50 protein-coding genes and 2 tRNA genes (1 of these 52 only partly in view) are annotated in these 51,545 nt (G+C 58.2%); 9 read left to right on the top strand and 43 right to left on the bottom strand.

Annotation, left to right across the window (positions count from 1 at the left end):
* Positions 1-48 precede the first annotated feature (48 nt).
* Positions 49-627 carry a PTS transporter subunit EIIC gene (locus PMX70_RS06935; protein ID WP_271743219.1) on the bottom strand — a complete coding sequence of 193 codons (579 nt, stop codon included), beginning with the start codon at positions 625-627 and terminating at the stop codon, positions 49-51.
* 356 nt (positions 628-983) lie between these two features.
* Between PMX70_RS06935 and PMX70_RS06930 the strand changes: the two genes are divergently transcribed.
* Both PMX70_RS06930 and PMX70_RS06925 read left to right on the top strand, forming a co-directional pair.
* Complete coding sequence (locus PMX70_RS06930; protein ID WP_022094155.1) at positions 984-1,904, top strand: DUF7916 family protein; 921 nt, start codon at positions 984-986, stop codon at positions 1,902-1,904.
* 72 nt (positions 1,905-1,976) lie between these two features.
* Complete coding sequence (locus tag PMX70_RS06925; protein WP_195520964.1) at positions 1,977-2,696, top strand: GntR family transcriptional regulator; 720 nt, start codon at positions 1,977-1,979, stop codon at positions 2,694-2,696.
* Between the two features lie 432 nt (positions 2,697-3,128).
* Here PMX70_RS06925 and PMX70_RS06920 read toward each other — a convergent pair whose 3' ends face one another.
* On the bottom strand, positions 3,129-3,893 hold the full coding sequence (locus tag PMX70_RS06920) for a DeoR/GlpR family DNA-binding transcription regulator (RefSeq protein ID WP_271743218.1): 765 nt from the start codon (positions 3,891-3,893) through the stop codon (positions 3,129-3,131).
* A 205-nt stretch (positions 3,894-4,098) separates the two neighbouring features.
* Between PMX70_RS06920 and PMX70_RS06915 the strand changes: the two genes are divergently transcribed.
* Positions 4,099-5,151 carry an aldose epimerase family protein gene (locus PMX70_RS06915; RefSeq protein WP_271743217.1) on the top strand — a complete coding sequence of 351 codons (1,053 nt, stop codon included), beginning with the start codon at positions 4,099-4,101 and terminating at the stop codon, positions 5,149-5,151.
* 84 nt (positions 5,152-5,235) lie between these two features.
* Here PMX70_RS06915 and PMX70_RS06910 read toward each other — a convergent pair whose 3' ends face one another.
* Positions 5,236-5,715 carry a PTS sugar transporter subunit IIB gene (locus tag PMX70_RS06910; RefSeq protein ID WP_271743216.1) on the bottom strand — a complete coding sequence of 160 codons (480 nt, stop codon included), beginning with the start codon at positions 5,713-5,715 and terminating at the stop codon, positions 5,236-5,238.
* Positions 5,716-5,872: 157 nt separating this feature from the next.
* Between PMX70_RS06910 and PMX70_RS06905 the strand changes: the two genes are divergently transcribed.
* A tRNA-Thr gene (locus PMX70_RS06905) sits at positions 5,873-5,948 on the top strand.
* A 429-nt stretch (positions 5,949-6,377) separates the two neighbouring features.
* Positions 6,378-6,743, top strand: a complete 366-nt coding sequence (locus PMX70_RS06900; RefSeq protein WP_271743215.1) for a hypothetical protein — start codon at positions 6,378-6,380, stop codon at positions 6,741-6,743.
* 137 nt (positions 6,744-6,880) lie between these two features.
* Here the strand turns inward: PMX70_RS06900 and PMX70_RS06895 are convergent, their stop codons facing one another.
* From PMX70_RS06895 to PMX70_RS06885, 3 genes are all read right to left on the bottom strand, one after another.
* Positions 6,881-7,354, bottom strand: coding sequence for a NanQ anomerase/TabA/YiaL family protein (locus PMX70_RS06895; protein ID WP_117746073.1), 474 nt, complete (start codon positions 7,352-7,354; stop codon positions 6,881-6,883).
* Positions 7,355-7,551: 197 nt separating this feature from the next.
* Complete coding sequence (locus PMX70_RS06890) at positions 7,552-8,487, bottom strand: hexose kinase (RefSeq protein WP_271743214.1); 936 nt, start codon at positions 8,485-8,487, stop codon at positions 7,552-7,554.
* A gap of 59 nt (positions 8,488-8,546) precedes the next feature.
* Positions 8,547-9,428, bottom strand: a complete 882-nt coding sequence (locus PMX70_RS06885) for an aldose 1-epimerase family protein (protein WP_271743213.1) — start codon at positions 9,426-9,428, stop codon at positions 8,547-8,549.
* A 158-nt stretch (positions 9,429-9,586) separates the two neighbouring features.
* On the opposite strand from PMX70_RS06885, the gene PMX70_RS06880 reads away from it, so the two are divergent.
* A complete protein-coding gene (locus PMX70_RS06880; protein WP_195246910.1) occupies positions 9,587-10,171 on the top strand; it encodes a flavodoxin domain-containing protein in 585 nt (194 codons plus the stop codon).
* Positions 10,172-10,246: 75 nt separating this feature from the next.
* On the opposite strand, the gene nagA (PMX70_RS06875) is transcribed toward PMX70_RS06880, so the two are convergent.
* The 9 genes from nagA (PMX70_RS06875) to PMX70_RS06835 form a co-directional block, all read right to left on the bottom strand.
* Entirely contained in the window at positions 10,247-11,416 is a 1,170-nt protein-coding gene (gene nagA / locus PMX70_RS06875) for an N-acetylglucosamine-6-phosphate deacetylase (protein WP_271743212.1), read from the bottom strand.
* Positions 11,417-11,531: 115 nt separating this feature from the next.
* Positions 11,532-12,698 (bottom strand): AgaS family sugar isomerase, encoded by a 1,167-nt coding sequence (locus PMX70_RS06870; RefSeq protein ID WP_271743211.1) that lies wholly within the window; start codon positions 12,696-12,698, stop codon positions 11,532-11,534.
* A gap of 111 nt (positions 12,699-12,809) precedes the next feature.
* Positions 12,810-13,544: a GntR family transcriptional regulator gene (locus tag PMX70_RS06865; RefSeq protein WP_271743210.1), complete on the bottom strand. Its 735-nt coding sequence runs from the start codon at positions 13,542-13,544 to the stop codon at positions 12,810-12,812.
* Positions 13,545-13,631: 87 nt separating this feature from the next.
* Positions 13,632-14,060 (bottom strand): PTS sugar transporter subunit IIA, encoded by a 429-nt coding sequence (locus PMX70_RS06860; protein WP_271743209.1) that lies wholly within the window; start codon positions 14,058-14,060, stop codon positions 13,632-13,634.
* A gap of 81 nt (positions 14,061-14,141) precedes the next feature.
* Positions 14,142-14,765: a hypothetical protein gene (locus PMX70_RS06855; protein WP_271743208.1), complete on the bottom strand. Its 624-nt coding sequence runs from the start codon at positions 14,763-14,765 to the stop codon at positions 14,142-14,144.
* 188 nt (positions 14,766-14,953) lie between these two features.
* A complete protein-coding gene (locus PMX70_RS06850; RefSeq protein ID WP_006236265.1) occupies positions 14,954-15,793 on the bottom strand; it encodes a PTS system mannose/fructose/sorbose family transporter subunit IID in 840 nt (279 codons plus the stop codon).
* Positions 15,783-16,670: a PTS mannose/fructose/sorbose/N-acetylgalactosamine transporter subunit IIC gene (locus PMX70_RS06845; protein WP_271743207.1), complete on the bottom strand. Its 888-nt coding sequence runs from the start codon at positions 16,668-16,670 to the stop codon at positions 15,783-15,785. The genes PMX70_RS06850 and PMX70_RS06845 overlap by 11 nt, the downstream gene beginning before the upstream one ends.
* A gap of 93 nt (positions 16,671-16,763) precedes the next feature.
* Complete coding sequence (locus tag PMX70_RS06840) at positions 16,764-17,228, bottom strand: PTS sugar transporter subunit IIB (protein WP_271743206.1); 465 nt, start codon at positions 17,226-17,228, stop codon at positions 16,764-16,766.
* Positions 17,229-17,230: 2 nt separating this feature from the next.
* On the bottom strand, positions 17,231-19,027 hold the full coding sequence (locus tag PMX70_RS06835) for a glycoside hydrolase family 35 protein (RefSeq protein ID WP_271743205.1): 1,797 nt from the start codon (positions 19,025-19,027) through the stop codon (positions 17,231-17,233).
* Between the two features lie 399 nt (positions 19,028-19,426).
* Between PMX70_RS06835 and PMX70_RS06830 the strand changes: the two genes are divergently transcribed.
* Positions 19,427-19,502, top strand: a tRNA-Thr gene (locus PMX70_RS06830).
* 196 nt (positions 19,503-19,698) lie between these two features.
* Here the strand turns inward: PMX70_RS06830 and PMX70_RS06825 are convergent.
* The 17 genes from PMX70_RS06825 to tmk all read right to left on the bottom strand — a co-directional run bounded on the left by PMX70_RS06825 (position 19,699) and on the right by tmk (position 38,337).
* Positions 19,699-20,172 (bottom strand): NanQ anomerase/TabA/YiaL family protein, encoded by a 474-nt coding sequence (locus PMX70_RS06825; RefSeq protein WP_117778978.1) that lies wholly within the window; start codon positions 20,170-20,172, stop codon positions 19,699-19,701.
* Positions 20,173-20,204: 32 nt separating this feature from the next.
* A complete protein-coding gene (nagA, locus tag PMX70_RS06820; protein ID WP_271743204.1) occupies positions 20,205-21,374 on the bottom strand; it encodes an N-acetylglucosamine-6-phosphate deacetylase in 1,170 nt (389 codons plus the stop codon).
* A 143-nt stretch (positions 21,375-21,517) separates the two neighbouring features.
* Positions 21,518-22,249: a GntR family transcriptional regulator gene (locus PMX70_RS06815; protein ID WP_152068484.1), complete on the bottom strand. Its 732-nt coding sequence runs from the start codon at positions 22,247-22,249 to the stop codon at positions 21,518-21,520.
* A gap of 231 nt (positions 22,250-22,480) precedes the next feature.
* A complete protein-coding gene (locus PMX70_RS06810; RefSeq protein WP_271743203.1) occupies positions 22,481-23,971 on the bottom strand; it encodes a PTS transporter subunit EIIC in 1,491 nt (496 codons plus the stop codon).
* 515 nt (positions 23,972-24,486) lie between these two features.
* Positions 24,487-25,572 carry a hypothetical protein gene (locus PMX70_RS06805; RefSeq protein WP_271743202.1) on the bottom strand — a complete coding sequence of 362 codons (1,086 nt, stop codon included), beginning with the start codon at positions 25,570-25,572 and terminating at the stop codon, positions 24,487-24,489.
* Positions 25,573-25,698: 126 nt separating this feature from the next.
* Positions 25,699-26,784, bottom strand: coding sequence for an isocitrate/isopropylmalate dehydrogenase family protein (locus tag PMX70_RS06800; protein WP_271743201.1), 1,086 nt, complete (start codon positions 26,782-26,784; stop codon positions 25,699-25,701).
* 6 nt (positions 26,785-26,790) lie between these two features.
* Positions 26,791-27,489 (bottom strand): HEAT repeat domain-containing protein, encoded by a 699-nt coding sequence (locus PMX70_RS06795; protein WP_271743200.1) that lies wholly within the window; start codon positions 27,487-27,489, stop codon positions 26,791-26,793.
* Between the two features lie 15 nt (positions 27,490-27,504).
* Entirely contained in the window at positions 27,505-27,933 is a 429-nt protein-coding gene (locus PMX70_RS06790) for a hypothetical protein (protein WP_055310425.1), read from the bottom strand.
* 5 nt (positions 27,934-27,938) lie between these two features.
* Entirely contained in the window at positions 27,939-29,018 is a 1,080-nt protein-coding gene (locus tag PMX70_RS06785; protein ID WP_271743199.1) for an NAD(P)-dependent oxidoreductase, read from the bottom strand.
* Between the two features lie 92 nt (positions 29,019-29,110).
* Positions 29,111-30,064: a DegV family protein gene (locus tag PMX70_RS06780; protein ID WP_271743198.1), complete on the bottom strand. Its 954-nt coding sequence runs from the start codon at positions 30,062-30,064 to the stop codon at positions 29,111-29,113.
* An 80-nt stretch (positions 30,065-30,144) separates the two neighbouring features.
* The gene (gene hpf / locus PMX70_RS06775) at positions 30,145-30,729 is read right to left on the bottom strand and encodes a ribosome hibernation-promoting factor, HPF/YfiA family (protein ID WP_035137685.1); all 585 of its coding nucleotides are present in this window, start codon (positions 30,727-30,729) and stop codon (positions 30,145-30,147) included.
* A 317-nt stretch (positions 30,730-31,046) separates the two neighbouring features.
* The gene (locus PMX70_RS06770) at positions 31,047-32,072 is read right to left on the bottom strand and encodes a substrate-binding periplasmic protein (RefSeq protein WP_233504131.1); all 1,026 of its coding nucleotides are present in this window, start codon (positions 32,070-32,072) and stop codon (positions 31,047-31,049) included.
* 732 nt (positions 32,073-32,804) lie between these two features.
* A complete protein-coding gene (locus PMX70_RS06765) occupies positions 32,805-33,914 on the bottom strand; it encodes a hypothetical protein (protein WP_148332695.1) in 1,110 nt (369 codons plus the stop codon).
* Between the two features lie 10 nt (positions 33,915-33,924).
* Positions 33,925-34,731: a ComF family protein gene (locus tag PMX70_RS06760; RefSeq protein ID WP_271743197.1), complete on the bottom strand. Its 807-nt coding sequence runs from the start codon at positions 34,729-34,731 to the stop codon at positions 33,925-33,927.
* Between the two features lie 102 nt (positions 34,732-34,833).
* Positions 34,834-36,534 (bottom strand): PSP1 domain-containing protein, encoded by a 1,701-nt coding sequence (locus tag PMX70_RS06755; protein WP_271743196.1) that lies wholly within the window; start codon positions 36,532-36,534, stop codon positions 34,834-34,836.
* Positions 36,525-37,652: a DNA polymerase III subunit gene (locus PMX70_RS06750; protein WP_117772886.1), complete on the bottom strand. Its 1,128-nt coding sequence runs from the start codon at positions 37,650-37,652 to the stop codon at positions 36,525-36,527. The genes PMX70_RS06755 and PMX70_RS06750 overlap by 10 nt, the downstream gene beginning before the upstream one ends.
* A gap of 1 nt (position 37,653) precedes the next feature.
* Entirely contained in the window at positions 37,654-38,337 is a 684-nt protein-coding gene (gene tmk, locus PMX70_RS06745; RefSeq protein WP_117772884.1) for a dTMP kinase, read from the bottom strand.
* A gap of 240 nt (positions 38,338-38,577) precedes the next feature.
* Between tmk and PMX70_RS06740 the strand changes: the two genes are divergently transcribed.
* Positions 38,578-39,561, top strand: coding sequence for a zinc-ribbon domain-containing protein (locus tag PMX70_RS06740; RefSeq protein WP_117565016.1), 984 nt, complete (start codon positions 38,578-38,580; stop codon positions 39,559-39,561).
* 529 nt (positions 39,562-40,090) lie between these two features.
* Here PMX70_RS06740 and PMX70_RS06735 read toward each other — a convergent pair.
* From PMX70_RS06735 to PMX70_RS06700, 8 genes are all read right to left on the bottom strand, one after another.
* Entirely contained in the window at positions 40,091-40,594 is a 504-nt protein-coding gene (locus PMX70_RS06735) for a DUF5626 family protein (protein ID WP_117654912.1), read from the bottom strand.
* Positions 40,595-40,909: 315 nt separating this feature from the next.
* Positions 40,910-43,519 carry a DNA topoisomerase I gene (locus PMX70_RS06730; protein ID WP_271743195.1) on the bottom strand — a complete coding sequence of 870 codons (2,610 nt, stop codon included), beginning with the start codon at positions 43,517-43,519 and terminating at the stop codon, positions 40,910-40,912.
* Between the two features lie 54 nt (positions 43,520-43,573).
* Entirely contained in the window at positions 43,574-44,257 is a 684-nt protein-coding gene (gene hypB / locus PMX70_RS06725; protein WP_271743194.1) for a hydrogenase nickel incorporation protein HypB, read from the bottom strand.
* 55 nt (positions 44,258-44,312) lie between these two features.
* A complete protein-coding gene (gene hypA, locus PMX70_RS06720; RefSeq protein ID WP_022093859.1) occupies positions 44,313-44,669 on the bottom strand; it encodes a hydrogenase maturation nickel metallochaperone HypA in 357 nt (118 codons plus the stop codon).
* A 6-nt stretch (positions 44,670-44,675) separates the two neighbouring features.
* Complete coding sequence (gene tatC / locus PMX70_RS06715; RefSeq protein ID WP_055285525.1) at positions 44,676-45,467, bottom strand: twin-arginine translocase subunit TatC; 792 nt, start codon at positions 45,465-45,467, stop codon at positions 44,676-44,678.
* Entirely contained in the window at positions 45,467-46,039 is a 573-nt protein-coding gene (locus tag PMX70_RS06710; protein WP_158566546.1) for a twin-arginine translocase TatA/TatE family subunit, read from the bottom strand. Before PMX70_RS06710 ends, tatC begins: the two co-directional genes overlap by 1 nt.
* Before the next feature lie 153 nt (positions 46,040-46,192).
* The gene (locus tag PMX70_RS06705; RefSeq protein WP_117654909.1) at positions 46,193-46,507 is read right to left on the bottom strand and encodes an STAS domain-containing protein; all 315 of its coding nucleotides are present in this window, start codon (positions 46,505-46,507) and stop codon (positions 46,193-46,195) included.
* 51 nt (positions 46,508-46,558) lie between these two features.
* Entirely contained in the window at positions 46,559-47,863 is a 1,305-nt protein-coding gene (locus tag PMX70_RS06700; RefSeq protein ID WP_195644324.1) for an aspartate aminotransferase type Ic, read from the bottom strand.
* A gap of 149 nt (positions 47,864-48,012) precedes the next feature.
* Between PMX70_RS06700 and PMX70_RS06695 the strand changes: the two genes are divergently transcribed.
* The gene (locus PMX70_RS06695) at positions 48,013-48,267 is read left to right on the top strand and encodes a hypothetical protein (RefSeq protein ID WP_117772872.1); all 255 of its coding nucleotides are present in this window, start codon (positions 48,013-48,015) and stop codon (positions 48,265-48,267) included.
* 395 nt (positions 48,268-48,662) lie between these two features.
* On the opposite strand, the gene nhaA is transcribed toward PMX70_RS06695, so the two are convergent.
* The 3 genes from nhaA to PMX70_RS06680 all read right to left on the bottom strand — a co-directional run.
* The gene (nhaA, locus tag PMX70_RS06690) at positions 48,663-50,021 is read right to left on the bottom strand and encodes a Na+/H+ antiporter NhaA (RefSeq protein WP_271740265.1); all 1,359 of its coding nucleotides are present in this window, start codon (positions 50,019-50,021) and stop codon (positions 48,663-48,665) included.
* A gap of 267 nt (positions 50,022-50,288) precedes the next feature.
* Positions 50,289-51,212, bottom strand: coding sequence for a manganese-dependent inorganic pyrophosphatase (locus PMX70_RS06685; protein WP_271740264.1), 924 nt, complete (start codon positions 51,210-51,212; stop codon positions 50,289-50,291).
* 166 nt (positions 51,213-51,378) lie between these two features.
* A protein-coding gene (locus PMX70_RS06680; RefSeq protein WP_117820909.1) for an ROK family protein crosses the window boundary here: on the bottom strand, positions 51,379-51,545 show its end. The gene runs 787 nt beyond the window's last position; the window shows 167 of its 954 coding nt (coding positions 788-954); the start codon falls outside the window, past its right edge — the gene reads right to left on this strand; the stop codon is at positions 51,379-51,381.

Raw genomic sequence — 51,545 nt, 5'->3', positions numbered from 1 at the left:
AGCAAGAAGGCGGAGGGCTAGAGCAAGGCGGGGCCGAGGCCGCCTCGATCAATTTGCGAAAGAATCTTGACGGTACCAACTCTGCGCAATAGAGCCAGGGACCTCTTTGGGAAGCTTGATCGTCACATTATGGCTAATGCACACCTTATAGATATTAACGGTCAAGAATGCGGCTACGAACGCAGCGAGAAAACCCTTGGTTCCCATATAGCCGGTTTCAAAAACAGATGTATCTGCTCCGCCAATCGAGACAACATCGTTCGTCACCGATAGCAAGAGCATGCCGCACATGGCACAAACCATGCACGAGGTGGGGTTGAGAGATTTACCCGAAGGCATGCGACGGTTCATCGACATTGCAAGTGAGCTCGCCGTGGTGCCGGCCACCATAATGCCAAGAAGTCCCATGGTATATGCATAGATTTTATTGAAGAAATCCAGCACCTCAGACGGAAGCGTGATGCCTACATAGGCAGGGAGCGTCGAAAGAAGAAGGAACAGGCTCGAGAACAGCACAATTGGCATATTCGAGAGAAAGCCATCCTTAATCGCCACCAGATAAATGTTCCTCGAGATTTTGTCGAAGAGGGGCTGGTGTTTTTCAAGGAATTTGACGATAGCGTCCATAACACATCCTTTCATGATTCCCGGGCACACAACGATTTATCCGGACTCAACCGTCGTCGTCCCCGTTTGTATCCACTTATGTAAGTGAATACGTTCTTGTGCGAAATGTAATATCATTTGCGCGATTTGTCATAACCAATTCTTTTTCCGCTTTGTCGATATGTCAAGAATTCAAATACTTATTCGGTGAACGGTAGTTGATTAATATAAGGTTTTCCCAGCTAAAGGCTATTTTTTCCGAGCAGTACAATAAGTTTGCAACCGTTCACCGATTGGATATAACATATTGAATATATTGTTGTAACAATATTAGAGACAATGTCACAAGCCTGTCGTTCTAGTCAAAGGAAGTAACAATGCCCAAACGATTACTGAACATGTCCGCATCCGATTTTGCCGCCACGTCACCCATGGATCTAAAACAGGCAATTCTGGCTTCCGAGGGACGTACCATCATGGCGGAAAACGTACCCTCTTCCCAATTTCTCGGCGGCGTTACTAATGCAGAAATCGAACGTGCCGCAGGTGCCGACCTGCTTCTGTTTAACGCGCTCGATGTGTTCGATCCAGTTATTGCCGGTATTCCAGATGATCTCAATGAAAACCCGGTCACTTGGGTGAAGCGAGCATGCGGAAGGCCCATTGGCGTCAATCTGGAGCCAGTTGATAACGAGGCAGAGATGTCTGAATCCCGAACGGAAATCCCCATGGGTCGTCGCGTCTCTCCCAAGACCTTAGAAAAGGCTAACGAACTCGGATTTGATTTTATCTGCCTGACGGGCAACCCTGGAACCGGCGTCTCCAACGATGCAATCGCCCATTCGATTAAACTCTCCAAAGAGCATTTCAATGGCCTGGTCATAGCCGGAAAAATGCATGGAGCGGGCGTTGCGGAACCTGTCATGACGCTCGAAATTGCGCGCAAGTTTGTTGACCTCGGCGTCGATATCCTTCTCGTGCCAGCCCCCTACACCGTCCCTTGCTTCCAAGAAGCAGACCTGCGCGCCATCGTAGACTTTGTACGATCCCACAACGTAGGCAAGTCAATTGAAGAGAAGGTTCTCGTCATGGCGGCGAACGGGACGAGTCAAGACTCCTGCGACAGCGAGACCATTAAGAAAATAGGCCTTGCAGCAAAAGCAGCCGGCGCTGACCTCCAACATATCGGGGACTCCATGAACGGTATTTGCCTGCCCCAGAATATCTTCACGCTCGGACAAGCCCTTCGTGGATACAGGCATCAGATCGTCATGCTGAGCCGCTCTGTGATACGTTAAGGTTACCTTGCCCACGTTACATCCCGACTGAGGCAACCATCAGGTATAACCAACATGCAAACTGAGGCTCTAATGCTCGATACACACGAAAAACGGCCACTCTATTTACAGCTCACCGACGCGCTGCTCAAGCAGATCGTCGATGAATATCAAGCAGACGATAAACTTCCAACAGAAATGGAACTCTGCGACGAATACGCCGTAAGCAGAACAACCGTCCGACTTGCCATGAGTGAGCTGGAGCGTCGTGGAAGTATCTATCGAATCCAAGGTAAGGGGTCGTTTGTTGCACCGAAACGCGTTAGCGAGCTCAATTCACTTTTAGACTTTGACTTTGCAAGCCATTGCGATGGCGTTGATCCAGATGCCATTACCAAACATTTCGGCGGCCTCACATCAGGTCGTCCAATTTCCGTAATGATGCTCCAACAATTTGGATGTCAAAGTCGCGACAAAATTCAGCGTCTTGAATTGACCTACGAACTTGAAGGCAGCTTCATAGGCGCTGATACGTTCTTCATTTCAAAGTCGCGCGTTCCGAATAACCAGTTAGATTTTCAGGCATTTAGCAGAATCATGGACGACTTGTCCAAGTCTATCCAATCTGTTAGGGAAAGCTATAGAGCACGTCAGCTTAGCGATTCCGAAGCCAGTAATTATGGTGTTGCAAAACTTCCGGTCATCGAACTGACTCATTATGCTTACGACTCCGGAGGCAAACTAATCTCAATTGTCTGCCGCACCGTCTTAACTGGGCGAATCCCTTATCAAAACTTTATTTTCAAGTCCTAATGTTCTTTTTCTTTTGTCTCGATCTGTAACACGTAGCCGAGTTTTTAAGTCCTAACCGTTACAGATCGAGACAAACAAGGTAGACCACGCCGAATTGTCTCAATCTGTAACACTAAGACCGGTTTTGGACGTCTAGATGTTACAGATTGAGATGAATGCACAGGTCAATCCTCTCAATCTCAATCTGTAACAACTAGCTGAATTTTTCGGTCCTAGCTGTTACAGATCGAGACAAACGGAATAGGCCGAGCCAAAAATCTCGATCTGTAACATCTGACTCACTTTTGGCCGCCTAGATATCACAGGTTGAGACAATTTGATAGTGGAGTCCTCATTTGCGCGTCATATCGCGTAGCGCTGACGCGCTGGTTTCCACAATGACAGGAGGTAAAAGTCCTCCCGCATCACCCGTTGGCAATCCCGTAGCGATAACTAGCAAATAACCTGCGTGTGCTCCTCGATGGCGGCACGATCTTCGGCGGAGATGCTCGGCTCACATACCACGGCGTCCAGGCTGTCCAGGCGGCAGAAGGTGTAGAAGTCGCGCTTGCCGATCTTGCTGGAGTCGGCGATCAGATAGCGCGAGTCTGCTTTGCTAAAAGCGAGCTGCTGGATACGGCCCTCGTCCATGTTGGACGTAGATACGTCACCGTCCAAGATGCCGTTGGCGCCGATAAACGCCGCGTCGATTCCCAGCGCGCGCAGGGTATCCTCGGCCGTGGGGCCCACAAAGGCGGCAGTGCGGCGGCGGTACACGCCGCCCACCAGGCACAGTTCGCAGTCTTCGCGCGCCTCGAGCAGGTTAAACACCGAAAGCGAATTGGTCACAATGCGCAGGCGAAACGCCGGCAGCATCGAGGCCATCTGCTCAACCGTGGTGCCCGTGCCCAAAAAGATGGTCGAGCCTTCCTCGATAAGCTCCACAGCACGGCGCGCAATCTGCAACTTTTCCTCGGCATGCTTCGTGCGCTTTTCGCTGTGCGAATACTCATGGCGCAGCATAGCGTGTGGACGGCTCTGCGCACTGCGGGCTCCGCCGTGCACGCGCTCGATCTCGCCCAGGCTCGCAAGCTCCTCAAGGTCACGGCGGATCGTCATATCCGAGACACCTAACGCATCCGAAATCTCCTTGACCGAGACCGTTCCCTGTTCCTCGAGCAGCTGCCGAACCTTATCCTGTCGCTCCGCTTTAATCACGATGAGTCCTCGCTGTTCCACGCTCACGTCAATTCAAACAATAACGAACAAATTGTATCAGACTCGCGCGCGTCAGAAATGAACGCCCGCACAGCTCCAATCATCACTTTTTTGAGAAAAATACCCCCTGCTTTAGTGGGGTGTAGTGATAATCTCGCCTGTTCGCGCTAGAGTTTGTCGAAAATACCTCGATGTTAGGAACCAAATGATCACTTCCGAGCTTTTCGGCACCGCGCCGTGCGGTACCCCCGTTCATCGTTACACCCTCAACGGGCCCGAGATCTGCGTACGCATCATGGACTATGGCGCCACCGTGCTGGGTATCGATGTGCCCGACATTCCCGGCAACGTGCGCGATGTGGTGCTGGGCTTCGATAAGCTCGAGGATTACTTTGACAACCCCGCCTGCTTTGGCGCGACCATCGGCCCCGTGGCAAACCGCACCGCAGGCGCCACGATCACCATCGCCGGCACGGACTGGCATATGCCCGCCAACGAGGGCGCCAACAACCTTCACAGCGACCTTGAGCACGGCCTGCATAAACGCGTGTGGGACGTTGAACTCGACGAGACTCACAACGCCGTTCGCATGACCACCTCGCTTGAGGATGGCGAGCTGGGTCTCCCCGGCAACCGCACCTTTACGGCCGTGTTTACCGTGACGCGCACCGGCGTCTTTCGCATCGAATATGGCTGCGAGAGCGACCGCGCCACGTACGTGTCCATGACCAACCACACGTACTTTAACCTTGCCGGCCATAACGCCGGCATGGACTGCGAGCACTTCTTTGTCGCTAACGCTGCCCACTACCTGCCCATCAACGACCAGAACATCCCCACCGGCGAGATCGCTCCGGTCGAGGGCACGCCGTTTGACTTCCGTGAGCTGCGCCCCGTCGCTCCCGGCATGGAAGCCGACGACCCGCAGATTAAGCAAGCGCGCGGCTACGACCACTGCCTGTGTATCGATGGCTATCAGTACGGCCGTAATCTGCGCCGCGCGATGCACGTCGAGGAGATGTGGACCGGTCGTGAGCTGGACTACTACACCACCGCCCCGGGCGTGCAGCTCTACACCGGCAACTGGCTGGGCGACGAGCACGCCAAGGACGATGCCAACTATGGCTGGGGCGCCGGCTTTGCCCTCGAGGCCGAGATGTACCCCGACACGCCGCACCAGCCGCTGTTCCCGCAGGGCATTGTTGGCCCGGGTCACCCCTACAGCAATGTGATCGAGTACCACTTTATGAGGCACTAAGCCCATAACGCGACATATCGCACAGCAGCGCCCGCCGGCACCACCGCCGACGGGCGCTTTGCTACCTAGTCATTGGGGACGTTCTTAAATGACTAGTTGAATGGGGTCGGGGTTGGAGCTGGGGAGGTAGCGGATTTCTAGTTCTATGCCGAGCGCTTGCAGCTCTTTGAGGGCAGCGACGTCTGTGTCGTCTACGGCAACTGCGGGTGTTGCGGGACGCTTGCCCTCCCCTGCCTGCATATGGCCAATGCTGATCTTGGTGATCGGCACACCACCCTTAACCAGCGCGAGCGCATCGGCGGGTGAGGCCACCATGATCAGAATCCATTGACGCGGCGTTGCGGTATGGATGATGTCGATGGTCCTTTGCACCGAGAAAAACCGTGTCCACACGCCCTCGGGCGCCGCGACCCTCATAGGCGCCCACTTGCGCGAATCCGCCGCAATCTCGTCGTTAACGATCAGGACGAGGTTGGAACCAACCGCCTCATTCCACAGCTCAACGTCTTGCCCGTAAATAAACCGATCATCGATGCGTGTGAGAAGAATCTTGGGTTGAGCCATCACTGCCCCATTCTGCTTGAGACCCGTAAGAGCAAGACATCACGTCTCCAATATTAGTGCATTTAAAGTGAGAAAAGCCGTCAGAACACTTGCGCGGATGTGCGATGTCCCGTATCATAGACAGCCGTTGACGCCTCAGTTGCGTCATCACATGGCCGCCAGCGTAGCTCAGTTGGTAGAGCACCGCTCTCGTAAAGCGGGGGTCACCGGTTCGAGCCCGGTCGCTGGCTCCATTACACAAGATAGCCGCCTTCGGGCGGCTTTTTTTGTTGCCAATTCGCCCACTCGGTGGACTTCGGGTTTAATGCTTAGGGGCGGGGATTTACCAAAGTGAAATTTTAATGAAAAGAAACCCAGCTGTAACAATTGCCATGGTGAGGGCTCGAGTTGGTCATATAGATCTAAAATAGTCACGATCCCTTCTCTTTTGCTGGCACGATATATCTATACAAGGTTGTGAACGGAAAACAAAAATACGTCGATTGCTATCCGACAAACGGGTCTGGAATTGCATTCACCGGCATTTCGGGGCAGATTGATACGCATGTACGAAAGGGAACCTATGTGGTGCGTTGGGTTGGATCTGCTGCAGGCCCGATATGGATTGCGGTCTTGCGTCCCGATGTCCAAATAGGTTTCTCTCTCTAGACGGGAAGTTGCTCATGGACGTCATATATGACGGAGATGACTGGGTCGATCATTATACTTGGCGCCTGGTCGGCTCGAACGACAATGGGGATGTGGTGTTTGATGGACTATGTCCAAAGCATCTCCATCCTTTTGTCTCGTCGTTAATTGAGAGTTCCGCTCGTGTTGCCCCCTACAGCTCGGCATCGCTTCATGATACGGACGTTTTGAAGACCATAAGGGAATCAATTGACGATGGCACGATGAGCGGCCCGCTGTTTTCTCGGCTTGTGGGGGTAGATGAGATTGGCTCGAAACGACTGCTTGCGGGTGAAAAAGTGGAACTCACTTATCGGTCGATGATTTCAATCCTGCGGCTAGCCGATGTTCTTCGCAAATAAATCCAAGCAAAACGCCGCCGGCAACTCCCCTACTCAAAAACAGAAAGCCCCGCCAACCGCAATCCCCAAGGGAACCGCGATTAACGGGGCTCAAGCGCGCTCCCCAAGGGGAATCACGCTAGCTCACGAGCAGCGCGCTACTCCTCCCAGTAAGCGTCTGCAAGCAGCTTAAAGCAGATCTTCTTGACCGGCTGCGCGCCATCGCCCGGGAACTCGAGCGTGGGCATGTGGGGCTCGCCGGCAACAAACAGCGCAAACTTGTCGTCAGCAAGATCGCCGGCGATCGAAGCGTCGGAATCGACCAGGTCGTAGTCGTCCTTCTCGTCAAACTCCTGGACCAGCGTCAGACTGCCCGTGGCAACCTTAAAGGCCTCGCGACCCTCAATGTCAATCTGCAGGTCGTGATAGCGCTGATGCGTCTCATAGTGAGCCTCGGCCTCGGGACGCGTCGTGGGAGCCATGACGTTCGCAAAGACCTTATCGCCCAGAATCGGATGGCTGCCGACCTCGAGCTGCGCCGGGTCGTTCTCCTCGAGCCAGTCGATCAGCACGTCGAGGCCCTTGAGCATTCCGCGGTACTCCTCGATATCGCCCAATGCACCGTAAATCATCTAAATCCCCTCTCGGATCGTTTCTTTGGCAGCTACTCGGTAAACGCATTACCGACGCTGTTGCCACCCACATACGTCTCGACCAGGGTAAGGTCGGGATTGAACACGACAACGTCGGCGTCGCGCCCCGGCATAATGCTACCGCACTTGTCGTCAACATGAGCTAGCAAGCGATGCCGGGGCCGTCGCCCAAACTCTTACAGCTCAGTCACGACAACGCCGTTGTAGACCTCGTCCCAACGATCCATGACCAGATGGCCGGTCATGGGATCCATGGCGTTGAGCTTGCCGCAGGTGTTGGCGGTACGCAGCACCGTCTCGTCATCCGCACCAGCAGCAATCGCATGTGCGAAGCCGGCGATGGTCGAATCGCCCGAGCCCGTGGCGTTAACGGCAGGGATATCGGGCGTCTTTGCGCGGAACGCACGGCCATTGTGGAAGCCAACGGAGCCGGCAGCGCCCATGGATACGACGACCCAGGGGATATCGGAGAAACGGGCGTCAGAGGCGAGCGCGGCACGGAGCTCGTCCACATCGTCGGTGGTAAAGCTCGTGCCCAGAAGGCCGTTGATCTCGGTCAGGTTAGGCTTGACCAGCTCGGGCTTAACCTCGGACTTGAGCGCAGCCTCGAGAGAGGCACCCGAGGTATCGAGCAGCACCTTGGCGCCGGCGTTCTCGGCAATGCCCGTGATCTTGGCATAGTAGTCTGCCTCGACACCGCGGGGCAGCGAACCCGAAATGGTGACGACGTCGGCCTTGCCCGCAAGCTCAGTAAACTTGGCGGTAAAGGCATCGAGCTCCTCGGGGGCAATTGTCGGGCCGCTCTCGAGCAGCTCGGTCTGGTTGCCGGCGTGGAGAATGTTAAGGCAAATGCGAGTCTCGCCCTTGATGGGCACAAAGTCGTTGTTAATACCGTTGGCGTCCATGAGCTCAGCCATGTAAGCGCCCATGTGGCCGCCGAGCAGACCGGTTGCCACAACGTCGTCACCCAGCTGACCCAGCACACGGGCCACGTTGAGGCCCTTGCCGCCGGCGGTCTTTTCGGGCGTCACACGGTTGACGTCGTCGATAACGAGCTCATCGAGCTGATAGCGCGTATCGACAGACGGGTTCATCGTAACGGTGAGGATCATTTTTAGCTCCTTATCTCGCAGGCTCCTTGTGCCTCGCGATACGAGTCGACAAAACGGAATTACAGAATCTCAATCGTGAACGAGCGAACGACGGCCTCCTTGGGCTTGGCGACAAGGCAGCCGCGCTTATGCTCAAGCACGTCGTCCTCATCGGAGCAGGTCGAAAGGCCGCCCCAGGGCTCAACCGCCACAAAATCGCCCTCGGGCTTGCTCCACACAATGAGATATGGGAAGCCCTCAAAGCTCAGGCGGACGCCCTTGTCCTCGCCCTTTTTGGAAAGCGTGACTTGACGGCTCTCGAGCACGTCAAAGATGGTCTCCGCAAAATCGAAGAGCTCATGTGACAGAGGCAGCGTCTTTCCCACCATGGGGTTCTTGGAGCGATTGGTCACGTCAATCAATCCAGTCGAGGGAACGGCGGTGCAGAGCTCCGCAGCCTCGTCTTTCTCAAAGCGCAGCTCGTAGTCCGTATAGGCCTCGCCCTCATCGAGCGGACACCTAAAGCCGGGATGACCGCCGATAAAGAACGGCATGTCCTCGGTTCCCTCGTTGGTCACCTCATAGGAGACGCGCACGGCGGTATCCTCGAGCGTATAACGAGCGACAAGCTTAAACGGGTACGGATAATCGCTCAGCAGCGCGGCGTTATCCTCCGAAGCCAGGCACATCGCCAGCTCGTTCTCGCCTTGGCTCAGCAGCTTCCACTCCTGTTTGCGCGCAAACCCGTGGCGAGCGAGCTTTACATGATGCCCGGCAAACGTCATGGCGCTGTTGTCGCGCAAGCCTCCGCAAATCGGGAAGCAAATCGGTGCCTGACCGGACCACACGGCGGGATCGCCCTGCCACAGATACTCGCGACCTCCGGCCTCAATCGAGGTAAACGAACCGCCAGCCGTGGACACCTTAATAGAAATCGAATCGTTGGAGAGAGCGTATTCCATTGCCCATCCTTTCGAACAACTGCTTTTTTTGCTCGCAAGAACCCGTCTCGGCCCTGACCAAAGGACAAACCCGCACGTTCATCGATACGTCCGGTATCCCAGCCATGCAACGGGGTACCATACAGACATTGATGCAATTACAGCTGAAAGGCCTTCTTATGCGAACCATCATCCTCTACGCCTCGCGCCATCACGGCAATACGAAAAAGCTCGTGGACGCCATCGTCGAGGCGCACCCCGAGATCGATACCCTCGATGTGAAGTCACTCGGTAAAAACGAGTATCCCAACCTGCACGAATATCATCTGATCGGTGTCGCCACGGGCATCTATTACTCCGAGATCGACAAGGACATGGCACGCGTGCTCACGAACGTGCTGCAGCCGCAGGACAAAGTGTTTGGCCTTATGACCTACGGTGGCAAAAACAAGTGGTACGGCAAGGATATCGATGGCATCTGCCGCATGAGGCAGGCTATCTTTATGGGCGTCTACGGCTGCCCCGGCTTTGATACGTGGGGACCGTTCAAACTCGCCGGCGGTGTCCAAAAGGGACACCCGACCGCTGAGGAAATTAAGGGCGCTGTCGACTTCTTCGACAAGATCGAAGACGAGTATGGCGACATCATCGTCGAAGAGTACGCCAAGCGCGAGAAGCGTCTAGCATACGAGAAGGAGCATCCTGCAGGAGGCCTGGTGGCCGGCGTTAAGCGCACGGCAAAGAAGATCGCTAACAAGCTGTAACTGTGAAGGTGCTTTTGAGCGTTTAACCCATACGGCGGGTCCGAGCAGATTCGGGCCCGCCGTCTTTTTCTATCGTTACTCGGTAAAGGCGTTGCCGACGCTCTGGCCGCCAACATACGTCTCGACGAGGGTAAGCTCATGGTCGAACACGACAAAGTCGGCGTCGCGACCCGGCATGATGCTGCCGCACTTATCCTCGATGTGCGCGGAGCGTGCCGGCACCTCAGTTGCCATGCGAATGGCGATATCGGCGCTGGCGATGCCCCAGTCGACGATGTTCTTGACGCCCTGGGCAAGCGTGAGCACCGAGCCGGCAATGCTCTTGCCGTCGGCGAGCCAGCACAGGTTGTCCTTCATGATGACGTCCATGCCGCCACTGGTGTAGCTGCCCTCGGGCATGCCGCCGCAACCCAGGCAGTCGGTGATGAGTACCGTGTGCTGCCAGCCCTTTGCCTGCAGCAGCGCCTTGATGGCGGCAGGGTTTACGTGCTTGCCGTCACAGATGATCTCGGCGTAGGTCTCGGGCGTAGACATGGCAGCACCCACGACACCGGGCTCACGGTGATGCAGACCGCGCTGGCCGTTATAGGTATGCGTAAAGCAGCTGGCACCGGCATTGATAGCGGCGATGCACTCATCGTAGGCGGCGTCGGAGTGACCGATGCTGGTCACCACGCCCTTGGCGTTCAGAGCAGCCGCATAAGCAGCGGCACCGTCGCGCTCGGCGGCCATGGCGCTCTTAACGATGCGACCGCCCGCAGCCTCCTGCCACTGGTCGAAAACCTCCTCGGAGGGGTCAATCAGGTAAGCGGGGTTCTGCGCGCCCACGTGCTTCATGGTAAAGAAGGGGCCCTCCAGGTAGATGCCCTGAATGCGGGCACCGCAGAAGTCGGGGCCGCGGCCCTCGTCCGCCTGGGCGATAGCAGCGCAGGCGTCCTTGATCTGCTCGACGCCATCGGTGAACGTCGTGGGCAGCCAGCTGGTGGTACCGCGACGGGCGAGCTCGGTTGAGCTGATATCGATGCCCTCGGGATCGTTATCGGTAGTTGAGTGGTTGTAGAAGCCATGGATGTGAGTATCGACCATACCAGGTGCGATCCACGACCCCGTGTAGTCCTTAATCTCGCAAGAGGGCTCGTCGGCCTGCCAGGCGCCAAAGACGCCATCCTCGACCATAAGATAGCCGCCCAGTTGCGGGCCTGCCGGCAAGAAGAACTTGTCAGCCTTAATTGCGTACGTGCTCATATGCACTCCTTGCTTTAAAGCAGTTGACTGTGGTGATGCTATACCCAGCTCAGGTAAAACAAAAAGCGCCCGCCCGCCGTTATGAGCGGACGGGCGCCCTTACAGAGGGACGCGATTAAGCGGTGAAGGGGTGAATCGTCACGCCCTTGACCACGCGGTTGACCGTGCCGGTGGGGCTCGGCGTATCGGGCGTGTTGCCCACGCGCACGGAGTTGAGCAGGCTGATGGCCTGGGCAAACATCACGAACGGCAGAGCGAGGTAGCCCTCGGGAAGCGCTTCGTAGCCCTTAAAGGTGAAGGACTCACCCTCATAGACGGTAGCACCTTCCTGCTGAACGGCGACGGTGTGCTGAGCGATCTCGTCGCCGCCGATCTCGTTGAGGATGTCGATATCGTACTGACGGGTGTAGGCGTCGTTGTTGACGAACACGAAGACGAGCGTCTTATCGTCGACGAAGGACTTGGGTCCGTGACGATAGCCCATGGAGGTGTCGTAAGAAGTAGCGACCAGACCGTGAGCGAGCTCGAGGATCTTGAGCTGGCTCTCCTGGGCAAGGCCACCAAAGGAGCCGGAACCCAAGTAGGTCACGCGGTTGAAGTCGCCAGCCAGGTAATCGGCGATCTCAGACTCACGAGAGATGACCTCCTCGCCCATCTTGGCAATCGTCTCGACCCACTCGGCCTTCTGCTCGTCAGAGGCAGTGTCGAAAATAAGGGTGGAGAGCAGGGTCATGCAGGAATAAGAGCCAGTCATGGCGAAGCCCTTGTCGTTGGCGCGCGGAATGAGCAGCGTCAGCGCATTGGGATCATCGGCAGACTCGACGGCGAGCTTGCCCTCGGGAGCGCAGGTGATGTTGAGGAACTTGACGTTGTGGACGAGCTCCTTGGCAACGGCAACGGCGGCAAGGCTCTCGGGGCTGTTGCCAGAACGGGCAAAGGAAACCACGAGCGTGGGATCCTCGGCGCGCAGGAAGTCGCGCGGGGCGCTCACGATGTCGGTCGTGGCGATGGGCTTAAAGTCGTAGAGATCAGTGTTGCCAGCGTGACGCAGGTACGGGGCGCAGGTATCGCCAACGTAGTCGGACGTACCGGCACCGGTGAAGACAACGGACAGACGACCCTCGCCCATAGCGCGAGCCTCGGCCAGGAAGGCCTCGATGGCCTCCTTGTTCTCGCGATAGATGTTGAGCGTATCACGCCAAAGCTCGGGCTGCTGAGCAATCTCGGCCGTGGTGATCTGGGCGCCGAGCTCGGTGAGCTCCTCGACACTCTTCTCGAACATTTCTAATACCTCTTTCTTTACTAAATTGTCTGATATACAAAGACTCAACCTGAAAAGTCAAATCGAGTAGTAGTCATAGGCTGTTTTTCTTTCGTTAGCACTCGTATCCGATCACACAGTATCTCGATAGTGAGAGATTCTGTACTTGAACTTGTCCGCGCGAGCCACCGAAAGCGTGAACTCGACAACATCATTTTGGGTGTTGTGAGTAGTTCGGACTATGTCCAGAACTGGCGCACCCTCACTAATACCTAGAAGCCGAGCGTCACATGGACGTGCTATACCCGCAGAGAACTCCTCATCCGCTACTCGAATTTTCTGCTGATAATCCTGCTCAATGACATCGTAAAGGGGCTTCTGTTCGAGTAGAGGACGCTTGAGTGAAATAAAGAGCCTTGCTGGAAGATAGCTACGCTCAACCATCATAGGTATACCATCTGCCATCCGTAAACGTTTGAGTTTTAATACCTTTTCACCCAAACGAATCCCCATTTGTATCGAAAGCGTTTTATCTGCTTCCATTTCACAGAACTCTAAGATGGTTGTTTCTGGCAGCCGGCCCATCGCTTTCATCTGTTCAGTAAAACTGTACGATTGGGTAAGATTTGTTGCTTGAGCCAGTCGATCGGCAACAAACGTACCGCGACCTTGTTTTCGCACAATCCGACCAAGATACTCAAGTTCCTGAATTGCAAGTCGGACAGTCGATCGCGAAAGCCCGTAGCGTTCGGCAAGTTCACGTTCGGACGGAATCAAATCACCTGGCTGATATTCATGATCAATTTTCTCGATCAGAATATCTACGAGCTGATCGTATAGCGGTTGCCTGCGCCTCTTGCACGTCATGATATTCTCCACGTAATTAGCAATTGACCAATACTTCAGCCTTCAGGTAATGCATCAACATGTCCCAAAAATGGGCTAATAGCGACACTACATTTCATCGTCTTCATCAATGTCAGCAATCTCGAGTTTCTTGAGATCCACTCCCTCACGACCAACAACCCGTGCGCGTTCGGCAAGTTCATCAAGCGTTGGGTCTCCAAACGCACGCGTCATAACGAGCTCCACCAACATAGGTAGATTTGTTCCGGTGACAACGGTCACGTTATCGAGCTCAGTCGTCATTGGGATAGCTTGATTGAACGGAGTACCGCCAAGCAAATCAACAAACACCAATACGCCATCACAAGCTTGACGCATCTTGGCAATGCAGGTTCGCAAATCATCACCAAAAGTAACCGCCTCCGAGCCCAAAAAAGGAACTACCTCAAAATTAGGCTGTTCGCCGGCAACCATATCCACAGCGCTTTTCAAACCAGTTGCAAACTGACCGTGACCAGTTAATACAAATCCAATCATTCTATCTACCTTTCTACCGTTCGCTTTCTCTAGCCAAAGAACCCCACAAAAGGGCTCTTACGACCACTGCATCATTAAAGTTTAGCGAGCATTTTGTTTTATCGTGGGAGGTCTGTGAGCGTCTCTAAGCTGCTTTTCAAGGTTGCGATATCTACGTGCTTCGCCCTTGTTCCCGCTGCTCTCATATTGATATGAAAGCAGCAGATAGAGCTTTCCGCGTAACCCAAGGTCGTTCGTATCCAGCATAGCTTCCATCTCATCGATCTTATCATGCCGACGGCGAAAGACTATGTCGTAGGTCAATTGACTGTCCGCCAAAATGCCCTTCGACACGATGGGGCGCATCTCTTCCAACATGGACGCCGCCCGCTTCCGGTCACCCGTCTTGATATAGAAATTAAAGGCGCGAACTGCAAGCTGTCGACGTTGTTTATCGCTGCACGACATCTCCAGCAAGTGGTCCAGCATTCGATCCGCATATGCGTCCATATCAGCAGCTTCATAGATGGTGAAACGCAGGTAATACTGCTTATACGTAGACATTACTATACGCGCAAGTTTGCGATCGAGCAGGTCTATGCAATCTTGGTATAAGCCCAAGTTAAACAATACCTGCAATTTCATATCGAAGTATTTTTTCGCTCCTTCGGTCACAGCGAAATAGGCCAAGACAACACAAATGAACAGGACGATCCAAAATGGCATTGCACTATATTCCCTTCAAGGCAGCCTTAAGGAATTAATCGAACACGATGACTGCATAACCGCCTATGAACAGCGGTGTCCGACAAAACAAAAGAGGCGCACACTCCAGGGGATATGGCGATAAAGTCGCCTTGGAGGTGTGCGCCACGTCTCAATTGAGGCTCAAATGCCGTGACAATATGGGGTACTTAGCCCTTGCAAATGATACCGAATGCACCCAAGGCAATGGACAGAACCAAGACGATAAAGATGGCCTTCGTCGAGGTCATGCCCTTCTTACCAAGGAGCCAGTATACAAAGCCGACGAGTGCGGCAGGAACCAGCTTGGGGCAAATCATATTGCAGATGTTCTGCAAGTCAACGGTAACGCCGCCAATAACAGGCTTCGCTGCAATAACGATACCGACATTGGTTGCGACCAGAGCACCGACCATAAAGACACCCATTACGGAGGCCGCGTCGGTCAATGCGTTCAGGCGATCGCTCATGGTGGTGACGAGCTTCATACCCTGCTCATAGGCCATGTGGGTCTGCTTGCAGCGGAACCAGTCAACAAGAATGTTAACGGCAACCCAGATGAAGATACCCAAGGGGTTGCCGTTCATGGCCATATTGGCAGCCAGGGCGCCGAAAATGGTCGGGAGCAGCGAACCGAAGATGGAATCGCCGATGGAAGCCAGCGGTCCCATGAGACCAGTCTTGAGACCGGCAACAGCCTCGAGGCCCTCAATGCCCTCCTCTTCCTCGATCGCCAAATCGATACCGGTGATGATCGTGTTGAGGAAGTTTGAGGTGTTGAAGAACGGTGCGCACTGGGCGCGGCAGGCTTCCTTTAGCTCCGGCGTGCCGTCGCCGTACAGCTTGCGCAGTGTGGGCAGGATAATCCAGAGATAACCAGAGTGTTGCATGCGCTCGTAGTTCCAACCATCCTGGAAACCAAGCAGGTTACGACGGTTGATCTGCGCAAGGTCGTCCTTGGTAATCTTGTAGCCAGTGGTGCCATTGGCGAGTTTCTCATTAGAGCTCATCGTCGTCGTCTCCCTCCGCAGCGCCAGCAGCAGCGACGGGACGCTGGTTGTTCTTGTAGTACAGCAAAGACAGAGCAAAGCCAATAATAGCGATCGCCAGCATCGACATGTTATTGAACATACCGACCATATCCACGGCGCCCTTACCAAGCGCGGCGTTCACAGCGACGATGTTGGTGTTGAGGTTAATGATGCTCGTGAAGGCCGTACCAAACAGGGCGGCGATTACAAAGCCGAGCAGCAGGTAGGCGACGTGCTTTTTGACTGGCAGGTAACGGAGCAGGATGGCGAAGCCAACGGCGGGCAAGGCACCGCCAGCAACAGACAGACCGTCACCCAGCCACTTCAAGTCGCCGTTAAGGGCGGTGGTGATGCCCTCGACCAAGCCCTGGCCAAATGCGAGAGCCAGGAAGACCGGAATCATGCGGGACAGCATCCAGGAAACGGCACCGAGCAAGTAGTGTACGTTGTAGGCGCCCCAGTTCATCTTCTCGATATCGGCATCGCACATGTGACCGAAGAACGTGTTGGCGAAACGACCGGCGATATCGGTGTAAACGAGAATGGCAGCGACAGGTACGCCGATGGCGGCAAGAGCCGTCTCGGGATTCATGCCCGCGCCCACGGCAAAGGCAGTGGCGACCAGAGTGCCGGAGTTGGCATCGATACGAGAGGCGCCGCCAAAGGTGCCAACGCCCAGGACGGTGAGCTGCATGCTGCCGCCGATAAACAGGCCAGTCTGTAGGTCACCCATAATCAAACCAGTAATCATACCAGAGAAGACGGCTGAGCCGGCACAGGTGTACCAGTTCAGCTCATCCAGAATCTGATAACCCGCATACAGGGTTAACAGAAGAATCTGCCACCAAGCAATCATGGTTAACTCCTTATTTAAGGTGTAACAGTTTCTACAATACCAATACGCTTATATAAACCGCGCATCCCCCTTCACGGCCTAGCGTTAATTCGACTAGAGTGTGAAAGCCTCTGGGTTATCCTGCGGCGTCAGCTGAATGACAATAGGAAGATTATCGGCCTTGAGTTTGGCAAATGCATCAAGGTCCCCCTGGTCGCAACTAATGTTGCGAGACAGCTTCTTGACCGGCTCCATTGTCGTCATATTACCGACGATGAGCTGCTCAAGCTTAACACCTTGCTCCAAAAGTCGAACGTAGACCTCAGGCTTTTTCGCAACAATAAAGAGACGTTGCGCATCATATTTGCCAGCAGTGATGTTGGCAGCGGCCTTGTCGACAGGAAGCACGGACAACTTCACAGTTGCCGGGCAAGCCATGCGAAGAACCTGCTTTTGGGTAGCATCTTGCGATACCTCGTCGTCAACTACCATGAAGCGGCTTACCTGACGGGCGTTAGACCAGAGGTTTGCCACCTGTCCGTGAATCAAGCGAAAGTCGATTCGTGCGCCTACAATCATTTCTACTCAACTCCTTCTTGTTCAAGTGTACGAATAACGGGCTCAGAGCGAAGGGAGATTTTCGCATCATACACGCCCTCTGTTTCGAACATAACGAGCTCATTGGTACCAGGGTGCAATAAACCGTGCGGAACATAGAGTGTCATGATGGGGCCCTTATCCCAAAAACGTCCTACATTCGTTCCGTTTACGAATGCCACACCCTTTCCAAAACCCGTAGTGTCGATAAAGGTATCAGCCGGCTCAGATATATCAAACTTTGCGCGGTAAAAGGAAGGTTGCCCCTCTACCCAGCCGGCGGAATAATCAAGATTATCGATGTTATCGAGTGGCAGACAACGCATCTCCCAACCGGTAACAAAGTGAAGATCAACGCAAACTCCTGTCCTAATGCCCTTATGCTGCGTATCAGCGAGCAATTTGTGACCATAATTGACGCGACCCATATCCTCGGTCAGAACATCCAGGCGGTTTTGTTCACAGGGAAGAACGCAGTGAATATCTTCCCCGATGTGCTCCTGATACTGCGTCGCCACTTTGTCACCGTTCACAAACACCTGTGCACGGTCGCGGGCGTCAATAACCCGAATACGCTCTTCATCTGCACGGTCACGCTCGACAGTCGTGGTATATAACGTATATCCATACGACTGACCCATCTCTTCCATGGGCTTAGGATATTGAGCTTCAATCGGCTCCGAAAGATTATCGAGCACATTAAAGAGACTTACGCGCTCACTCACCGAAATATCGGGCATGGAAAACGTCTTTTTTGTTAACGGCTTGCTTTGCGCGATATCGGGATACAGCTCGTGAACTGTCCTTTGAATTGCGAAGTATTTCTCGGTCGGGTTGCCCTGTTCGTCCAATGGAGCATCGTAGTCATATGATGTCACCTGGTGCAGGTCATGCGTATGGCGTGCAGAACATCCGTTCATAAATCCAAAGTTGGTGCCTCCATGAAACATGTAGAGGTTTAAAGATCCACCAAGCTCGAGCACCTCGCGAACGCAAGAGGCAAGATCTTCGGGATCGCGTCTGACGACGTTCTCCCCATAGCGATTGAACCAGCCGTCCCACAACTCCATGCACATAAGAGGCCATTGTTTTCCATGCTCCTTGTGAAAAGCAGAAAGAGCCTCAAAGTTCTCCTTTGCATGAGAACCAAAGTTGCCGGTGCACAACACATCATCGTCAATGAGCGTACCGGCACGAAGACACCCACGCCACGGGCCATCGGAAGTACAAAGGGGCACGGAAACCCCACGCTCGACCATAAGGCGACGAATCGCACGAAGATAGTCCTTATCCTCGCAATATGATCCATACTCGTTTTCAACCTGCATCATGATGATGTTTCCGCCCTTGTCAATCTGACGCGAGACGAGTATCGGCATGAGATGGTCGTAGTAATGCGCAACGTGAGCAAGAAACTTGGGGTCGCTGCTACGCGGTCTCATATCATGTTGGCGCAGCAGCCATGCTGGCATGCCGCCAAATTCCCATTCTGCGCAAATAAACGGAGAAGGCCGAACAATTGCATACAGACCGAGTGACGCCGCCTCATCAAGAAATGCCGCCAAATCAATTGAACCAGAAAAATCGAAGACGCCAGGCTTTGGCTCATGAAGATTCCACGGTACATACGTTTCGACCGTATTAAACCCAAGAGCCTTAAGGTTATAGAGTGAGTGGTGCCAGTCGCTCGGATGAACACGCATATAGTGAATCGCCCCCGACAAGATGGTGAACGGCTCATCATCGAGTAGGAATTGATTGGTGATCTTAAACGAATGCATGCTACTCCCGATCTTCGTGCTCTACGACGCGGATGCCGGTTCCCCGACCCTCAGCTAAACGCCTTGCCTATTATGGACGCATTGACGCAATTATGTAGTCAGAATCTGAAGTGGTCCGTAAACGGTAGCCAAATGACGATGAACGGCTTTAATGAACAAAATATAAACCCGCTGGTAAATTACTTTTTTACTATAGATTTCTAGCGATTCTATATTTGAAAGGTGGTATGTACCAGCTATCCACTATTTCATACTAGTTACATTATGCTTCAATCGCATTTCTTCAAATGCTTATCTACTTTGGATTCAGTGAGAAAAGCCGTCAGAACCCTTGCGCGGATTTGCGATGTCCCGTATCAGAGTCAGCCGTTGACGTCCCAGTTGCGTCACCACATGGCCGCCAGCGTAGCTCAGTTGGTAGAGCACCGCTCTCGTAAAGCGGGGGTCACCGGTTCGAGCCCGGTCGCTGGCTCCATTGCACAAGATAGCCGCCTTCGGGCGGCTTTTTTGTTGTCGATTTTGAGTGCTCTTGCGCCAACCCAAGCACAACGCCGCCGGCAACTCCCCTACTCAACAAAAAGCCCCGCCAACCGCAATCCCCAAAGGAACCGCGATCAGCGGGGCTCAAGCGCGCTCCCCAAGGGGAATCACGCTAGCTCACGAGCAGCGCGCTACTCCTCCCAGTAAGCGTCTGCAAGCAGCTTAAAGCAGATCTTCTTGACCGGCTGCGCGCCATCGCCCGGGAACTCGAGCGTGGGCATGTGAGGCTCGCCGGCAACGAACAGTGCAAACTTGTCGTCAGCAAGATCGCCGGCGATCGAAGCGTCGGAATCGACCAGGTCGTAGTCGTCCTTCTCGTCAAACTCCTGGACCAGCGTCAGGCTGCCCGTAGCGACCTTAAAGGCCTCGCGACCCTCGACGTCGATCTGCAGGTCGTGATAGCGCTGATGCGTCTCGTAGTGGGCCTCGGCCTCGGGACGCGTCGTGGGAGCCATGACGTTCGCAAAGACCTTGTCGCCCAGAATCGGATGGCTGCCGACCTCGAGCTCCGCCGGGTCGTTCTCCTCGAGCCAATCGATCAGCACGTCGAGGCCCTTGAGCATTCCGCGGTACTCCTCGATATCGCCCAATGCACCGTAAATCATCTAAATCCCCTTTCGGATTGCTTTTTTGGCGGCTACTCGGTAAACGCGTTACCGACGCTGTTGCCACCCACATACGTCTCGACCAGGGTAAGGTCGGGATTGAACACGACAAAATCGGCATCGCGGCCAGGCATAATGCTGCCACATTTATCCTCGACGTGAGCAGAGCGCGCGGGCACCTCGGTCGCCATGCGAATTGCGATATCGGCGCTCGCAAGACCCCAGTCGACGATGTTCTTGACGCCCTGTGCGAGCGTGAGCACCGAGCCGGCGATAGCAGAGCCATCGGCAAGCCAGCAAAGGTTGTCCTTCATAATGACATCCATGCCACCGCTAGTGTACTTGCCCTCGGGCATGCCGCCGCAACCCAGGCAATCGGTGATCAGCACCGTGTGCTGCCAGCCCTTGGCCTGCAGCAGCGCCTTAATAGCAGCAGGGTTCACGTGTTTACCGTCGCAAATGATCTCGGCATAGGTGTTGGGCGTGGTCATAGCAGCCCCGACGACACCGGGCTCACGGTGATGCAGACCGCGCTGGCCGTTGTAGGTATGCGTAAAGCAGCTGGCGCCAGCATTGATGGCGGCTGCGCACTCATCATAGGTGGCATCAGAGTGGCCGATGCAGGTCACGACGCCCTTTGCGCTCAGAGCCGCGGCGTAAGCGGCAGCGCCATCGCGCTCGGCCGCCATAGCGCTCTTGACGATTCGACCGCCGGCGGCCTCCTGCCACTCGTCAAAAACTTTCTCGGACGGGTCAATCAAAAAGGCAGGGTTCTGCGCGCCCACGTGCTTCATGGTAAAGAACGGGCCCTCCAGGTAGATGCCCTGAATACGAGCACCGCAGAACTCAGGTCCGCGCTCTTCGTCAGCCTGTGCAATGGCAGCGCAGGCGTCCTTGATCTGCCCCACACCGTCGGTAAAGGTCGTAGGCAACCAGCTGGTGGTACCACGACGAGCGAGCTCGGTCGAGCTGATGTTGATACCCTCGGCATCGTTATCGGTCGTGGCATGGTTATAGAAGCCATGAATGTGGGTGTCCACCATGCCCGGCGCAATCCATGTACCCGAATAATCTTTGATCTCACAAGCGGGCTCATCGGCCTGCCAAGCGCCAAAGACGCCATCTTCGACCATGAGGTAGCCGCCCAGCTGCGGCCCCGCCGGCAAAAAGAACTTGTCGGCCTTGATAGCATACGTGCTCATCTATGCTCCCGTACCCGCAGTGCGTTTTAGGGCGGATCAAAAACCACTGCATTGTTAATTCGAGCGATTGTTCGTTGCCTTCTTGCGCTTGGCACATTTTGCACCCGCCGCAAAACACGCCAAGCCGTTTATACCCAATAACTCTAGACTGCGCGGTTGTGGTAGACCTTGTATTTAAACTGGTCGGCGCGCGCAACCGAACGCGTATACTCGATAACCTCGTTGTTCATGTCATATGTGGTACGAATCAAATCCAGGACCGGTGCGCCTTCGGCAATCTCGAGCAAACGAGCGTCGGAATGGCGGGCAATACTCGCGTAGAATTCCTCCTCTGCCACGCGAACTTTCTCGTGAAAGTCCTGCTCGATCATGTCGTACAGCGATTTGTTCTCGATCATGGGGCGCTTAAGCGCAAAGAACTTGCGACTCGGCAGATATGTACACTCAATCATCAGCGGCACACCATCGGCAATACGCAGGCGCTTGATCTTGTACAGACGCTCGCCCAGACGCGCGTTCATCTCTACGGCAATATTCTTATCAGCCTCGACCTCGGTAAACTCGAGAATCGTCGTCTTGGGCACACGGCCGATCGCCTTCATCTGCTCGGTAAAGCTATAGGTCTGCGTGAGGTTTGCCGTTTGCAGAGAGCGGTCGCACACCATGGTTCCACGGCCACGCTGACGAACCACCAGGCCCAGGCGTTCAAGCTCCTGCAGGGCAAGGCGAACCGTAGTACGCGAGAGCCCGTAGCGCTCCGACAGGTCACGCTCGGACGGCAAATAGTCGCCGGGCCGAAGTTCGTGATCGATTTTATCGGTCAACAAATCGACGAGCTGATCGTACAGAGGTTGTTTGCGCGCTCCCATTGCCATAATGATACCTGCCGGATAAATGACTCGAAATTGGTTGTAACCAGACACCACGTACTATAGCAGTTTTATTGGAATAACAGCAGGTCAACCAGCATATTTCAATATTGTTTGCCGGTTGATAGCCTGCGCACTGTAATACCAATTACAACGCTACATCAGGTATCGAGGTAGCAAAAAGGGCCGCCCCCGCGGAGCGGGACGACCCTTTGCAAGACGATACGTCTTTAAGGCTTAGAGAAGCTTCTTGAGCTCCTCGGCAACAGCCTGGACCTGCGTGCCGATGATGACCTGGGTAGCACCCTTGTCCATCTTCATGACACCCAGAGCGCCGGCCTTCTTGCAGGCAGCCTCGTCGACCAGAGCGGAATCGCCGAGCTCGAAGCGCAGGCGAGTAGCGCAGCAGTCAACGGTCTTGACGTTCTCCTTGCCACCGACGGCAGCGAGAACAGCGGCGGCCAGAGCGGCGAACTTGTCGTCGCCAGCAGCGGCGGAAGCAGAGGTCTCCTCGACATCCTCATCCTCGCGACCAGGGGTCATGAGGTTGAACTTGGTGATGGCGAAGCGGAACACGAGGTAGAAGACCACGAAGGCAGCGATGCCCAGCGGGATGATCATCCAGGTGTTGGCGGCAGCCGGGAGGCTAGAGGAGAACAGGAGGTCGGTAGCACCAGCGGAGAAGCAGAAGCCAGCACGGAAACCAACATAGTAGGTGACGATGGTGAAGATGCCGTACAGGGCAGCGTACACGACGTAGAGCGGGAAGCACAGGAACATGAAGCCGAACTCGAAGGGCTCGGTGACGCCGCAGACGAAGGCGCAGATAGCAGCGGAGACAACCAGGCCGATAGCAGCCTTCTTGTTCTTAGCGGTCTGAACCATAGCCAGGGCAGCGCCCGGGATACCGAACATCATGCAGGGGAAGAAGCCGGACATGTACATACCGAGGCTCCACTTGACGTCAGCAGAGGTCTCGCCAGCCCAGAAGTGGGTCAGGTCGCCCAGGCCGATGGTGTCGAACCAGAACACGTTGTTCAGAGCGTGGTGCAGACCGGTCGGGATGAGCAGGCGGTTGAGGAAGGCGTAGATGCCAGCGCCGATACCACCCATGGCGGCGATACCCTCACCAAGAGCAACAAGAGCACCGAAGATGAGCGGCCAAGCAAAGAGCAGGACGACGGAGACGACGATGCAGATGACGGCGGTCATGATGGCGACGCAACGCTTGCCGGAGAAGAAGGCCAGCCAGTCGGGAAGACGAGTGTCCTTGAACTTGTTGTAGCAAGTGCCACCGATGATGGCGGACAGGATGCCGATGAAGGAGTTACCAGCGATCTTGGAGAACGCGATGCCCTCGGTCGTGGCAAGCCAAGCGGTCTGAGCATCGGCGTCCATACCACGAATGGTGCCAACAACAGCGGGGTTCAGGAGCTGCTGGATCATCAGGAAGGCGACGAGGCCAGCGAGGCCAGCGGTGCCATCGTGATCGTCGGCAAGGCCGACAGCGGCGCCGACTGCGAACAGCCAGGCCATGTTATCGATAAGAGCGCCGCCTGCCTTGATGAGCAGGAAACCGGCGGTATAGGCAAAACCGGTAGTGTCACCGGCAGCACCCATGACTGCGGGAGCGAGCAGGTAGCCCACACCCATAAGAATACCTGCGACGGGAAGCGCCGCGACGGGAAGCATCAGCGCTTTGCCGAGCTTCTGGAGGTACTTCATCATATGGTATCTCCTCCAACCTTTCTTTCGTTGTTCACCAACGAGTTCCATGTCCGCGCCTTGTGCATACCGGCTTCTCCGCTTGCCGGCATTGATGCGCAAACTTAGACAACCCAGTCCCTATTTGGGGTTGCTGGTATGTACGGAAGCACACACTCAATTCAAACGTCCACCACATTTCGTTCAAATTACTATATCGTTGCCAAACGGTTATTTTTGGCCCGTAAACGGTAATTTACGCAGGTAGACATGGTGCGTTTCTTTCATTACCAAACTAATTCTTAGCAATTACCATTCGATTTCGTTTCAAAATTGGTTACTACCAGATGAACAGTGGTACCACATTGTTACTACCAGTTTAGCCGAAATCGTTTTCACTTTATATGAATAAAGTGTCCCAAAATTTGCATACAACCACCCCCTCCCATTGCCCCCCGTGCAAAAAGCCCACTAGAACGATGTCCGTTCTAGCGGGCTTATCAGATTTTTGGCTACGCGCTCGGCGGCTCAGGCAAACCTTACGCAAACAGGCCGTAAATGCTGATGTTAGCCTTGGCATAGAGGCCGTTCGCATACTCGGTCCACTTGGAGCTGGCGCTCGAAGCCTGCGAGGAATACTGCTGGTAGGCAGTGTAGTAGGCGGTCATGGCCTGCTTATAGGTAGCGCTATCGGCCGTAAAGGCATCATCGGCAAATGCCTTAGCGTAGGTGCTATCGGCGTCCTTCCAGGTGCCCTTCTCGCTATCCCACTCGTCACCGGCAAGGTTGATGATGTAGTCGGCGTAGTCCTTGCTCGCGGTCTCCTCGTTGCCGTCAGCAGGCTCGGTCGGGGCGGTGGGCATGCTTGCGGAGCTGTCGCCGACCTTCTTCTTGTAGAGCTTCTGCAGCGTCGCGGACTGACGGACGATCTGCTTGGCCTGGTCCTTGGACACGCCGTACTGCGTGGCCATGGTCTTGTAGTCGGAGGTGCCGATGGAATCCTCGGCGTACTGCTTCATTTCCTTGGAAGAGACGGTAATGCCCTCGTCCTCGGCAGCATCGAGCAGAATCTGGTTGCGCACGTAGGACAGGATGACGTCAGCAGAAGGAGCGGTGTAGTTGCCGTCGTCGTCCTTGACGGTGTCGAGACTGTACTGGCTCTCGATGGCCTCACGCGCGGTGATGTCGCTCTTCTTGCCGTTGTAGCTATAGCTTGCCACGGTCGAATCAAGCTGGTCCTCGGTCAGGGTCGCCGAGCCGACGCCCTTGCCGCCAAAACCACCGTTACCGATAAAGAAGCCGACCACGGCAGCGATCACGACTGCAACTACAAAGGCGGCAATCATCGTCTTCTTGTGTTTGCAAGCGTGGTCGTCCACGTCGGAGTCGTCGTCCTCGTCCTGCTCCTGGGGCATGAGGTTCTCGTCAGCTGCATCCGCGGCGATCTTTGCCTCCAGGCGAGCGTCCTCCTCCTCGGCGGTCGTGCCGGCGGCAATATGTTCGGCAGACGTGCCGGCGACCAGGTCGATCTTCTCGTCCTCATCACCGTCGGGGCCTTCGCCGCGCTCGATGATCTGGATGCCGTCGATCTCGTCCTTCTCGTCCTTCTTTTGAATCAGACCCATATCAGTTACTCCTTGTTAGGAAACATAGTCCCCGATAGAATACGCCCGGCAGAGCGCCGGGCGTATTGATTCTTAGGTTATACGCAAACACTTAAGTACTATTTAGGCGTTTGCAGCGTGCATACCTTAGACCAGGTGAGCGATAACGGCATCGGCAAAGGCCTGTGTGCCCACAGCGCCCTCAACGGAGCCGGTCTGGGCACGACGCACGTCACCGGTAACCTGCTCGCCCTCGTCGAGCGTGGCAGATACGGCGGCACGAATGCGATTGGCAGCATCGTTCTCGCCCAGGTGATCGAGCATCATCGCAGCAGAGAGGATCTCGGCCGTGGGGTTGGCGATATCCTGGCCGGCGATATCGGGCGCGGAGCCATGCGTAGCCTCAAAGATTGCGCAGTCGGCACCGATGTTGGAGCCGGGGGCCATGCCCAAACCGCCCACCAGGCCGGCGCACAGGTCGCTCACGATGTCGCCGTACAGGTTGGGCAGCACCAGGACATCGAAGTCGTTGGGGTTCTGGACCAGGCCCATGCAGGTGGCGTCGACGATCTTGTCGTTGAACTCGATATCAGGATAGTTGGCGGCCACGTCGCGCGCCACGCGCAGGAACAGGCCGTCGGTCGCCTTCATGATGTTGGCCTTGTGCACGGCCGTCACCTTTTTGCGGCCGCAGCGGCGGGCATACTCAAAGGCATACTCCACAATGCGGCGGCTCTTGGCGATGGAAATCGGCTTAATTGAAATGGCGGAATCAGCGGCAAAGGTCTTCTGGCCCGAGCGCTCGACGAGCTGCGAGAGCTCCTCGACCTCGGCAGCGCCCTCATCGAACTCGATGCCGGCGTAGAGGTCCTCGGTGTTCTCGCGCACGATAACCAGGTCGACACCGCGGAAACGAGAGCCGTCGCCCGGTTGCGACAGGCAAGGGCGCACACAGGCGTACAGGTCAAAATGCTTGCGCAGAGCCACGTTGACGCTGCGGAAACCCGTGCCGACCGGCGTGGTGATGGGACCCTTGATGGCAACCTTGGTCTCGGCGACCGCATCGAGCACGTGCTGGGGCAGCGGCGTGCCAAACTCGTCCATGACGCCGGCACCGGCCTCCTGGACGTTCCAGTTGATCTGGACACCAGTGGCCTCGACCACGCGGCGCATGGCCTGCGTAATCTCGGGACCGATACCGTCACCGGGAATCAGGACTACATCGTGCGCCATAATCTGTTACTCCTCGTCTTCGGCGTCGTCAGATTTTTTAACGCTAGCACGCTTCTTCTTTTTGGAGAGATCCAGGCCAAAACGTTTAACAAGCATTTCGCAAATCTCGCTCGAACGGGCCTTGAGATAGCTGCCCTTGCCGTTCTCGGCATCGAACTTAAGGCGCAGCGCGAGCTTCTCGGCAACCTCGGCGTCGATCTCGCCCTGGCAAAACTCGTACAGGCAACCGAGCATGTCGCGATACTCGAGGTCGCCGTGGTAGCACTGGATGGCCTCGTCCAGGATGGGCCAAGCCTCGCGCGAACGCTCGATGCTCGTGGCACCCCACACGCACAGCAGGCGGAAGGCGGCATAGCGCAGCGTGGAGGAGATCTCGTCGAACAGTGCAGTCTCGGCGCCCTCAAAGGCATCGCCCAGCTGCTCGGGGCAGGTGGTGGCGAGCGCCGTCAGGGCATCGAGGGCCTCCCAGCGGGTCTGCGCCTCGGGGCGGTCGAGCGCCTCGATCAGCGCGGGCACGCAGGGCACGACGCGCTGCGGATCGCGCTCGGCAAGCAGGTGCAGCACGCGGGCGGCAAACTGGCGGATGCGGCGCGTGGGGCAGCCGAGCTCCTTGACCAGACGGTCGACGGCGTTCTCGTTCTCCTCTGCCAGCTGAAGCTGTGCCAGCTCCTCGTCGGTGAGCTGTTCGTCTTTGTTTTCTGCCATAGTTACCTCTTCTTACTATTTCTTAGCGTGCTTGCCAGCACCCTTGCTGTCATCGGTGACCGAGATGAGCTGTCGGTCGGCCGCGCCATTGCGACGCGCACGGCGGCGTTCCTCAGCGTCGCCCGCGTCGGCGGCGGCGCGATGAGCCTTGTTGACGTTAAAGACCTCGTCGTGCTTGCGCCACGGACCGACGGACTCGCCAAAGCTCATCTTAAGACCGGCGATAAAGCCGCCGAGCCAGCCGATTGGCGCAAACTGCACCAGCGGGAACAGCGAGAACACCCAGGTCAGTAGGACGACTGCCGCCGCGCCTGCAAAATTGGCGATCCAGTAGTCGCGCTTGGTGATCACGCGCTTTTCGCACGCCCACTGGCCGCACAAAAAGCCAATGTAGATCGCAAAGAGAAAGAGCACCAGCGCTAGTACCACGAACGTCCAGCTCATGGGCGCTACTCCCCGTGATGGTGGCCGCAGCAGCACTCGTGGCCGTCATCATGGCCGTGGCCGCCGCAGCACTCGTGGTCCTCGCCATGGTGGTGGCCGCAACCGCAATCATGATCGTCGCCGTGCTCGCCGCAACCGCAGCCGTCCTCGTGAGCGCCATGCTCTTCGGGACGATACTGCGACCAGTCCAGACCGGCGGCGATGGCGTCGGCCTCCTCCTTGTAGAGGACCGTGATGGCCTGGGTGCCCAGCTTGGCACCACCGATGGCGTCGAGCATGTCGTAGAGCGTAAAGGCCACGTCGGCACCGGGCAGCGCGAGCTCGCGATCGTCGGCGTAAGCGAGCGCCAGGCGCAGGTCCTTAATGAAGTGCTCAACCATAAAGCCGGGCTTGTAGTCGCCGTCGAGCGCCTTGGGCGCCAGGCTCTCCATGGCGCCGGACTTACCGGTGCCGCCCAGGATCATCTGACGGGTCTTCTCCAGATCGAGGCCGCTCAGCTCGGCAAACGCCATGGCGTCTGCCATGCCGACCATACAGGCGCCCAGCGACACCTGGTTGGCGAGCTTGGCAGCCTGGCCCTTGCCGGCGCCGTCGAAGCAGCAGATGGTTGCCGCAAAGGTGGAAAGGATATCGCGGACCGGCGCGATGTCGTTCTCGGTGGCGCCCACGATAGCCGTGAGCGTGCCGGCGATAGCTCCCGACTCGCCGCCGGTGACGGGGCAGTCAAACGCCATGCGGCCGGAGACCTGGGCGGCCTCGGCAATGTCACGGGCGAGCTCGGGCGAGCTCGTGGTGAGGTCGATCAAGACCGCGCCCGGCTTGGTGCAGGCCAGCAGGCCGTCGCCCGCCAGGTAGAGCTCCTCGACCTCGGAGGGATAGCCCACCATGGTAAAGACGACATCGGCGCCTGCCGCGGCCTCGGCCGGCGTATCGGCCCAGATGGCGCCGCGCTCGACAAGCGCGGCGGCCTTGGACTTGGTGCGGTTGTTGACCGTGACGGGATAGCCGGCGTCCAGGATGTGGCCGGCGATGGGGGCACCCATGATTCCGGTGCCGATGAATGCGACGGAGAGCTTGTTTGCCATGAAACCTTTCCTTTTGGGTTGGGTGTTATTACCAGGTTGAATACTCAGTGCCAGCGCTTGAGCTGCGGGGCGCCTGTGGTCGTAGCGCCTGTCTACTCACCACGCACACGGCGTGCGATGCGGTCGGAAAGCGAGGCTTTCTCGGCGCGGTTCTTGCCCCAAAACGCAAGCGCCACCATGCCGGGCCCCACGTGCGAGCCAATGGTAGGACCGACGGAACTACGGATAATCGTGACGTCGGCGCAACCTTCCTCCTTGCGAACGGCAGCCTCGAGCCAGTCACCATCCTTCTCGGCATCGGCCGTCATGATGGCGATGGGCATGGTGCGATCGGGCACGTAGTTCTCGCGGAACGACTTGAGAATGGACTTGAGCGCCTTCTTGCGGCCGCGGTTGACGCCGATCAGCGACAGCGAGCCGGCCAGGTCGTAGGAGAGCTCGGGCTTGACGTCGAGCTTTGCCGTGAGCTGTGCCGCCGCGGGCGGAATGCGGCCGCCGGCAGCCAGTGCGTCAAAGCTCTCGAGCGTAAAGTAGCCGTGGACGTAGGTCTTTGCCTCGTTTGCCCAATCGACCAGCTGCTTGGCGGTCAGTCCTGCCGAACGCTGGCGCACGGCCTCGAGCGCCAAGAGCGCGCCGGTCGCGCAGGGCAGAGCGTTGTCGACCACGTAGAGCTCAAAGTTGGGATACTCGGCGCGCACGGCATCTGCCGCCTGGCACGCGGAGTTGTAGCTCGACGACAGCGCCGAGGTAAAGCACAGGTAGACCGTGGGCGTACCCTCTTTGGCGCACTCGGTAAAGAACTCGATATAGCGACCGAGTGACACGGCGGAGGTAGACACGCGAGCGCCGGCGCGCATGCGGTCGTAGAACTCCTTGGGGGTCATGCTCGACCAGATATCGTCCGTGCGCTCCTCGCCATCGATGATAAAGGGGAAGCCCAAGATATCGACATCGAGGTTCGCGGCGACCTCGGGGCTAAAGTCGCAGCAGGTATCGACGACGATGCGGCAGCGGTCAGAATGGCCGGTAGATGCAGCCTTGTCCATCAAAGCGACTCCTTACGTAAAAAAGGCGGCCATCCGCATGGGATGGCCGCCAGCCGTTAACTCATGCAAGTTAACGTATTTTACTCGTCAAGTGTTTCGATACGGGGCTTGATGATGCCATATCCACCATTCTTACGGTGATACACCACATTGATGAGGCCAGTCGTCGCGTTCTCGAACACGTAGAAGTCGTGACCAAGCAGATCGGTCTGCACCAGCGCCTGCTCCTCAGTCATCGGGGTGACGTCGATGACCTTCTCGCGGACGAGCAGGTCGTCCTCCTCCTCGGGCAGCAGCAGGTCGGCCAGATCCTCGACGCGCTCGACCGGTGCGACATCCGCAGCGCTGGCGCCGCCCTGGCGGTTGTCCACGACCTTAGTCTTGAACTTGCGCAGCTGGCGGGTGACCTTGTCGGCGGAGAGGTCGATGGCGGCGTACATATCGGCACCGTGCTCGGCAACGCGAATCACAGAACCGCGAGCGCGAACCGTGACCTCGACGATTGCCGGGTTGGGGTTCGAGGGGTTCTTCTCATAGCGAAGTACAACGTCGACCGTCATGGGCTCGATATCGAAAACCTTGAGCGCCTCGCCGATCTTCTCATCCACATGCGCACGCAGAGCATCGGTTACCGTCGTCTTGCGTCCAGAAACCTTGATATCCATACGTGGCTCCAATCTGCCTCGGGGACTTACTGTACTGGCTATGTACCCATTGCCGTGCATTTAATCACGCGGATTCCCAAAGACCCGAATAACGATTGCTTGATACCGCATACCGAAGTCTCGCACTTTTCTGTGGCAAAGTGCGCTATAGGAGGGAGCCGGCGACTTTGTATTTGGTCCCGAAAATTGGCTTTGACCTGCTGGTTTTATAGAGATGAAAAAGCCGGGCTCCCCTATTGGGGAAGCCCGGCAGTGCGTGTTGAAACCGTGAAGGGGCATCTCTCCTAGCGCATAGGAGACGCCACCCCTAGCAATAACTAGCTATTAAGCTTGTTAATGTCGTCGTCGGTGATGGTGTCTTCCTGGCTGGACGATTTGTCTTCGGAGGATGCGGTCTCATTGTTGGAATCGGAGGACTCGCTGCCGGAGGATGTGGTCTCGCTGGACTCAGAGTCGCCCGGCTGCACGTTAGCGCCCGAAACCGTCTTAGTGGTGAGGTCGTAGGGCATCGTGCCGTACCAGACGCAGTGGACCGCCTCGAGCGTGCCGTCGGCCGTAATACCGTCGAGGGCATCGCTCACGGCACGGCACAGTTCGTCATTGGACGAAAGGCCTGCAACACCAAGCGTCGAGGGCGCCTCGAGCGCACCGACATAGGAGATCTCGCTCATCAGGCGTGCAAGGTAGCCGCCGGCCGTGGAGTCGCAGATCACATAGTCGACTTCGCCGGACTCGAGCGCCTCAAAGCACTCGTTGATGTTGGAGTAAGTCTTTTGGTTGGCGGTGATGCTCTGCTTAGCAAGCGCCTCCTGCGAGGCCGAGGACATCTGGATACCCAGAGTAGACGTGTTAAGGGTATCGGTGGAAACGCTTAGCGACCCACCATCGCTGGTTTTACCGAACACGGAAGCGGCATCGTACAGGCAGGTGCCGAGCGAGCTAACGTCCCCATCCGTGGAGTTGATCTCGCCGATAAAGATATCAGCCTTTTTGTCACCGAGCGCGGAACCTGCCGAGGACGCATCGACAAAGGCGACCTTAAGGCCCATGCGGCTTGCGAGGGCGCGGGCAGCGTCGACTGCATACCCCGTGAGCTCGCCGTCAGCGCCCTGCATGGCCTGCGGCGCATCGGAGGTATCGAGGGCAACCGTCAGGGTACCGGGGGTGACCAGGGCATCATCCGACACCGCGGGCGTGACGGTCTCGTACTCGATCTGGTCGATCGTGGGAGTCGTGAACGTAGACAGCGGGTTGAACGCGCATCCGCTCAGGCCCAAAACGGCGATGACCGCTGCGGTCCCAGCACCTAACCGAGCCGCGTGCATCAAGCTGCCCCTCACCATGTCCACTACCCTGCCTTCTGTGTCGTATACGATCCGTGCGTTGCGCGGAATATCAGATTGTTCCCACCAGCTGACCTGGTATTTGACCCCACACTTGCGCACCGGGGTGTTTGCTCGGGAGGCCGCAGCCACCTTCACGACTGGCCCGCTCGCCCGCGAGGCGGTATTGCCCCAAAGAAAGTAGAACGGACGGTGCGGCTTACATCTAGGACGCGCCATGATCGCGCCGCGCGCACGCGGTCGCTTACGTGGATCCCTTTGACCGCGTCTGTCTTGGACTAGGACGGGCATTTCGTCCGTCCGCAACCACAGCCTGGCAGGAACGTAGCGCATTATAGCTAAGTTCAAGCTAAAGATTAAGGTTAGGGGCGTCATTCGCACCGTGAGCACAGATTTTGCAGGTCGGAGCGGACCGCACGCGCCCCCATGAAGCCCGAAGCTCCCCTACGGTGAGTTCCGGGACACCCTTCTTAGGGTGCCGTGGCCAAAAAATGGCAAATATGAGTACTGTTAGCAATTTAGTAACAGGCAATTTTGGCCTCTCGGACAGATTATGCGCTCAGTGTCGCCAACCTGATGCTTAGTTATTCTACATTTGTTTATTATCTTCTTACTTTATGACGCCTCCGAGCCCTAAATTCCTTGATTTTGCTGTTATTGATTTAGTGACAGTACTCATATTTGCCATATTTTGGCCAGGGCATATGATTAACCCCCTATTTTCGACGTGAATTAGACCGGCTTAAGCCCAAAACACGCCCGCAGCGTGTTAAGCAACGCCTCTTGCTTCTTCCTGCGGGCATCGACACGATTCCGGTACCGCTTTCGCATACGCTGGTGCATGCGCCATGCGAGCGCTTCCATCGCTTCCATGTCACAGAGCATTTCGTTATTGACCGTCGCGACCTCGATTCCCATAGTAATCAAGCCCGTGTTGCGCTTTTCATCATGGATACGTCCCCTCCGAGAGGAATGGCCCAGCTCACCGTTGTATTCCAGGTCAAACCGGGCTGCCTCTTGATACGCATCGCAAACTGCATGGGGCATCCCCGAGATTGCCTGCGCACGGTCATCAAACTCGATCTTGTAGTCGGTCTTAAAAGGTCCGCAGGCAAACCCGCCATAGGAAAACGGAAGCGAAAACAGGGCGAGCATGATGCACTCCATGGGCGAGAGCAGGTTTTCTGACAGGTAGGGACACAGACGCAGCAGCTGTTTGGCCACATTCCCCTTGCATGCCGCAAGGTAATCTGCCAGGCGATCGGGCGTCAGCGCCGGCTCGACTTCAAAGTAGCCCACGTCTGCTGGCTGGTCCTTGTCCTTTGCAAGTTTATTCGTAACAGGCGAGGTGTAGGGAGGCAGATACTTCCCGCGGTCGCTCAGTGAAATCTTAGAGCACAGCTCTTGGGCCAGGGCAAATGCCTGGATACAGCCAAGTTCGCGCGCAACGGCAAGGCAGAGGGCCTCGGGAGACAAGCTGTACACCCCCGGTTCCACCTCTAGAATCGAGCCGGCGGGCAACCCGGAACACACGGACCAGCCTACGCTAGGCATGCGGCGGCGCTGCGCCGCAGATCCCACCAGCAAGCACAGATCTTCTTGCACCTCGCCACTTTTGGCTCCAATTCGCACCAAGTCAGGAAGATAGATATCCTCGGTCGAGGGCGACGACGTGCGCAGCACACGGCGCTCATCATCGGGATTAAGGTCCTTCCAGCTGATATAGCCCATCTGCCGGCGCTCGGCGCGCATCATGCGCAGCGCTGAAGCGCCTGTTAGGATTACGGAAGCCGCTAGCTGTTCGCCTGTCGGCTCGTTGCGCCGCTCAATCTTCACTGCCACAAAACCACCCCTACCAAACACGTGCGATAGCAAGGCCATCGACTGCCGCAGCGCCGGCACGCTTGAGCTCCGCCGAGGCTGCTGCCATGGTCGCGCCCGTGGTGATAACGTCATCGATAAGCAGTAAGCGGCGGCCGTGCACGTCCTCAACCGTCTCGTACATGCCTTGGGCACGCTCGCGACGCTCCTCACGACCGAGTTCGCGCTGGTCGCCATGCCCGTACTTGACGAGGGCATCGAGCAGGGGAACACCCGACAGCTCGCAAAATGGGCGCGCAATGGCCTCCATATGATCGAAACCACGCCGCCGAAACGCTGCCGCCGTCGCAGGCACAAACACCACCGCATCCGCACCGGACAGCACACCTCCTAAGCGATCGGGCGCTACGACCTGGGCATGCAGGGCGGTGTCGTAGAGCAGCTCCGCCAGATACGGAGCCAGACGTCGCTCGCCCGCATCCTTGTACGCTTTAATGATGCGCGGCAGCGGATGCGCATAGACGGCGCACGCCAGGCAGCGATCGAGCGCCTCCGCCATTGCCGAGGACGTGCCCTCGACCGAACACTCAGTGCACAGCAAATCCCCAAACGGGGCGCCGCATCGGGTGCAGCTATGACGTGGGTCGATGAGCGTGAGCGCAGCCAGGCAGTCTTGGCAAATAAGCGTACCGGCGCGCTCGCAGCCGGCACATCGTGTTGGCGACAATGCCTCGAGCGCCTCGCGTGCCACCCGCTCGGCAAACGGTAGTAATTCGTCCGCAAACGGTAGGGCACCGGCACCCTGCAGACAGCTCAATATGTTCAGATGGCTCTTCACGACACAACCCTCCCTACGTTCGATCGCAGGGAGGGTTGTTGATTCAGCGCTATGGTACCCCGACGCGATTGGGGCAAGGCTGGTTAAATCCGCTCGCGGGCGTTATTCGCCGGCAGGCGGTTGTGGTGCAGACGAAGACGGGGCCGAGCCCTCGCCACCATCCTGGCGCGGCTTGCGGGAACGGCGACGGCGACGGCGCTTTTGACCCTGGTCGGCCGAGCCCTCGCCACCGCGATCCTCGCGCGGCTCGCGCTCGTCGCGAGCGGCGCCACGCGAAGCCTTGGCAGCCGCTCCCCCGCCATCTCCGGGACGACGGCGCGTGACCTTGACCTCGCCATCCGAGACCTGATCGGCAACGGAGGGCACTGAGGGCTTCTGCTGCGCGCCCGAGGAATGGCGACGACGCGGACGCGGTGCGCGCTCCTCCTCGCCACGTGACTTGCCGCCCTTGTCGGCAGGCGCGTCGGAGGCCGAGGCGCCCTTGGAAGCGGCACCAGCCTCGCGAGCAACTGCGGCGCGGAAGGCGTCCTCGCGCTCCTCGCTCGACAGATGACGGCGACGACGGCGCGTGGGGTTCATGCCACCGCCGCGGTTTTGCTGCTGGGGCTGTTGAACCTCGCGCTCGCGAGCTCCGTTCTTGCCGGCGGCTGCGGCCTCGCCGACATCGCCCGAGCCCGCGCGCTTGCGACGACGACGGCCACCGGCGGCCTCCTCGGCCTCAGGCGTTGCGGCATTGCCACGGCCCTTTCCGCGGCCACGACCCTCGCCCTGCCCCTGACCGGCGCGGGCATCGGAATCGGCATCGCGACGACGGCGCTTGGGCATCGACGTGCCAGCAAGACGGTCGGCGCTCGACAGGCCATCGCCCACGTCGACGCCGTTCTCGCGGTCGAGCTCCATGAGCGCCAGGCGCATCTCGGGCGACTCGATGCGCTCGAGCACGTCGCGCGTCACGCAGTCGGGGCGGCAGCTGCAGCCCTGCTCGGCGGCCTTCTTTTTGCAGCCCTCCGAGCGGGTCATATCAGCCAGGTTGACCTTAAAGACCTTGCCGTTCTCCAGGCGCAGCACCAGCTGCTCGCGCGGCGTGTCATATTCCTGAATACGCGCCTTGCCGAGCGGCGTATCGATAAGCGTCTTCTTTTTGGGCGCGCGGCTCTTAAAGTCCTTGTAGGCCTCGAACTCGTAGCGCAGGCAGCACATCAGGCGGCCGCAAACGCCGCTGATCTTGGAGGAATTGAGCGGCAGGTCCTGCTCTTTTGCCATGCGGATCGAGACGGGCTCAAACTGTCCGCCAAAGCGCGTGCAACAGAGCTCCTGGCCGCACTGGGCATAGCCGCCCACCAGGCGAGTCTCGTCGCGCACGCCGATCTGGCGCATGTCGACGCGAATGTGCAGCGTCGAGGACAGATCCTTGACGAGCTGGCGAAAATCGACGCGTTCCTCGGCCGCAAAGTAGAACACGGCCTTCTCGCCGCCAAACAGGTACTCCACGCCGACCGGCTTCATCTCGAGGTCGAGCTCCTTGACCAGGCGACGGAAATCGACCATGGCCTCGTCGCCCTGGATGGCCAGATCATCGGCAAGCTGCAGGTCGATGTCGCTCGCCACGCGCAGCACGGGCTTGAGCGGCTGGCCGATCTCGTCCTGCGGTACCTCGAAGGGATCGGCCGTGACCAGGCCGATCTCGGTTCCGCGCTCGGTGGAGCAGATGGCATAATCGGCCTCGAGGATATCCAAATCCTGCGGGTCGAACCACAGGTCGCGCGAGGCGTAGGTAAACTTAACGGGTACGACTAACGGCATTTCAGTGCCTTCCTGATATCGAACAGCATGACCTCGATGGCCAGCTGGGGAGTAACGTTTCTGGCGATGTTGCGCTCGGCGGTTGCGACCGCTTCGAGCGCCTGGGTGGCACCCGCAACATTGGTCGCGGCGGCAAGCCGACCGATCGTGTCGCGCACATCCTCGTTCACGACGTCGGCCGCCTCATCCTGAAGCGTCAGCAGCACGTCGCGCATGAGCGTCCGCGCGCTCGCCAGCGCTTCCATGATACCCGAACGCTCGCGCGCGTTGAGTTCGCGCTTGTTGCGGTCCTCAAGCTGCTTCAATGCTCCACGCGACAGGTAGTCGGCATTTTGCTCGAGCACCTTTTCCTGCGTGGACTTGACCTCGGCCAACGGCGCCTTGACGGCGACGATGAGCGACTTGGCACGGCTGAGTACATCGGCCTCGTCGGCGGCAATGAGTGAGTCGATGGCACGGATCATCTGGCGACGGGCGTCCTGGCGCTCGGCGCTCTTGAGGAACTCGATACCACGCGTGGGGCTTCCCGCCACGGCGACGGCCATGCGGCAGCGCGCGGGATCCTGCCCGGTGGCGCGGCTCACGACCTGCGCGGCCACGGTGGGAGACACCAGCCGAAACGGCACACACTGGCAGCGGCTCACGATGGTGGGCAGCATCACGTCTGCCGAGGTACCCAACAGGATGAACATGACGCCCTCGGGCGGCTCCTCGAGCGTTTTGAGCAGCGCGTTGGCGGTGTTGGCGCGCAGCTGCTCGGCACGGTCGATGATGTAGACCTTTGCCTTGGCGCGGATGGGCGCCAGCGGCACGTCGTCGAGCAGCTCGCGGGTCTGGGCGATGAGGTAACCCGTGGCGCTCTCGGGCGTGTAATAGTGCACGTCGGGATGCGTATGTCGAGAGACGCGCACGCAGCTGTCGCATGCGCCGCAGCCGTCCTGCTCGCACAGGAAGGCTTGGGCGAGCGCCCACGCGGCGTCGAGCTTGCCCGCGCCGGGCGCGCCCAAAAACAGGTAGGCGTGCGACGCGCGACCGCTAGCGACGGCATTGGTCAAAAAGTCGCGCACGCGCTCTTGGGTGTCGAGCTTGGCCAGCAGGCTTGCCTGAGCGGGGGCCATGCTACTCGGCCTCCTTGGCAAGCGCGGCGGCAACGGCTTCCTGCGGAATGTCGAGACCATACGCGCGAACCTGCTCGACCGTCTTCTCGAAGACTTCCTCGACGGTCGCAGTGGCGTCGATGAGCTTTACGCGGTTTGGCTCCTCGGCAGCGATTGCGCAAAAGCCCTGGTAGACACGCTCCTGGAATGCCACGCCTTTTGCCTCCATGCGATCTGCCGCGCCACGGGCTGCCATGCGCAGCGCCGCCTGCTCGGGCGCGATGTGATAGACGAGTGTGAGCGCCGGGTGCGTACCCGCGACGGCCAGGTTGTTGGCGTCGCGCACTATCTGGCGATCGAGGCCATCGGCAAACGCCTGGTAGCAGGTCGTGGAATCGTAGAAGCGATCGCACAGGACCACCTTGCCGGCAGCGAGGGCGGGCGCGATGACCTCGTGCACCAGCTGGGCACGCGCAGCCTCGTAGAGCAACAGCTCGCAGGTATCGCCCATCGTCGTGTTGGCAGGGTCGAGCAGCAGGGCGCGAATCTTTTCGCTGATGGCAGTGCCGCCCGGCTCACGCAGGGTCACAACCTGGTAGCCGGCAAGGTCGAGCGCACGGGCAAGCAGGCGCGCCTGCGTGGACTTGCCGGCACCGTCGACGCCCTCGAGCGTGATAAAGCTATGTTGAGCAGGCTCAAAAGCCATGGGCGCAGCCCCTTCCTACAAGGCGCGTAAATGCGAGTTATAGCAACCAAGCCATGATACCCCAGTGCTCGGCACGTCCCCAATGGCTAAAGGCGCCTTTCCAAAGTTGCGGTGAAATAGGGACTGATTGAAGCTCTGAGACCGCCAAACAGTCCCTATTTCACCGCAACGTATGATGGGGAATTTTGGATGCTGGGTATAATCGTCGTATTGCATTGAAATGTGGCGAAAGGAGTGGCAATGTCTCGGTATTGCGCCTCGTGCGGCAAGCTTCTTGAAGATAATGCCAAGTTCTGCACCTCGTGCGGTGCACCCGTTGAGCAAACAGCCGCGAGCGATAGCCAGCCCGCTTTTGAGCAGACCGGCTCCCTTGATACGCCGCAAGCCAAGGCGGACGACCCCCTCGCCTATAGCCCCGACCCCGCCGCAAGGACCGAGGCCGTCGAGACCACGCAGCGCATACCCGTCGCGAGCGGCTCGCCCCAACAGCAGCCGGCTCCCGCATACGCGCCCGCTTCGCCACAGACCCCCGCTCCCAAAAAGAGCGGCACCGGGCCGCTTATCGCCGTTATCGTTGTGCTGGTGGCGATCATCATCGCCCTGGTCATCTTCTTTGCGATCAGACCGTTCGACAACGCCGCCACGCAGACGACTGCCGAGGTAGCTAAGCTGCACCATGACGTCGACGACGATGACCTAAAGCCTCTCGGCAATCCCAACAGCCTGTACGACGATGATGACGATGACGACGAGGATGGCGGCGAAGCAACGCTCTCCGAGCAGAACCTCTACCGTCGCCTGAGCGAATACTACGACCTGCTCGAAGATCTCGACAGCCAGGTCCGTGGCTGCGCGCAGAACTTCAACGGCAACTATCTGGAAGAGGATCGAACCACCCGTCAAAATCTCGCCGACGTCGCCGAGCGCACGGAGGACACCATCGAGCAGTATTACGACATCGTCGAGGACCTGGACGTCCCGACGAGCTCCAAGAACTACAGCTCCTGGAAGGATATCATCGCCCTGTACGACGACCTGGATCACCGCATTGACGCAATCTGTGATGCCTGGGAGATCAGCCTGAAATACGCCAAGCCTGCGGACCACAAGAATGAGATCGTGGCGCCGCTGTCGCGCGACAACGTGGCGGGCACCAATGACAATAAGTACCGCCTAGACTTTGAGGAGCGCTATCCCGGCGCTAAGCCTGTCGAGGTGAACTAGTCGCATGCGACGTTCTTAAACGACTAGTCATTAAAGAACGTCCCCAATGACTACCTGAGGCGGCAGTTGGGGACGTTCCTAAACTGCCGGCAGAAAAGGACAGTCCTTGCCAACCCGGACGGCAAACCGGCCAATCGGCAAGGGCTGTCCCCGATCGCTAGTCGTTTAAGAACATCCACGACGACCGGGTGGCAAGGAGTCTCCCCAAGCACCGGCTGGAAAGGAACGTCCCCAGGTGACGGGTCGTGGATAGGCGTGGATTTGGCGCTGATGCGGTCTCAGTCATAGAAAAATCCTCTCCGCCCACAGATAAGCAGACAGAGAGGATGGCACCCGCTGAAATGGATTCGAAATCGAGCGGACTGACCGCCTACTCTTGTTTGGTTCGTTCAATAACCTTTTTGAGAGCCTTTATCAACTTGCAAACGAGATAGATCACCGCAGCGACGATCCCGATCTCAACCAGAACTATTGCCAGGAGGGAAACCTCTCCGCCAATGTTGATCTTGCCCAACACGCCCATATTGAATCACGCTAGATATGTATGCAGCCGAGAGCCATTTATTTCAGCTCCAAGAGTATAAGTCGCAGACGCCATACCGCCTACTCCGGTAAAAAGAAAGCTCCACTTTGTTCGTTTGGAAGAAAAACTCTTACTGAAATTCGATAAGGCACCGCCAACGGAAGATGCTTTATGGCCCCACCACGATGTAATGTTGTAGTTCTTGATTGATATCCAGTACTCAGCATCGAGCACTCCAGTATAGAAGTAAACCTTCCAATTCCCATCAGTAGCGTTGTAGTAGCCGTCCCAAATCGGGGCAACATCAGCTTGCTCTTTCTCTATCCCAAAAACACCTGTAGAGCCATCTGACAGCTCGATAGTACGTTCTTGTTTCGGCCCATCATTCAAATCGAAGCATGCGTCGGCGGGCGTCAAATACTCAGAAGCATTTGCGGAGGGCAATAAAATAAATCCGGTGGCGAAAAATAGGACAACCATTGCTAACAACAACTTGGGCATTTTTTTCATCATGTCCTCCTGTCACGTGTCATATGTAACGACAGCCGCGGCAATTTAATTATCGCCTGGTTCTGACAATTTATTTTCCGGCACAGCAACTAATCCGCAAAAGGCGCCATTTTGTCCGTTAGCGGTTTCTTTTTTATCAACAGACGACCAGGTTCCGACAACTATGTATCGGGGGCGCTCTTAAACGGCTGGTCGTTGGGCGCACTCTTTCGCCGCCCGGCAGAAAAGGAACGTCCCTAACTGCCGGATAAAAAACGAGCGAGGATCTTGAGGTCCTCGCTCGTTTTTGTTCTAGGTGATGTTTCGACCGTGCGGCTACTTGTCGGCAGCGGTCTTTTTGGCAGTCGACTTCTTCGCAGTCGACTTCTTCGCGGTCGTCTTCTTGGCGGCAGTGGCTTTCTTAGCCGTCGTCTTCTTGGCCGCGGTCGTCTTCTTTGTCGTGCTCGCCTTGGTCGCAGTCTTGCGGCCGCGGGCGGGCTTCTTCTCCTTGGTCGGGCAGTCCATGTTGACGCAGATACGCCATGGACCGCGCGCCGTGTTGACCACCACGATGGGGGCGCCGCACTCGGGACAGGTCTCGCCCGTCGCCTCGAGCTTGCCACGCGCCGGCAGCGGATAGCTCACGCCGCAGTCATCGTAGTTGGTGCAGCGGATAAAGCGCTTGCCGCTCTTCTCGCTCTTGTGTGCAATCAGGTCGCCATGGCGTCCGGCCTCGGCACACACCTTGCACTCGCCCACCTTAAGATCGGGCTCGTAGTTGGTGGGGCACGTGGGGTTCACGCAAATCTCGAAGGCCTTCTGGCGGAACGGCTGGCACTTAATGCGCGGCGCGCCGCACTCGGGGCACACGGCGGCCTCGCCCTCGAGCGGGCTCACCTTGACGCCGCTCGGCACCGGATAGGTCACGTCGCAGTCGGGCCAGCCCATGCAGCCAATGAAGCTGCCACGGGTCTTTGCGCTCGTCTTCATAACCAGGTCCTTGCCGCACTTGGGGCAGGCGCCCACGCGCGCATCAGCCGTGACGGCGTCGCTGATGGCGTCGCCGAGCTCCTGCGTATGCTTGAGCAGCTCGTCGAGCACGCCGGCCAGCAGCGCACGCGAGTGCGTCACGACATGCTCTTCGGTGTCCTCGCCGCGCTCGACGCGAGTCATGTCGCCGTCGAGCTCGCTGGTCATATCGGGGCTCGTGATGCGCGGGGCAAACTGCGTCAGCGCATCGATAATGGCAATACCCAGCTGGCTCGGCTCCACGGGATCATTTTTGAGATAGCGCACGGCATACAGGCGCTCGATGATGCTCGCGCGCGTGGACTTGGTACCCAGGCCGCGCTTCTCCATCTCCTGCACGAGCTTGCCCTGGCTGTAACGCGCGGGCGGCTCAGTCTGCTTGGCCTCGAGCTTAATGTCGAACACGTCGACCGTATCGCCCTGCTCCAGCGGCGGCATCTGCTCGTCGCGTTTAAGGCCGTACGGATAGGCCTCGCGAAAACCCGGGGTCACGAGCACGTCGCCCGAGGCCACAAACGGCTCGCCGTTGACGTCGAGCTCGAGCTTGGTGTTCTCGATGGTCGCAGGACCCATAAGCGTCGCCAGGAAGCGGCGGGCGATGAGGTCGTAGAGCTTGCGCTGGCCGCCATCGAGCGTGGACGGATCGCCCTCGCCCGTGGGGTAGATAGGCGGGTGGTCGGTGGTCTCGACCTTGCCGCGCGTGGGCTTCATGGGGCCGGCGAGCACCTTTTTGCACACGGGCGCCAGCGCCGGGTTGATCTTTGCCAGGTCACTCACCACGGCGCCCAAATCGAGCGTCGCGGGATACACGGTGTTGTCGACACGCGGATAGCTGATGAGGCCCGCCATGTAGAGGGACTCGGCGATGCGCATCGTACGCGCAGGCGAGATGCCCTCGGCCGCGGCGGCAGCCTGCAGCGAGGTCGTCGCAAACGGCGTGGGCGGCTGCTGCTTGCGCGAGCGCTTGGTCACCGCGGCGACGGTTGCCGTCGTAGCGCCGTCAACGTGACCGTACGCCGTCTCAGCAGCATCCTTGTCGGTAAAGCGCGCCGTCTTGTGCGCGATCTTAAAGCGATCGTCCTCGGCAGCGCCTTGCGCGGCTCCCATGCCGCGAATCTGCCAATAGTCCTCGGGCACAAACGCCATGCGCTCGCGCTCGCGCTCGACCACCAGGGCAAGCGTCGGCGTCTGCACGCGGCCGGCGGAACGCACGTTGCCAAAGCCGCCAAACTTGGCGAGCGTCAGGTAGCGCGTGAGCACCGCACCCCAAATGAGGTCGATGTGCTGACGGCTCTCGCCGGCGTCGGCCAGGTTCTGGTCGAGCGAGACAAGGTTATCGAAGGCCTGCGTGATCTCGGCCTTGGTAAACGAAGAATACTGGGCGCGGGCGACCGGCAAGTCGGGCGCCACCTCGCGCACCTTGTTGAGGGCGTCCGAACCGATCAGCTCGCCCTCGCGATCGAAGTCCGTGGCGATGATGACGCTGTCGGACTTCTTGGCCAGGTTCTTGAGCGAGCGAATGAGTTCCTTCTCAGCCGGCAGCTTAATGACAGGCGCCCAGGTGAGATAGGGCAGGCTCTCGAGCTTCCAACCCTTGATGGAGATGCCGTCGGCAAGGAACGGCTTGCGCTTGGTGTCGTAGGGCGGACGTGCCAGACCATCGGGCATATCGGCCGGCAGCATCTCGCCGTCCTCGGTGACCGAATACCAGCCCAGCTTTTTATCGAACAGCACGCTGTCGCAAAAATCGGGCGCAAGGATGTGACCGGCAAGACCGATCGTCACGCACTCCTCGCCCTTCCACTCAAAACGGTAGATGGCGGTGTTGTACACCTTGTCCTTTTTGGGTTTGCCCGTGGACAGACGCTCGGCGATCTGACGCGCGGCGTCGTTTTTCTCGGCGATGATGAGCTTCAAAAGAGGCTCCTATCTCGTGTGTCTGCGGCTGCGCCCGCCCTCTTGGCGGCCGACTTACGCCCTTGCTTGCTCAATCTGCCCGATGAGCCAATCGCACCAGGCATCCATGCCCTCGCCCTTGCGCGCGCTCACGGCAAACCGCGGCGCCTGCGGATTGAGGTCATCGAGTGTCTTAGTATACCTATCCATGTCAAAATCGAAAGCCGGGGCCACGTCGACCTTATTGAGCAGCTGCGCGCCGGCGTGCTGGAAGATGCCCGGGTACTTGATGGGCTTGTCATCGCCCTCGGGCACCGATAGGATCATGATGGACAGGTTCTCGCCCAGGTCAAAGTCGACCGGGCAGACCAGGTTACCCACATTTTCGATAAAGATGACGTCGATTTTCTCCAGACCGACGGCCTGGTCGAAGGCATCGACGGCCTCCATGATCATGTTGCCCTCGAGGTGGCACAGGCCGCCCGTGTTGATCTGAATGGCGGGCATGCCGGCTTCCTTCATGGTGATGGCGTCGACGTCCGAGGCGATATCGCCCTCGATGACAGCACAGCGCAGGCCGGCTTTGTCACGCAGGCGCTCGTTGGTGCCCAGAATCGTGGTGGTCTTACCCGAGCCGGGGCTCGACAGCACATTGATCACGTAGGTGTTTGTCTCATTAAATCGCTGACGCAGCTGATCTGCCAGGCGCTCGTTGCGCGACAGAATCGGCGATGCAATATCAATCGTTTTCTCGGCCATACTTAGCGCTCCTTACTTTGGCCCCTTTATACCCCATCACCAGATGGCTAGCGGGCTAATCGTCGGGGGTTTCGATTTCGATACTTGCGATATCGAGCTCGCGGCCGTGCAGTAGGCGCACGTTGGCACCACCACACTGAGGACAGCGACAGTGGAAGCGATCGTGGTCGAAAACCTCGCCGCAGTCCAGACACTCGCTTTGTGGATGGACCTCCTCCACGGCAAGCTCGCAGCCGCGCGTGAGCGGGTCCTCGTCGCGAAACGTCTCCCACGCAAAGTCGAGCGCCTCGCGCACAACTTCGGTCATATCCCCGATACGCAGCGTTACCAAAACGGCGCGCGAGGCCCCCGCCCCACGCGCCGCGCGAATCACTGTATCGAGTATGCCGTTGACAATGCCAACCTCGTGCATACCGATTTACTCCTCGTCGTCCTCGTCGTCCGAGAACAGGTCCAGACGGCTCACGAACAGGCCCTCCTTGCCCTCGCGCGCGGTAATGACCACGCGAGCGATGGCGAGCGAAATCTCGTAGAGCGAGAGCAGGGCGCCATACATGAGACCCAGCGTAACGGGCGAGCCGTCGGGCGTAATCACAGCCGAACCCACGAGCAGGCCTACGTACACGTAGCGCCAGGCGCTGCGGAAGGCCGCATAGGACACGATGTGGAAAACGGACAGGTAGAAGATGATGAGCGGCAGCTCAAACGCCACACCAAAGCCGATCATAAAGAGCAGCTCCATGTTGACGTAGTTCTCCAGGTCGGGCAGCGCCGTGGCGACGGCCGAGGTCTCGCCGATGAGCCACTCAAAGCCCGCCGGGATGATGATGAAGTAGCAGAAGATGGCACCCAGGAAGAACAGCACCGTCGAGGCGAGCACCGTGGGCACAACCCACTTGCGCTCGTTGGGGCGCAGTGCCGGCAGGAAAAATGCCAGAATCTGCCAGATGATCATGGGCGTGCACATGACCACGGCCATCTTGATGGCAAGCGAGAAGCGCAGGCCAAAGCCGCCGAGCGTGGTGGTGATGTAAAACTTACCGTCCGGCACAAAGGAGCGGATGGGGTCCTCAAGAATATCGAGCACCACGGGCGTGGCAAAGTACAGCACGATGGCGGCGGCAAACACCGAAACGACCACGATGGTCAGGCGGCGACGGAGCTCTCCCAGGTGATCGAAGAGCGGCATGCGCGCAGGTCCGATCGGCATTACTCATCGCCTCCCTTCGGGGCGTCGGCGGCAGCAGCCTCGGCATCGTCCTCGACCTCGAGCTCGCGGGCGAGCTGGTCGACGACGGCCTTGCGCTTGCGGGGACGACGGGCGTAGAGGTCAGCCGTCGTGGGCTCTGCCGGCTCGGGCTCGGGCTCTGCAGCAGGCTCGGGCTCGACGGCAGCAGCAGGCTCTGTACCCTCGGCCTCATCAACAGCGCCTTCGCCCTCAGCAGCACCCTCGCTTGCGGCCTTCTCGGCAGCAAGACGGGCGCGACGCTCGGCAAAGGTCTCCTTCTTGGCGGGCGCTGCCGTCTCGGCGGCATCCTCGTCCACATCGGAATCGTCGTCGGTCGCAGCAGTCTTCTTGGGCTTGACCGGGGCCGACGCGGCCTCGCTCACCGGATCGATAATCTCGGACTGAACAACGGCCGTCATCTTTTCCTGCGTCTCGCGGAACTGACGGATGGCACGGCCGATCGTGCGGCCCATCTGCGGGAGCTTATCCGGGCCAAACAGCAAAAAGCCGAAGACCACGATGATCGCGAGCTCACCCTCTCCAATACCAAACACACATACCTCCAAGGCTCGATGTGAGTCGAGCCCGCACCGCGCCATTCGGCCGGAACTCGTCTATTCATTCGGTCAAGTATAGCGCCCGGACGCCAAAACGTCCGAGCGCATCACAAACATATGCCAAACGGCACGCCCTTTTGGGGGCAAAGATTATGCAGCGGTGATCGAAATCTCCTGGTCGACGCCCAACAGCTGAACCACGCGCATCACCGGGGGCTGCACGTTGACGCAGCCAAAACGCTTGCCGTGGTCGACCGCGTGGTGCGCGGCGCCCACGAGCACGCCAATGCCCGTCGAATCGATGTAGCTCACCTGGGCAAAATCGAGCTCAACGGCCTCGGTGGGCTGCTCGAGCGCCAGGTCGATGGCGTTGCGCAGGCTATCGGCGTTAGAGATATCGATCTCACCGGTCACCTTAATGGTGTAGAGCTCTGGCGTGGGGTTGGTGGAAATACCCAAATCCATGTATACGCTCCTTTACGTATCGAAAGTGCGGATAGTACGGGAAGCCGCGCGTTAGGCGCGCTCGGCACGAGCAAGCTCGGCAGCGACAAGCTTAACGGCCAGCACCAGCACATCGAGCGCGGCCTCCAGGTCCTCGACCGTGGGATAGCTCGGCGCGATGCGGATGTTGGTGTCGCGCGGGTCCTTGCCATAGGGCCAGGTGGCACCGGCCGGCGTGAGCTTGACGCCCAGGTCGGCGCAAAGCGCGGCGACCTTTTGGGCCGAGCCCTCGGGACCATCGAAGCTTACAAAGTAGCCGCCGCGGGGGTGCGTCCAGGTGGCGCAGCCCGTGTCGCCCAAGCCCTCGGTGAGCTTGCGCTCGACGGCCTCAAAGCGCGGACGCAGGAACTCGGCATGCTTTTTCATGTGCTCCTTGACCGCCTCGATGGTGGGAAGGAAACGCACGTGACGCAGCTGGTTGAGCTTATCGGCGCTAATAAGGCCGGCCTTCAGGCGCTTGGAGAACTCGGCGATAACCGCGGGGCTCGCACCGATAAAGCCGATGCCGGCGCCCGGGAAGGTGATCTTGGACGTCGAGGCAAAGGCCACCACACGGTCCTCGGTGCCCGCCGCGCGAGCGAGGTCAAAGATGTTGGCAAGTTCGTCGGTCTCGTCGTACAGGTCATGCACGCAGTAGGCGTTGTCCCAGAAGATGCGGAAATCGGGCGCGGCCGTGGGCATCTCGACTAGGCGGCGCACGGTGTCCTCGCTAAAGGTGATGCCCGTGGGGTTGGAATACTTGGGCACGCACCAGATACCCTTGATGGAGTCGTCGGCAGCAACCAGGCGCTCGACCTCGTCCATGTCGGGGCCGTTGTCGGTCATCGCGACGGGGACATTCTCGATACCCAGATCGGCGGTGATGCCAAAGTGGCGATCGTAGCCGGGAACGGGGCACAGGAACTTGACCTTCTTGCCGTCGTGCGCTGCCTCGTAGGCGTCCCAGGGCTCGCTGCCGCACGAGCCACAGCGCCAGAACATGCCGGCGATGTCGTGCTCAATCAGCAAACTCGACGAGCCCAGCACGAGCGTCTGCTCGGCAGGGCAACCCAGGAACTCCCCCGCCAGCTTGCGTGCCGAGGGAATGCCCTCAAAGCAGCCGTAGTTGGAGCAGTCGACGTTGCCGTCGTGCAGATCGGCATCGGCATTGAGGATATCGAGCATGGGTCGAGAGATGTCCACCTGGGAGGGCGACGGCTTGCCGCGGGCCATGTCGAGCGCCAGGCCCTTGGCCTTGACCTCGGCTACCTCGGCTTTGAGCGCCTCGATGGCGGCATCGAGTTCGGTGGTTTCCATCTTCTGGTAGATCGTCTGCATGGGTGCGACCTTTCGCGAAGCGGTACGTTGCAGTTCGTCTAAGTATAGACCGCCACCGCCGCAACGGTATGAAGCCGTGATAGATTAAGTTCATCGCAATGAATTACGAATCGCCGCGCATGGCGGCGTGGGGCGCCCAAGGAGGCACTATGGAGTACGGATCGTTTAGGGCCGAGGAATTCGGCGACCTGCAGCGCCTGGTCGACGGACTGTTTTACGATCGCCACGCCATCGACCGCCTGGACCTGATCGTGCAGGCCGAGATCTTGGACCTGGCGCCCGATCTCATGGAAATCGTCAACCTGCTACCGCCCGGCTATTACGACCGCCAGTCGCTGTGTGACCAGCTTAACTCGGCCCTAGCCGCCCACGGCTGGGGCGCCGTCTACGGAACCGTGGAATAAGCCTCGAGGCCGGCGATTTGGCCCGCTTCCCGACCTTGGCGAGGCTTGTTTTAGGACTTGTGGCCAAAAAAGGGCAAATTTGTGGCCAAAAAAGGGCAAATATGAGTACTGTTACCTTTTTAGTAGCAGCGATTCTTGGTCGAAATCGGCAAAACTCGACTTGAAACTTCCTAATCACCGTCAGCTAGCGCCAAATTGGAAGTCGATGGTCACTCATTAACGTACAGTTCTTATAACTTTGTTCATTATTTTCCGCACCTAAAATGATACGCCGTTTGTGACAGTACTCACAAACGGCGTTTTTTGACCACTGGCGTGTCTGGCAGGCGGCAAGCACCGCCCGAATCCGCATTTTGAACGCGCCCGAATCGGTTCTGGAGCCGGTTTTCGCGCTCTTACTCGTCCTTGGGCGCGGGGTGCTTGCAGATCACACTCATGTAGATCATGCCCAGCACGGCCGCGGTGACAGAGCCGGCAAGAATGGCGGCCTTTGCGGCCAAGACCTCAAACTGGGCCGTCGGGAAGGCGAGGCCGCTGATGAGGATCGACATGGTAAAGCCGATACCGCCCAGAATGCCCACACCGGCAATCATGTGCCAGTTAACGTTATGCGGCAGCTCGGAGATCTTAAGCTTAACCAGGGCAAACGTCATACCAAAGATGCCGATCGGCTTGCCCAGCAGCATGCCAAAGTACACGCCGAGCGTCACCGGGTCGGTGAGCAGCGTGCTCATGTCCACGCCCACTAAGCGAACCTGAGCGTTTACGAACGCAAAGATCGGCAGGATCACAAAGTTGACCGGCGTGGAGATCAGACGCTCCATGCGGATGAGCGGCGGGGTCACGCGGTGCATGACGCGCTCGACCTTGGTGGTCGAGACGGTAAAGTCATGCTGGCCCAGGATGTGTGCCTCGTCATCGTAACGGTCATCGAGCAGCGGCAGGCACTCGCCCAACCAATCGGTGAGGCTATCGAGCTTGACGCCGCACTTGGCCGGGATGGTAAAGGCCAAGATGACGCCAGCAAGCGTAGCGTGCACGCCGCTCTTGAACATGCAGAACCACAACAGCAGACCCAGTACCGAATACGGGGCAAGGCGGTAATGCTGCGTCTTGTTGAGCCACACGAGCGCGCAGGTCACAAGCGCGGCGGCGCCCAACCAAAACGGATTGGGGCTCTGACCGTAGAAAATGGCGATGGCGGCGATGGAGATGAGGTCGTCGGCGATGGCGAGCGTCGAGAAGAACACGCGCACGCCGTTGGGCACGCGATTGCCCAAAAGCGACAGCACGCCCAGCGCAAAGGCAATATCGGTTGCCATGGGAATGGCCCAGCCGTTGTGCGCGCCGGCATGGTTAAAGATCAGGTAGATGCAGGCGGGAACGACGACGCCGCCCACGGCTGCCAGCATGGGAAGCATGGCCTGACGCGGGTTTTTGAGCTCGCCGACCGTCATCTCGTACTTAAGCTCAATGCCCACCAACAAAAAGAAAATCGCCATGAGGAAGTCGTTGACGAAAAGCTCAACGGTGAGACCAGCCGTAAGGTTGCCCAGACCCACATACAGCGGGGTCTCCAAAAAGTGATGGATGGCCTCGTAGGCATCGGTATTGGCGCAAATGACGGCGGCGATGGCGGCAATCACCATGACCGCGGCGGAAATCGTGCCGTTCTCGGCGATGCGCTCCCAAATGTCGTGACGTTCAAAGCGCTTGCGCTCACGAACGTTGAACAGCTGCTCAGTTGCTGCCATGGGCGGCTCCTTTCACGGGAAAGTTCCCGTCTTAAAAAAGCACGGCCCGCCCAAGTGGCGGCGCCGCGCTCTAACGTATTACGCTTGCATCTAGCCTACCCTGCACGACAAGCACGCAGGCGTGGCCGAAAAGCGGAACCACAGGTTGAACATTATTTGCTCAACGGCACGGGCACACCTGTCCGAGAGACGACGCGGCGCCGTGCACAAAAAACGACCGGAGCGCGGGGCGTCCGCGATCCGGTCGTGGCGTTCGGTCAACTAAACCTAGCAGGCGGCCATGATGGGGGCAGCGACCTGCTTCTTACGGGAGAGGACGCCCGGCATCCAGACGCCGTCGTGCTCGTCGGCAATGCCCAGGCCCTTCTGAGCAGCCTCGGTCTCGCCCTCGAGCAGGACCTGCGAGCCCTCCTCCATGATGTCGGTGATGCACAGGACAATGCCGTCGGCACCCTTCTCGGCGGCGTAGGCGCGCATGGCCTCGCGAATCTCGTCGATCATGCCGAGTGCACGGGTCTTGTCGACGGTCTCGTACTGGCCGATGAGCAGCTTCTTGCCAGCGGGCTCGAACATCTTGATGTCGTTGCCGACCATCTCGGCTGCAGTGAAGGAGCCGGACGGACGGGTGAGGAAGACCTCCATGCCAAACTTAACCGGGTCGACGCCCACCTGCTCGCCGAGCTTGGCGGCGATGGCGCGGTCGACATCGGTGGTGGTGGGGCTCTTGAGCATGAGCGTGTCGGTCATCATGGCCGAGAGCAGCAGCTTGGCCTGGACGTCGGAAAGCTCAACGCCGAGCACGCCGGCGAGCTTGGTGACGATGGTGCAGCTGGAGCCCCAGGGCAGGCAGATGTAGTGCAGCGGGCCGGCGGTCTCGAAGTCGCCGATGCGGTGATGATCGACAACACCAAAGACCGTGGCGTCCTTAAGGCCGGCGACGGACTGGGCAGACTCGTTGTGGTCAGTGAGGACGACGAGCTGACCGGCCTCGACGGAATCAATCACGCGGGGCTCGGCAATGCCGGCGTCGGCGAGCAACTTGGCGGACTCGGCCGGAAGCTGACCAAGGGCGCAGGCCTCGTAGGTGTTGCCGGCATACTCAACCTGGTTAAGCAGCTGGGACAGGACGACGGCGCTCATGATGGCGTCGTTATCGGGGTTCTGGTGACCAAAGACAAGAACGTTTGCCATGGATATCCTCCACTTGATATGTGTACTTGGACGTAGCTATGGTAGCACGCCGATGCCGAGCCTTCGCAGACGGAAGGGCCACGGCATATTTTGGGGCAGGCATGGAGGCCAAGGCTGTCCCTTTTGCACCATGTTGGTGCAAAGTAACCTGCCCCCCTTGCACCAGCTATTTACCGGCAGCGCGCAGGGCTACGTAGGCGGCACCGATGATGCCGGCGTCGTTTCCGAGCGAAGCGACCTTAATGGGCGTCTCGCGCGAGGCGGAGAGCGCGTACTGCTTAAAGTGCTCGCGGACCTTGTCGAGGTAGACATCGGCCGAAGCGGAAGCACCGC

This window comes from Collinsella aerofaciens, from assembly GCF_028206795.1.
Classification (GTDB): domain Bacteria; phylum Actinomycetota; class Coriobacteriia; order Coriobacteriales; family Coriobacteriaceae; genus Collinsella; species Collinsella aerofaciens_AX.
This window is presented reverse-complemented; position numbering and strand designations above follow the sequence as displayed.

Excerpts from the sequence above, each read along its gene's own strand:
- PMX70_RS06935 (WP_271743219.1), bottom strand. The coding sequence starts at position 627 with ATGGACGCTATCGTCAAATTCCTTGAAAAACACCAGCCCCTCTTCGAC.
- PMX70_RS06930 (WP_022094155.1), top strand. The coding sequence starts at position 984 with ATGCCCAAACGATTACTGAACATGTCCGCATCCGATTTTGCCGCCACG.
- PMX70_RS06925 (WP_195520964.1), top strand. The coding sequence starts at position 1,977 with ATGCTCGATACACACGAAAAACGGCCACTCTATTTACAGCTCACCGAC.
- PMX70_RS06915 (WP_271743217.1), top strand. The coding sequence starts at position 4,099 with ATGATCACTTCCGAGCTTTTCGGCACCGCGCCGTGCGGTACCCCCGTT.
- PMX70_RS06910 (WP_271743216.1), bottom strand. The coding sequence starts at position 5,715 with ATGGCTCAACCCAAGATTCTTCTCACACGCATCGATGATCGGTTTATT.
- PMX70_RS06900 (WP_271743215.1), top strand. The coding sequence starts at position 6,378 with ATGGACGTCATATATGACGGAGATGACTGGGTCGATCATTATACTTGG.
- PMX70_RS06895 (WP_117746073.1), bottom strand. The coding sequence starts at position 7,354 with ATGATTTACGGTGCATTGGGCGATATCGAGGAGTACCGCGGAATGCTC.
- PMX70_RS06890 (WP_271743214.1), bottom strand. The coding sequence starts at position 8,487 with ATGATCCTCACCGTTACGATGAACCCGTCTGTCGATACGCGCTATCAG.
- PMX70_RS06885 (WP_271743213.1), bottom strand. The coding sequence starts at position 9,428 with ATGGAATACGCTCTCTCCAACGATTCGATTTCTATTAAGGTGTCCACG.
- PMX70_RS06880 (WP_195246910.1), top strand. The coding sequence starts at position 9,587 with ATGCGAACCATCATCCTCTACGCCTCGCGCCATCACGGCAATACGAAA.
- nagA (WP_271743212.1), bottom strand. The coding sequence starts at position 11,416 with ATGAGCACGTACGCAATTAAGGCTGACAAGTTCTTCTTGCCGGCAGGC.
- PMX70_RS06870 (WP_271743211.1), bottom strand. The coding sequence starts at position 12,698 with ATGTTCGAGAAGAGTGTCGAGGAGCTCACCGAGCTCGGCGCCCAGATC.
- PMX70_RS06865 (WP_271743210.1), bottom strand. The coding sequence starts at position 13,544 with ATGACGTGCAAGAGGCGCAGGCAACCGCTATACGATCAGCTCGTAGAT.
- PMX70_RS06860 (WP_271743209.1), bottom strand. The coding sequence starts at position 14,060 with ATGATTGGATTTGTATTAACTGGTCACGGTCAGTTTGCAACTGGTTTG.
- PMX70_RS06855 (WP_271743208.1), bottom strand. The coding sequence starts at position 14,765 with ATGCCATTTTGGATCGTCCTGTTCATTTGTGTTGTCTTGGCCTATTTC.
- PMX70_RS06850 (WP_006236265.1), bottom strand. The coding sequence starts at position 15,793 with ATGAGCTCTAATGAGAAACTCGCCAATGGCACCACTGGCTACAAGATT.
- PMX70_RS06845 (WP_271743207.1), bottom strand. The coding sequence starts at position 16,670 with ATGATTGCTTGGTGGCAGATTCTTCTGTTAACCCTGTATGCGGGTTAT.
- PMX70_RS06840 (WP_271743206.1), bottom strand. The coding sequence starts at position 17,228 with ATGATTGTAGGCGCACGAATCGACTTTCGCTTGATTCACGGACAGGTG.
- PMX70_RS06835 (WP_271743205.1), bottom strand. The coding sequence starts at position 19,027 with ATGCATTCGTTTAAGATCACCAATCAATTCCTACTCGATGATGAGCCG.
- PMX70_RS06825 (WP_117778978.1), bottom strand. The coding sequence starts at position 20,172 with ATGATTTACGGTGCATTGGGCGATATCGAGGAGTACCGCGGAATGCTC.
- nagA (WP_271743204.1), bottom strand. The coding sequence starts at position 21,374 with ATGAGCACGTATGCTATCAAGGCCGACAAGTTCTTTTTGCCGGCGGGG.
- PMX70_RS06815 (WP_152068484.1), bottom strand. The coding sequence starts at position 22,249 with ATGGCAATGGGAGCGCGCAAACAACCTCTGTACGATCAGCTCGTCGAT.
- PMX70_RS06810 (WP_271743203.1), bottom strand. The coding sequence starts at position 23,971 with ATGATGAAGTACCTCCAGAAGCTCGGCAAAGCGCTGATGCTTCCCGTC.
- PMX70_RS06805 (WP_271743202.1), bottom strand. The coding sequence starts at position 25,572 with ATGGGTCTGATTCAAAAGAAGGACGAGAAGGACGAGATCGACGGCATC.
- PMX70_RS06800 (WP_271743201.1), bottom strand. The coding sequence starts at position 26,784 with ATGGCGCACGATGTAGTCCTGATTCCCGGTGACGGTATCGGTCCCGAG.
- PMX70_RS06795 (WP_271743200.1), bottom strand. The coding sequence starts at position 27,489 with ATGGCAGAAAACAAAGACGAACAGCTCACCGACGAGGAGCTGGCACAG.
- PMX70_RS06790 (WP_055310425.1), bottom strand. The coding sequence starts at position 27,933 with ATGAGCTGGACGTTCGTGGTACTAGCGCTGGTGCTCTTTCTCTTTGCG.
- PMX70_RS06785 (WP_271743199.1), bottom strand. The coding sequence starts at position 29,018 with ATGGCAAACAAGCTCTCCGTCGCATTCATCGGCACCGGAATCATGGGT.
- PMX70_RS06780 (WP_271743198.1), bottom strand. The coding sequence starts at position 30,064 with ATGGACAAGGCTGCATCTACCGGCCATTCTGACCGCTGCCGCATCGTC.
- hpf (WP_035137685.1), bottom strand. The coding sequence starts at position 30,729 with ATGGATATCAAGGTTTCTGGACGCAAGACGACGGTAACCGATGCTCTG.
- PMX70_RS06770 (WP_233504131.1), bottom strand. The coding sequence starts at position 32,072 with ATGGTGAGGGGCAGCTTGATGCACGCGGCTCGGTTAGGTGCTGGGACC.
- PMX70_RS06755 (WP_271743196.1), bottom strand. The coding sequence starts at position 36,534 with ATGCCGTTAGTCGTACCCGTTAAGTTTACCTACGCCTCGCGCGACCTG.
- PMX70_RS06750 (WP_117772886.1), bottom strand. The coding sequence starts at position 37,652 with ATGGCCCCCGCTCAGGCAAGCCTGCTGGCCAAGCTCGACACCCAAGAG.
- tmk (WP_117772884.1), bottom strand. The coding sequence starts at position 38,337 with ATGGCTTTTGAGCCTGCTCAACATAGCTTTATCACGCTCGAGGGCGTC.
- PMX70_RS06740 (WP_117565016.1), top strand. The coding sequence starts at position 38,578 with ATGTCTCGGTATTGCGCCTCGTGCGGCAAGCTTCTTGAAGATAATGCC.
- PMX70_RS06735 (WP_117654912.1), bottom strand. The coding sequence starts at position 40,594 with ATGAAAAAAATGCCCAAGTTGTTGTTAGCAATGGTTGTCCTATTTTTC.
- hypB (WP_271743194.1), bottom strand. The coding sequence starts at position 44,257 with ATGGCCGAGAAAACGATTGATATTGCATCGCCGATTCTGTCGCGCAAC.
- hypA (WP_022093859.1), bottom strand. The coding sequence starts at position 44,669 with ATGCACGAGGTTGGCATTGTCAACGGCATACTCGATACAGTGATTCGC.
- tatC (WP_055285525.1), bottom strand. The coding sequence starts at position 45,467 with ATGCCGATCGGACCTGCGCGCATGCCGCTCTTCGATCACCTGGGAGAG.
- PMX70_RS06705 (WP_117654909.1), bottom strand. The coding sequence starts at position 46,507 with ATGGATTTGGGTATTTCCACCAACCCCACGCCAGAGCTCTACACCATT.
- PMX70_RS06700 (WP_195644324.1), bottom strand. The coding sequence starts at position 47,863 with ATGCAGACGATCTACCAGAAGATGGAAACCACCGAACTCGATGCCGCC.
- PMX70_RS06695 (WP_117772872.1), top strand. The coding sequence starts at position 48,013 with ATGGAGTACGGATCGTTTAGGGCCGAGGAATTCGGCGACCTGCAGCGC.
- nhaA (WP_271740265.1), bottom strand. The coding sequence starts at position 50,021 with ATGGCAGCAACTGAGCAGCTGTTCAACGTTCGTGAGCGCAAGCGCTTT.
- PMX70_RS06685 (WP_271740264.1), bottom strand. The coding sequence starts at position 51,212 with ATGGCAAACGTTCTTGTCTTTGGTCACCAGAACCCCGATAACGACGCC.